Annotated in this window: 51 protein-coding genes, 1 pseudogene and 2 other annotated features (1 of these 54 running past the window's edge); of the genes and pseudogenes, 45 read left to right on the top strand and 7 right to left on the bottom strand. The window is 29.4% G+C overall.

The window, feature by feature from the left end; genetic code table 11:
- The 37 genes from H2684_RS03965 to H2684_RS03790 all read left to right on the top strand — a co-directional run.
- Positions 1-461, top strand: the 3' portion of a protein-coding gene (locus H2684_RS03965; RefSeq protein ID WP_182088315.1) for an isoprenyl transferase. Its footprint begins 307 nt before the window's first position; only the last 461 of its 768 coding nucleotides appear in the window; its start codon lies beyond the left edge, outside the window; the stop codon is at positions 459-461.
- Between the two features lie 42 nt (positions 462-503).
- Positions 504-1,301: a phosphatidate cytidylyltransferase gene (locus H2684_RS03960; protein ID WP_182088101.1), complete on the top strand. Its 798-nt coding sequence runs from the start codon at positions 504-506 to the stop codon at positions 1,299-1,301.
- A gap of 103 nt (positions 1,302-1,404) precedes the next feature.
- Entirely contained in the window at positions 1,405-2,568 is a 1,164-nt protein-coding gene (locus H2684_RS03955; protein WP_182088100.1) for a 1-deoxy-D-xylulose-5-phosphate reductoisomerase, read from the top strand.
- 55 nt (positions 2,569-2,623) lie between these two features.
- The gene (rseP, locus tag H2684_RS03950) at positions 2,624-3,613 is read left to right on the top strand and encodes an RIP metalloprotease RseP (protein WP_182088314.1); all 990 of its coding nucleotides are present in this window, start codon (positions 2,624-2,626) and stop codon (positions 3,611-3,613) included.
- 60 nt (positions 3,614-3,673) lie between these two features.
- Entirely contained in the window at positions 3,674-4,723 is a 1,050-nt protein-coding gene (gene ispG / locus H2684_RS03945) for a flavodoxin-dependent (E)-4-hydroxy-3-methylbut-2-enyl-diphosphate synthase (RefSeq protein ID WP_182088099.1), read from the top strand.
- Positions 4,724-4,748: 25 nt separating this feature from the next.
- Complete coding sequence (locus H2684_RS03940; protein WP_182088098.1) at positions 4,749-9,056, top strand: PolC-type DNA polymerase III; 4,308 nt, start codon at positions 4,749-4,751, stop codon at positions 9,054-9,056.
- 415 nt (positions 9,057-9,471) lie between these two features.
- Complete coding sequence (locus H2684_RS03935; RefSeq protein ID WP_182088097.1) at positions 9,472-10,197, top strand: amino acid ABC transporter ATP-binding protein; 726 nt, start codon at positions 9,472-9,474, stop codon at positions 10,195-10,197.
- A gap of 36 nt (positions 10,198-10,233) precedes the next feature.
- On the top strand, positions 10,234-11,037 hold the full coding sequence (locus H2684_RS03930; protein ID WP_182088096.1) for a transporter substrate-binding domain-containing protein: 804 nt from the start codon (positions 10,234-10,236) through the stop codon (positions 11,035-11,037).
- The gene (locus H2684_RS03925; RefSeq protein ID WP_182088095.1) at positions 11,037-11,708 is read left to right on the top strand and encodes an amino acid ABC transporter permease; all 672 of its coding nucleotides are present in this window, start codon (positions 11,037-11,039) and stop codon (positions 11,706-11,708) included. Before H2684_RS03930 ends, H2684_RS03925 begins: the two co-directional genes overlap by 1 nt.
- Positions 11,705-12,346 (top strand): amino acid ABC transporter permease, encoded by a 642-nt coding sequence (locus tag H2684_RS03920; protein WP_182088094.1) that lies wholly within the window; start codon positions 11,705-11,707, stop codon positions 12,344-12,346. The genes H2684_RS03925 and H2684_RS03920 overlap by 4 nt, the downstream gene beginning before the upstream one ends.
- A 233-nt stretch (positions 12,347-12,579) precedes the next feature.
- The gene (gene rimP / locus H2684_RS03915; RefSeq protein WP_182088093.1) at positions 12,580-13,038 is read left to right on the top strand and encodes a ribosome maturation factor RimP; all 459 of its coding nucleotides are present in this window, start codon (positions 12,580-12,582) and stop codon (positions 13,036-13,038) included.
- 16 nt (positions 13,039-13,054) lie between these two features.
- The gene (nusA, locus tag H2684_RS03910; RefSeq protein ID WP_182088092.1) at positions 13,055-14,182 is read left to right on the top strand and encodes a transcription termination factor NusA; all 1,128 of its coding nucleotides are present in this window, start codon (positions 13,055-13,057) and stop codon (positions 14,180-14,182) included.
- 14 nt (positions 14,183-14,196) lie between these two features.
- A complete protein-coding gene (locus H2684_RS03905) occupies positions 14,197-14,466 on the top strand; it encodes a YlxR family protein (protein WP_182088091.1) in 270 nt (89 codons plus the stop codon).
- The gene (locus tag H2684_RS03900; RefSeq protein WP_182088090.1) at positions 14,456-14,755 is read left to right on the top strand and encodes a ribosomal L7Ae/L30e/S12e/Gadd45 family protein; all 300 of its coding nucleotides are present in this window, start codon (positions 14,456-14,458) and stop codon (positions 14,753-14,755) included. Before H2684_RS03905 ends, H2684_RS03900 begins: the two co-directional genes overlap by 11 nt.
- 25 nt (positions 14,756-14,780) lie before the next feature.
- The gene (infB, locus tag H2684_RS03895; protein WP_182088089.1) at positions 14,781-16,913 is read left to right on the top strand and encodes a translation initiation factor IF-2; all 2,133 of its coding nucleotides are present in this window, start codon (positions 14,781-14,783) and stop codon (positions 16,911-16,913) included.
- 40 nt (positions 16,914-16,953) lie between these two features.
- Positions 16,954-17,316, top strand: coding sequence for a 30S ribosome-binding factor RbfA (gene rbfA / locus H2684_RS03890; RefSeq protein ID WP_182088088.1), 363 nt, complete (start codon positions 16,954-16,956; stop codon positions 17,314-17,316).
- Positions 17,306-18,268, top strand: coding sequence for a bifunctional oligoribonuclease/PAP phosphatase NrnA (locus tag H2684_RS03885; protein WP_182088087.1), 963 nt, complete (start codon positions 17,306-17,308; stop codon positions 18,266-18,268). Before rbfA ends, H2684_RS03885 begins: the two co-directional genes overlap by 11 nt.
- A complete protein-coding gene (truB, locus tag H2684_RS03880; RefSeq protein ID WP_182088313.1) occupies positions 18,268-19,146 on the top strand; it encodes a tRNA pseudouridine(55) synthase TruB in 879 nt (292 codons plus the stop codon). Before H2684_RS03885 ends, truB begins: the two co-directional genes overlap by 1 nt.
- A gap of 6 nt (positions 19,147-19,152) precedes the next feature.
- A complete protein-coding gene (locus H2684_RS03875; protein ID WP_182088086.1) occupies positions 19,153-20,085 on the top strand; it encodes a bifunctional riboflavin kinase/FAD synthetase in 933 nt (310 codons plus the stop codon).
- 121 nt (positions 20,086-20,206) lie between these two features.
- Positions 20,207-20,470: a 30S ribosomal protein S15 gene (rpsO, locus tag H2684_RS03870; protein ID WP_182088085.1), complete on the top strand. Its 264-nt coding sequence runs from the start codon at positions 20,207-20,209 to the stop codon at positions 20,468-20,470.
- 74 nt (positions 20,471-20,544) lie between these two features.
- The gene (locus H2684_RS03865) at positions 20,545-22,692 is read left to right on the top strand and encodes a polyribonucleotide nucleotidyltransferase (protein ID WP_182088084.1); all 2,148 of its coding nucleotides are present in this window, start codon (positions 20,545-20,547) and stop codon (positions 22,690-22,692) included.
- Between the two features lie 146 nt (positions 22,693-22,838).
- Positions 22,839-24,137, top strand: coding sequence for a pitrilysin family protein (locus H2684_RS03860; RefSeq protein ID WP_182088083.1), 1,299 nt, complete (start codon positions 22,839-22,841; stop codon positions 24,135-24,137).
- Between the two features lie 71 nt (positions 24,138-24,208).
- Positions 24,209-24,481: a YlmC/YmxH family sporulation protein gene (locus H2684_RS03855; protein ID WP_182088082.1), complete on the top strand. Its 273-nt coding sequence runs from the start codon at positions 24,209-24,211 to the stop codon at positions 24,479-24,481.
- 111 nt (positions 24,482-24,592) lie between these two features.
- Positions 24,593-25,798: an aspartate kinase gene (dapG, locus tag H2684_RS03850; protein WP_182088081.1), complete on the top strand. Its 1,206-nt coding sequence runs from the start codon at positions 24,593-24,595 to the stop codon at positions 25,796-25,798.
- 73 nt (positions 25,799-25,871) lie between these two features.
- A complete protein-coding gene (locus H2684_RS03845; protein ID WP_182088080.1) occupies positions 25,872-26,564 on the top strand; it encodes an ATP-dependent Clp protease proteolytic subunit in 693 nt (230 codons plus the stop codon).
- Positions 26,536-26,658: a hypothetical protein gene (locus tag H2684_RS12400; RefSeq protein ID WP_279286870.1), complete on the top strand. Its 123-nt coding sequence runs from the start codon at positions 26,536-26,538 to the stop codon at positions 26,656-26,658. The genes H2684_RS03845 and H2684_RS12400 overlap by 29 nt, the downstream gene beginning before the upstream one ends.
- Before the next feature lie 26 nt (positions 26,659-26,684).
- Complete coding sequence (locus tag H2684_RS03840) at positions 26,685-28,943, top strand: DNA translocase FtsK (protein WP_347707515.1); 2,259 nt, start codon at positions 26,685-26,687, stop codon at positions 28,941-28,943.
- A 131-nt stretch (positions 28,944-29,074) separates the two neighbouring features.
- Positions 29,075-30,421 (top strand): 30S ribosomal protein S12 methylthiotransferase RimO, encoded by a 1,347-nt coding sequence (gene rimO / locus H2684_RS03835; protein ID WP_182088079.1) that lies wholly within the window; start codon positions 29,075-29,077, stop codon positions 30,419-30,421.
- A complete protein-coding gene (gene pgsA, locus H2684_RS03830) occupies positions 30,405-30,992 on the top strand; it encodes a CDP-diacylglycerol--glycerol-3-phosphate 3-phosphatidyltransferase (protein WP_182088078.1) in 588 nt (195 codons plus the stop codon). The genes rimO and pgsA overlap by 17 nt, the downstream gene beginning before the upstream one ends.
- Before the next feature lie 198 nt (positions 30,993-31,190).
- A complete protein-coding gene (gene recA / locus H2684_RS03825; protein WP_182088077.1) occupies positions 31,191-32,273 on the top strand; it encodes a recombinase RecA in 1,083 nt (360 codons plus the stop codon).
- A gap of 246 nt (positions 32,274-32,519) precedes the next feature.
- On the top strand, positions 32,520-34,064 hold the full coding sequence (gene rny / locus H2684_RS03820) for a ribonuclease Y (protein ID WP_182088076.1): 1,545 nt from the start codon (positions 32,520-32,522) through the stop codon (positions 34,062-34,064).
- Between the two features lie 166 nt (positions 34,065-34,230).
- The gene (locus H2684_RS03815) at positions 34,231-34,491 is read left to right on the top strand and encodes a stage V sporulation protein S (RefSeq protein ID WP_182088075.1); all 261 of its coding nucleotides are present in this window, start codon (positions 34,231-34,233) and stop codon (positions 34,489-34,491) included.
- Positions 34,492-34,696: 205 nt separating this feature from the next.
- On the top strand, positions 34,697-35,557 hold the full coding sequence (locus tag H2684_RS03810; RefSeq protein WP_182088074.1) for a decaprenyl-phosphate phosphoribosyltransferase: 861 nt from the start codon (positions 34,697-34,699) through the stop codon (positions 35,555-35,557).
- A gap of 98 nt (positions 35,558-35,655) precedes the next feature.
- The gene (locus H2684_RS03805) at positions 35,656-36,915 is read left to right on the top strand and encodes a hypothetical protein (protein WP_182088311.1); all 1,260 of its coding nucleotides are present in this window, start codon (positions 35,656-35,658) and stop codon (positions 36,913-36,915) included.
- Between the two features lie 16 nt (positions 36,916-36,931).
- On the top strand, positions 36,932-37,288 hold the full coding sequence (locus H2684_RS03800) for an SMR family transporter (RefSeq protein ID WP_182088073.1): 357 nt from the start codon (positions 36,932-36,934) through the stop codon (positions 37,286-37,288).
- Between the two features lie 97 nt (positions 37,289-37,385).
- Positions 37,386-38,579: a pyridoxal phosphate-dependent aminotransferase gene (locus H2684_RS03795; protein ID WP_182088072.1), complete on the top strand. Its 1,194-nt coding sequence runs from the start codon at positions 37,386-37,388 to the stop codon at positions 38,577-38,579.
- A 125-nt stretch (positions 38,580-38,704) separates the two neighbouring features.
- The gene (locus H2684_RS03790; protein ID WP_182088071.1) at positions 38,705-38,965 is read left to right on the top strand and encodes an HPr family phosphocarrier protein; all 261 of its coding nucleotides are present in this window, start codon (positions 38,705-38,707) and stop codon (positions 38,963-38,965) included.
- A gap of 52 nt (positions 38,966-39,017) precedes the next feature.
- Here the strand turns inward: H2684_RS03790 and H2684_RS03785 are convergent, their stop codons facing one another.
- Positions 39,018-39,242, bottom strand: a complete 225-nt coding sequence (locus H2684_RS03785; protein ID WP_182088070.1) for a DUF378 domain-containing protein — start codon at positions 39,240-39,242, stop codon at positions 39,018-39,020.
- A 182-nt stretch (positions 39,243-39,424) separates the two neighbouring features.
- Here H2684_RS03785 and purB point away from each other — a divergent pair, with 182 nt between their 5' ends.
- From purB to H2684_RS03770, 3 genes are all read left to right on the top strand, one after another.
- On the top strand, positions 39,425-40,855 hold the full coding sequence (gene purB / locus H2684_RS03780) for an adenylosuccinate lyase (protein WP_182088069.1): 1,431 nt from the start codon (positions 39,425-39,427) through the stop codon (positions 40,853-40,855).
- Positions 40,856-40,893: 38 nt separating this feature from the next.
- Positions 40,894-42,339, top strand: coding sequence for an FAD-dependent oxidoreductase (locus H2684_RS03775; RefSeq protein ID WP_182088068.1), 1,446 nt, complete (start codon positions 40,894-40,896; stop codon positions 42,337-42,339).
- A 517-nt stretch (positions 42,340-42,856) separates the two neighbouring features.
- Complete coding sequence (locus H2684_RS03770) at positions 42,857-43,276, top strand: thioesterase family protein (protein ID WP_182088310.1); 420 nt, start codon at positions 42,857-42,859, stop codon at positions 43,274-43,276.
- Positions 43,277-43,348: 72 nt separating this feature from the next.
- Here the strand turns inward: H2684_RS03770 and gltX are convergent, their stop codons facing one another.
- On the bottom strand, positions 43,349-44,806 hold the full coding sequence (gltX, locus tag H2684_RS03765; RefSeq protein WP_182088067.1) for a glutamate--tRNA ligase: 1,458 nt from the start codon (positions 44,804-44,806) through the stop codon (positions 43,349-43,351).
- A 224-nt stretch (positions 44,807-45,030) separates the two neighbouring features.
- On the opposite strand from gltX, the gene H2684_RS03760 reads away from it, so the two are divergent.
- Entirely contained in the window at positions 45,031-46,212 is a 1,182-nt protein-coding gene (locus H2684_RS03760) for a methyl-accepting chemotaxis protein (protein WP_182088066.1), read from the top strand.
- 65 nt (positions 46,213-46,277) lie between these two features.
- On the opposite strand, the gene H2684_RS03755 is transcribed toward H2684_RS03760, so the two are convergent.
- Positions 46,278-47,510 (bottom strand): D-alanyl-D-alanine carboxypeptidase family protein, encoded by a 1,233-nt coding sequence (locus H2684_RS03755; protein WP_182088065.1) that lies wholly within the window; start codon positions 47,508-47,510, stop codon positions 46,278-46,280.
- Positions 47,511-47,644: 134 nt separating this feature from the next.
- Here H2684_RS03755 and H2684_RS03750 point away from each other — a divergent pair, with 134 nt between their 5' ends.
- Complete coding sequence (locus H2684_RS03750; protein ID WP_347707519.1) at positions 47,645-48,253, top strand: CoA pyrophosphatase; 609 nt, start codon at positions 47,645-47,647, stop codon at positions 48,251-48,253.
- Between the two features lie 24 nt (positions 48,254-48,277).
- Here the strand turns inward: H2684_RS03750 and H2684_RS03745 are convergent, their stop codons facing one another.
- Positions 48,278-49,759, bottom strand: coding sequence for a nicotinate phosphoribosyltransferase (locus H2684_RS03745; protein WP_182088064.1), 1,482 nt, complete (start codon positions 49,757-49,759; stop codon positions 48,278-48,280).
- A 135-nt stretch (positions 49,760-49,894) separates the two neighbouring features.
- On the opposite strand from H2684_RS03745, the gene H2684_RS03740 reads away from it, so the two are divergent.
- The 3 genes from H2684_RS03740 (at position 49,895) to H2684_RS03730 (ending at position 53,052) form a co-directional block, all read left to right on the top strand.
- Entirely contained in the window at positions 49,895-51,727 is a 1,833-nt protein-coding gene (locus tag H2684_RS03740) for an ATP-dependent helicase (protein ID WP_182088063.1), read from the top strand.
- 375 nt (positions 51,728-52,102) lie between these two features.
- On the top strand, positions 52,103-52,318 hold the full coding sequence (locus tag H2684_RS03735; RefSeq protein WP_182088062.1) for a hypothetical protein: 216 nt from the start codon (positions 52,103-52,105) through the stop codon (positions 52,316-52,318).
- Positions 52,319-52,392: 74 nt separating this feature from the next.
- Entirely contained in the window at positions 52,393-53,052 is a 660-nt protein-coding gene (locus tag H2684_RS03730) for a hypothetical protein (RefSeq protein ID WP_182088061.1), read from the top strand.
- A 162-nt stretch (positions 53,053-53,214) separates the two neighbouring features.
- Here the strand turns inward: H2684_RS03730 and H2684_RS03725 are convergent, their stop codons facing one another.
- From H2684_RS03725 to H2684_RS03715, 3 genes and pseudogenes are all read right to left on the bottom strand, one after another.
- Positions 53,215-54,501 (bottom strand): hemolysin family protein, encoded by a 1,287-nt coding sequence (locus H2684_RS03725; RefSeq protein ID WP_182088060.1) that lies wholly within the window; start codon positions 54,499-54,501, stop codon positions 53,215-53,217.
- Between the two features lie 188 nt (positions 54,502-54,689).
- Entirely contained in the window at positions 54,690-55,397 is a 708-nt protein-coding gene (locus H2684_RS03720; protein WP_347707518.1) for a G1 family glutamic endopeptidase, read from the bottom strand.
- Between the two features lie 213 nt (positions 55,398-55,610).
- Positions 55,611-56,900: pseudogene (locus H2684_RS03715) on the bottom strand (MFS transporter).
- 177 nt (positions 56,901-57,077) lie between these two features.
- Positions 57,078-57,275, bottom strand: a binding site (T-box leader).
- A 41-nt stretch (positions 57,276-57,316) separates the two neighbouring features.
- Positions 57,317-57,521, bottom strand: a binding site (T-box leader).
- Positions 57,522-57,671: the final 150 nt, after the last annotated feature.

The following is a 57,671-nucleotide window of genomic DNA, read 5'->3' as shown; positions in this document are numbered from 1 at the left end:
AAGAATTCAATGAATTAAATAAAAATAATGTTGTAATAAATCATATTGGGGATATATCTAAACTTCCAGATGTATGTCAGGTAGAACTGGAATCTGCCTATGAAAAAACAAAGAATAACACGGGACTTGTGTTGAATCTTGCATTAAATTATGGTGGAAGAGCAGAACTTATAAGAGCTTTTAAACTTATAAATAAAGATATTAAAAACGGAATTATTGATGAAGATGAATTAGATGAAAAAATTGTTTCCAACTATCTTTATACTCGAAATATGCCGGATCCTGATATTATAATAAGACCAAGTGGGGAAAAAAGATTGAGTAACTTCTTTTTGTGGCAATGTGCATATTCAGAATTTTGGTATTCTAATATATACTGGCCAGATTTTAAAAAAGAAGATCTTAGAAAGGCAATATATGACTATCAACATAGGGATAGAAGATTTGGAGGAGTAAAATAGATTTGGATTAAAGTATAGTATTATTTTTGGAGGTGTTATAATTTGAATAACAGATATTTGGGAGCACTCATAATTGCTCCTTTTATTTTACTTTTATTTATAGGTGGAGTATATCTTAAATATGCAATAATGGTTCTATCACTTATGGGGATGTATGAATTTTATGGAGCAGCCTCAAAAAAAGGGATTAATCCAATTTCTATAATAGGATACTTAGTTTGTATAATCTATTATATTTCCATAAATAATTATTATAATTACAAATTTGTATTTTTAAGTACTGTAATAACATTATTTGCACTTATGTGTATAACTGTATTGGATTTGAAATATAATTTTATAGATATATCTATAACTATTTTAGGATTTTTATATTCAGCTGTATTTTTTAGTTTTATAGTGTTAATCTATAACTTAAATTATGGAAATTATTTTGTATGGCTTATATTTATTTCATCGTGGCTTTGTGATACTGGAGCATATTATTCTGGAAAATTTTTTGGAAAAAATAAGTTGTGTCCTAAGTTGAGTCCTAAAAAAACTATTGAAGGATCAATAGGAGGAATAATATCTAGTACTATAGGTTGTTTTCTATTTGGCTTGTTTTCAATTTATAGACAGGTGCCAATGAGTATATATCATTATGTTGCGATTGGAATTTTATGTGGAGTTTTTTCTCAATTTGGTGATTTGTTTGCATCATCTATTAAGAGATATGCAGGAATAAAGGATTACAGCAATTTGATACCGGGACACGGTGGAATATTGGATAGATTTGATAGTATACTTTTTTCTGGAGTTGTAGTATACTTCTACTTAATATTTTTAAATCTAGTATAGAAATTATGGTATAATTAATCGTGTCGTAATTACAATTTGAAATATAATTGTATAAAAGTAGATTGAAGAGTAATAGTTTGAATAGGTAACGGAGGATGTTTAGATGAAAAAAATTTCTATATTAGGTGCTACAGGGTCTATAGGAACCCAAACTTTAGATATAATTAGAAAAGAAAGAGAAAATTTTAAATTAATTGCTGTTTCTGCTAATAAAAATTTTCAAAAACTTATAAATATAATAGATGAATTTAAACCAAAATATGCTGTTTTAATGAAAGAAAACGCATATAATAAGCTTAGAGAATATTGCACTGACAAAAATCTCAAAACAGAAGTACTTTTAGGACTTAACGGATTGAATACAATAGCATCTTTAGAAGAGGTTGACATAGTTGTTACATCTGTTGTAGGAATTATAGGACTTGTACCAACTCTTAAAGCAGTGAGAGCAGGAAAGACTATAGCACTTGCTAATAAAGAAACATTAGTTGCAGGAGGAAAAATAGTAAAACAGGAGATGAAAAAATATAATGCACATATAGTTCCTGTGGATTCTGAACATGGAGCTATATTCCAATGCTTGAGAGGAAATGAGGAAGAAGAAGTAGAAAAGTTATTTTTAACAGCATCTGGAGGACCATTTAGAGGAAAAAAAAGAGATGAACTTGTAGATGTTACTTTAAATGAAGCTTTAAACCATCCTAATTGGAAGATGGGAAGAAAACTTACTATAGATTCTGCAACACTTATGAATAAAGGACTTGAGGTTATAGAAGCACATTGGCTTTTTGATATTCCATATGAAAAGATAGAAGTTGTAGTGCATCCTGAAAGTATAATTCATTCTATGGTAGAGTATATAGATGGAAGTGTATTGGCTCAACTTGGGAGTACGGATATGAGATTACCTATACAATATGCACTTAACTATCCAAAGAGAAATAAATCCGTAGTAGAAAAATTAGATTTCTATAAAATTGCAAAATTGACTTTTGAAAAACCAGATATGGATACATTTAAACCTCTTAAATTTGCTTATGAAGCTGGAATAACAGGTGGTACAATGCCTGCTATATTAAATTGTGCAAATGAGGCTGCAGTTTCCTTATTCCTTGAAAGTAAGATTAAATTTTTAGATATAATGGATATTTTAGAAGATTGTATGAATAAATTTGAGAAAGTAGATGACTATGGACTAGAGGATATAATCGAACTTAATACGAGAGTAAAGAGTTATGTAAAATGTAAATATGATAAGAACTGTTAAATTTATTTTAATATTATTTTAGGAGGAATGATGTTTGTATATAATTGCTGCTATAATGGCTTTTGGTCTATTGATTTTAATTCATGAATTAGGACATTTTACTTTAGCTAAGATAAATGGAGTAGTAGTTGAAGAATTTGCAATAGGTATGGGACCTCAGCTATTTTCAATAAAAGGTAAAGAAACAAAATATTCCATTAGATTGCTTCCAATAGGTGGATATGTAAAAATGCTTGGAGATGAAGGAGAAAGTACAGATATAAGGGCTTTTAATAATAAAAGTCCAATTAGAAAACTTAGCATTGTAGCGGCAGGTCCTATAATGAATTTTATACTTGGAGTATTTTTATTTTCAATTATAGCTTTTCAAAAGGGCTGTATCGTACCTATAATAGATAAAACAATTGCGAATAAACCTGCACAGCAAGTTGGATTAAAAGCAGGAGATGAGATAATTAAGGTAAACAATTCTAGTGTATTCATATGGCAGGATTTTCAGACGGAAGTGTATATGAATGGTGGAAACACTCTTAATATAACTTATAAAAGAGGAAATCAAATTAAGAGTGTTTCTGTTAAGCCAGAACTTGACGAATCTAAAAAAGGATATATTATTGGAGTATATGGAAAAGAAATACTTAATCCAAGTATAGGTAGGTCAATAACCTATGGATTTTTAGAAACAAGATCTCTTATAAATCAAACTTTCAAATTTTTTAAAACGCTTTTTATAGGAAGAGCTAATATGAATGATGTAGGAGGACCTGTTACAATAATAAAATTATCTGGAGCAGCTGCAAAAGCTGGGATTTTTACATTAATGGCTTTTTGTGCATATATAAGTATACAACTTGCTATATTTAATATAATACCTTTCCCAGCACTAGATGGTGGTTATATATTATTATTTCTGTTTGAGTTAATAACAGGAAAGAAGGTAGATCAAAATAAGGTTGGGATGATAAATTATTTTGGATTTGCAATACTTATGATGCTTATGGTTCTTGTAACGGTAAAGGACATAATACATCCTATTCAATTTTAATTATAAAGGTGTTCTAAATTTTAGATAACATTATTTGTTGATTTAAGGGGAAGATTTTAAATGATAAGACAAAAAACTAAGAAAATAAAGCTTGGGAATACATTTATAGGAGGAGATTCCAAAGTATCTGTACAGTCAATGACTAATACAGATACAAGAGATAAAGAGAGAACTATAAATCAAATAAAGAGCTTGGAGAAAGCAGGCTGTGATATTGTAAGATGTGCAGTACCTGATATGGAAGCATGTGATGCTATTAAAGAAATTGTAAAGAATGTGGATATACCTGTAATTGCAGATATACATTTTGATTATAAGCTAGCTTTAAAATCTATAGAAAATGGTATATCTGGACTTAGGATAAATCCTGGAAATATAGGAAGTAAGTACAAAGTTGAAGAAATAGCAAGAAGTGCTAAGGCCTCAAATATACCTATAAGAGTAGGTGTAAATTCTGGTTCTTTAAGCAAAGACATGATGAAAAAATATGGAAAAGTTTCATCTGATGCTTTGGTTGAAAGTGCATTAAGACATGTTTCTATATTAGAAGAAGTAAACTTTAATGATATAGTGATATCTATAAAATCATCAAATGTAGTTCAGATGATTGAAAGCTATAGAAAAATATCTAAGGTAACAAATTATCCACTTCATCTTGGAGTTACTGAAACAGGCACCTATTTTAAGGGCACAATAAAATCAAGTGTAGGAATAGGTACACTTTTAATGGAAGGAATAGGTGATACAATAAGAGTATCGCTTACAGGTGATCCTGTAGAAGAGGTAAAAGTAGGTAGACAAATTTTGAAATCTTGTGGATTGATTAAAGATGGAATTGAATTTATATCGTGTCCTACTTGTGGTAGAACAGAGATTGATCTTATAAATATAGCAAATGAAGTTGAAAAGCGTCTTGCAAATACCCATAAAAATATCAAAGTTGCAGTTATGGGCTGTGTAGTAAATGGACCTGGTGAAGCTCGAGAAGCGGATGTTGGTATAGCTGGTGGAAATGGTGAAGGACTTATATTTAAAAAAGGTGTAATTGTAAAGAAGGTAAAAGAAGAAAATCTTGTTGAAGCACTTATGGAAGAGATTGAAAAAATGTAATTTTTTTGCACAAGGAGGTCAAGTTATGAGTTCTGATATTATGAGTTTTTTACAAAAAAACATTGATCAGGACAGTGACATTGTTTTAGAAGATATAAAATTGCAAAAAATACAGTACTTGAAAAAAAGTAATAGATTAAAAATAATAATTAAGTCTAAAAATGATATTGGATCTAAAGTAAAGTCAAAGATAAAACAAATAGTTACAAAAAAGTTAGGATGTTTTCCATATGTTGACCTTATATGTTATAAAGATGTATCAAATGTATCTTTAAAAAATGCATGCAAAGATTATTGGATTGAAATTGTAAATATACTTTCTTCTTATATTCCCGTGTGCAAAGATTTTTTGTTGAAATCTTCAAAGAAGATAGAAGATAATGCGATAAAAATATATAATGGAAACCACTTTTTGTGTAATTTATTAAAAAACAGGAATCTTGATAAACTTTTGGTAAGAACAATGAGAGATTTGTTTGGAATAAAATGCAGTGCATCCTTGATATATGATGAAACTTTAGTTAATGATAATTTCTTGGATTATAGTAAAAATAGGGAAGATATTTATATAAAGGATATAATGAAAAATAGAAACTTAAGTTTAAAATCCTCTGAGAACTCAAATAAAAAATATAATAATACCAAGAATAAAAAGTTTAGTTCCAAGTCTGGTTCAGTTATATTTGGAAAGCCAATAAATTCACATCCTGTAGAGATGAGCTCTATAACTGGACTTCAAGGTATTGTAGTAATTCAAGGAACTATATTTAAAAGGGAGATAATTGAAACTAAAACAGGGCGAAAAATAGTTACATTTTATATAACTGATTATACTAGTTCAATTACGGTTAAATTTTTCCCAAAGCCAAAGAATGCAGACCAAATAATTGATGAAATAAAAGAAGGAACTTACTGCATGGTAAGAGGCGAAACTGTAAATGATCCATATGCTAAGGAAATGGTTGTAATGGCAAAGGATATTGTAAAATCTATAAAGCCAAAAAAAGTAGATAATGCTGATAAAAAAAGAGTTGAGCTTCATTTACATACTAAGATGAGTGCTATGGATGCAGTAAGTTCTGCATCAAGTCTGATAAAAAGAGCTGCATCCTATGGACATAAGGCAATAGCAATAACAGATCATGGAGTAGTTCAGGCATATCCTGAAGCTATGGAAGCGGCTAAGAAAAATAATATAAAGGTTATATATGGAGTTGAAGCATATCTTGTAGACGATAGTATACCAATTGCAGAAAATGCAGATAATGTGCAACTAAATGATACATTTGTAGTTTTTGATATAGAAACTACAGGCCTTTCATGTAGAAATGATAGTATAATAGAAATAGGTGCTGTTAAAATAAAAGATGGAAAGATAATAGATAAGTTTAGCGAATTTGTAAATCCAGGAAGACCAATACCAATTAATATAGTTGAATTGACTAGTATTACAGATGATATGGTTTCTGATGCCGACACTATAGAAAATGTACTTCCAAGGTTTATGAAATTTATAAATGGAGCTGCAGTTGTTGCTCACAATGCCGAATTTGATACAGGTTTTATAAAGAAAAACTGTAGAGATATGAATTTGAAGTTTACGAGTCCAATTATTGATACAGTGCCAATGTGTAGATTTTTAATTCCAGAACTTAGAAAATACAAATTAGATACAATTTGTAAACACCTTGGAATATGTCTTGAAAAACATCATAGAGCAGTTGATGATGCAGGTGCAACTGCACAAATACTTTTAAGGTGTTTTAAAATGCTTAAAGAAAGAAATATATCTGATTTTGCTACGTTAAACGAAGAGTATTTAAAAAATATAGATATAAAAAAACAACCTACATATCATTTGATAATACTTGTAAAAAATCAGACAGGGCTTAAAAATTTATATAAACTTATTTCATTTTCTAATTTAGATTACTTTTTCAAAAAGCCTAGAATGCCAAAAAGTCTTATTATGAAGTACAGAAAAGGTCTTATAATAGGGAGTGCTTGTGAAGCAGGAGAGGTATACAGGAAAATTATAAGCGGAAAAAGTGATAATGAGTTAGAGGAAATGTTGAAGTTTTATGATTATCTTGAAATCCAACCACTTGGAAATAATAAATTTATGATAAGAAATGGAATAGTAAAAGATGAGGATGAACTTAAGGAAATAAATAAGAGAATATGTCATCTTGGAGAAAAATATAATATGCCTGTAGTAGCTACAGGTGATGTTCACTTTATGGATCCTAAAGATGAAGTATTTAGACGAATAATAATGGCGGGACAGGGATTTTCAGATGCAGACAGTCAACCTCCTCTTTATTTCAGGACAACAGATGAAATGCTATCTGAGTTTTCTTATTTAGGAAATGATAAAGCATATGAGGTAGTTGTTTATAATACAAATAAAATTGCGGATATGATAGATGATAATGTAAAACCAATACCAGATGAAACATTTCCACCTAAAATAGATGGAGCTGAAGAGCAAATAAAGGAAATGACTTTGAAAAAAGTTCATTCAATATATGGTGAAAAGCTTCCAGATATAGTTCAGAAGAGATTGGATAAAGAATTGAATTCAATAATAAACAATGGGTATGCAGTGTTATACCTCATAGCTGAAAAACTTGTAGCAAAGTCACTTGAAGATGGATATTTGGTAGGATCTAGAGGATCTGTTGGATCTTCTTTTGTAGCTACAATGTCAAATATAACTGAGGTTAATGGATTGCCTCCACACTATGTTTGTCCTAAATGTAAACACAGTGAATTTATTACTGATGGTTCTGTAAGTTCTGGAGCAGATTTGCCAGAGAAAAATTGTCCAAATTGTGGAGAAAAGATGAGGCGAGATGGTCATGACATACCTTTTGAAACATTTCTTGGATTTAATGGTGATAAGGAGCCAGACATAGATTTGAATTTTTCAGGAGAGTATCAATCTGTAATACACAAGTATACTGAGGTTATTTTTGGAAAAGGCCATGTATTTAAAGCTGGAACTATTGGAACTATAGCTGAAAAAACTGCTTATGGGTATGTAAAAAAGTATCTTTCTGAAAAAAATATAGTAGTTCCAAAGGCTGAAGTTGAAAGACTTACTATGGGATGTACTGGTATAAAGAGAACTACGGGACAGCATCCAGGTGGTATAATGGTAGTTCCAAGTGATAATGAAATATATAATTTTACACCAATTCAGCATCCTGCCGATGACAATGATACTGATGTAATAACAACTCATTTTGATTATCACTCTATAAGTGGTAGGCTTTTAAAGCTTGATATACTTGGTCATGATGATCCTACGGTCTTGAGAATGCTTCAAGATTTAACTGGTGTTGATCCTAAAAAGATTCCAATTGGAGATCCAAAAGTAATAAGTTTATTTACTTCTCCAGATGCACTTGGAGTAACTGCAGAAGAGCTTGGATGTCCTGTTGGAACTTATGGACTCCCTGAGTTTGGAACTAAATTTGTAAGGCAAATGCTTGTAGATACAAAACCAAAGAGTTTTGCAGATTTGGTCAGAATATCAGGATTATCACATGGTACTAATGTATGGCTCAATAATGCACAGTATTATATAAAAGAAGGATATACAACTTTAAGTGATTGTATTGCCTGTAGAGATGATATAATGATGTATTTAATATCAAAGGGACTTCCACCTAAAGATGCTTTTACAATAATGGAGAAAGTTAGAAAAGGTAAAGGACTTACAGAAGAGAGAGAAGCACTTATGCGAGAACATGGTGTCCCTGATTGGTATATTGAGTCATGTAAGAAAATAAAATATATGTTTCCTAAAGGTCATGCAGTAGCTTATGTAATGATGGCAATTAGAATTGCATATTTTAAGGTATACTATCCAAAAGCTTATTATGCAACTTACTTTACTGTAAGGGCAGATGAATTTGATGTGGATGTTATTATAAAAGGTGAAGATTCTATAAAGAAAAAAATGGATGAAATACATGCTATGGGAAATGATATTACACAAAAAGAAAAAGGACTACTTACAATATTAGAACTTTCATATGAAATGTATAAAAGAAAAATAAAATTTCTTCCTGTGGATATATATAAATCTGATGCTACGAAATTTTTAATTGAAGAAGATGGAATAAGAATTCCTATAAATGCACTTCAAGGTGTAGGTGAAAATGCAGCTAAAAATATAGTTAATGCTAGAGAATGTGGTGAATTTATTTCAAAGGAAGATATAAAAACACGAGCTAAAGTTTCTAAAAGTGTAATTGAGATGCTTGATAGTCATGGTTGTCTTAGGGGACTTCCGGAAACAAATCAGTTGTGTCTTTTTGCATAAAATTGAAAATAAATTATAAAAAAATACTGATATATAAAAGTATAATGCTACCTATAGAATAGATACTTGAAAAAAGTGTCCATTCTATAGGTATTTTTTTGTGTGATTAACGCGTATATTTATAAAAATAGGGGATAGTATAGGATTAAATATTCTTTTTTATACAATAAATGCATAATACATATTCAAATATTTCAAAAAGTGAATAATACATATTCATTTTTTGAAATAAATAAATACATATGATAAATTATTACTTGTATATTGACAATATAAATCATATAGTGCATAATAATTATAAAATTAATAAACAAAAAGAATAATTTATATTAACATTATTCAAATATTATTCAAAAATAAATTTTATTATATCAAAATATATATAAAATTCAATTTTGTATGAAAAGGTGATTATATGATTGAGCTAAGAGGTGTTAACAAGTATTTTGGGAACTTGCATGTACTAAAAGAAATTAATTTAAAGATACCAGATGGAGAAAAGTTAGTTATAATTGGTCCAAGTGGTTCAGGTAAAAGTACATTAATTAGGAGTATGAATCTTTTAGAAAAACCCACAAAAGGAAAAGTAATAATAAATGGAATTGATATAACAGCTCCTAAAGCACCAATTACTAAAATAAGGCAATCTGTAGCTATGGTTTTTCAACAATTTAATTTATATCCACATAAAACTGTTCTGGAAAATGTAACTTTAGCACCTATTTTAGTAAAAAAAGTTCCTAAAAAACAAGCTGAGGAATCAGGTATGGTTTATCTTGAAAGGGTAGGTCTTAAAGAAAAAGCTAATGCATATCCTAATCAACTATCAGGAGGGCAGCAGCAGAGAGTAGCTATTGCAAGAGCACTTAATATGAAACCTGAAATAATTTTATTTGATGAGCCTACATCAGCACTTGATCCTGAAATGATCCAGGAAGTACTTGATGTTATGACTGATTTGGCACACGAGGGAATTACAATGGTTGCTGTAACTCATGAAATGGGTTTTGCGCGTAGAGTAGCTGACAGAGTAATATTTGTAGATGGAGGAGAGATATTAGAAGAAGGACCACCAGAACATTTCTTTACAAATCCATCTAATGAAAGGACTAAATTATTTTTAAGCCGTATTGTACATTAATTAAAATTATTTTATATTTATAAGGGGGACAAGTATATGAGAAAGAGAAAATTTTTTGCTGGAATTTTAATTTTTATAGTAGGAATGATTTTTACAGGTTGTGGTTCTAGTTCACAGGATTCAAGTGAATCAACATCAGCATTACAGAAAATAAAAGATAGAGGTTATCTTAATGTAGGTGTTAAATTAGATGTACCTAAATTTGGATACAAAGATCCTAAAACTTCAGAAATCGAGGGATTTGAAGTTGACCTTTCAAAGGCAATAGCTAAAAAGATACTTGGAGATGAAAATAAAATTAAGTTTCAAGGTGTAACTGCTAAAACTAGAGGACCACTTTTGGATAGTGGACAAGTAGATATGATTGCAGCTACTTTTACTATAACTGATGAACGTAAGAAAAGCTATAATTTTTCAGATCCATATTTTACAGATCATGTAGGCTTAATGGTTAAGAAGGATTCGGGAATAAAGGATTTAAAAGGATTAAATAATAAGAAGATAGGTGTAGCTCAAAGTTCTACAAGTAAAGATGCAATACAAGCAGAAGCAGAAAAAGTTGGAAGTAAGGTTTCATTCTTAGAATTTCCTGGATATCCAGATATTAAATCTGCACTTGACTCAGGAAGAGTTGATTGCTTTTCAGTAGATAAATCAATACTTAATGGATATTTAGATGATTCAACAGTTCTTTTAAAAGAAGAATTTAGTCCACAGGATTATGGAATAGCGACTAAAAAAGGAAATGATGATTTAGCTAAGACTATAAATGAAACTATAAAAGAAATGAAAGAATCAGGAGAATTGGATAAACTAATTGCTAAATGGGGTATTCAGTAGTGCCAGGCCCTTTTGCAGCATTTAAATGGGAAGCTTTGTTCAATGATAGATCTATATTTCTACATGGTTTCCTGGTAACTATACTGGCATCTATAGTTGCATTAGTCTTAGCTATGGTATTGGGTGTTATTTTTGGAGTAATGGGAACACTAGAGAATAAAATACTAAAAAAAATAAACAAAATATATGTTGCAGTTATACAAAATACTCCACTTGTAGTACAGGTTTTTTTCTTGTATAATGTATTTCCACATTTTAATATTACAATATCTGTATTTGGAGTAGGGGCTATTGGAGTTGGAATATATCATGGCGCGTATATTGCAGAAGTTGTTCGAGGAGGAATTGAATCGGTACCTAGAGGTCAGATGGAATCAGCTAAATCTCAAGGATTTACAAATGTCCAAGCTATGAGATATATAATACTTCCCCAAGCGGTGAAAATAATATTTCCACCGCTTACAAATCAAGCTGTTGGACTTATAAAAAATACATCTGTAATGGCTATGATAGCTGGAGGAGATTTAATGTATCAGGCAGACTCCTGGTCAAGTAATAATCTTTACTATGGACCTGCATATGTTGTTACAGCGATTTTGTATTTAATGTTATGTATGCCACTTGCTAGACTAGCTCTTATCCTTGAAAAGAAAAGTGGGGTGAGATCATGATATCAGTACTTTTTAAGCCGGATATAATCTTATTTTTGCTAAAAGGATTTTTAACTACCCTACATATAGCTATTGCTACAATAATACTAAGTTCTATTATTGGTACTTTTTTAGGAATTGCACGTTATGTAAATCATAAGATTATAAGTAAAATAGCAGGATTTTATATAGAGATTGTTAGGAATATTCCTCTTCTTTTATTTATATTAGCTGTTAGGTTTATGACAAAGTTGGAACCTATAAATGCAGGAATTGGAGCTATGACTATATTTACTAGCGCAATTATTGCAGAAATTGTTCGTGCTGGATTGAATTCTATAAATAAAGGGCAATGGGAAGCAGCTGAATCTCAAGGATTTACTTATAGTAAAATATTAATTCATATTATATTGCCTCAAGCATTTAGAAATATGATTCCACCTTTGTGTTCTACTTTTATTACAGTAATTAAGGATACATCTTTTGTTTGGGCTGTTGGAATTGAGGAACTTACAGGCAAGGGAATGATAATTATGGGACAATATGCTAAAACCTCTCAAATTATTACTATTTTTATAATGATGGCTTTTATGTATTTTGTTATAAACTATTTACTGTCAATAATAGCAGCCAGACAACAACTTAAAATTGTTCGTTAATTTTGAAGTAATTGATTTATTTAATATATGAAAACTTATATTTATCTTGAAATAAGTATTTTAGTATGATAAAATTGATTTAGTAATTCTACAGAGTTTTGTTTAATTGTAGGGTGGGTTTATACCCACTCTTTCTATTTGTAAAAACGCAGCGTAAGTTGCGTTTTTAATTATAGCTATTAACATTTTTTCTCTTGAATTGTTTAGAATATATAGTAAGGAGGGAATATAACATGTCTAGTTTAACAGATAGAGTATATGATTTGGTATTGCCTATAGTTAAAAAGTTAAATTATGAATTATACCATTTGGAAATTGTAAAGGAGAAAAATGAAAATTATTTAAGGATATATATAGACAAACAAGATGGTGGAATAACACTTGACGATTGTGAAAGAGTAAGTAGATCTGTAAGTGATATGCTTGATGAAAAAGACCCTATAAGTTTTTCATATTATTTAGAAGTATCTTCACCTGGAATAGAAAGAACTTTATATACTGAAGAACATTTAAAGAGGTATATGGGAAGCATGGTAAAAGTTAAGATAAATGGTTTATTTGAGGGAAAGAAAAAATATGAAGGTGAACTTTTGAATTTTGATAAAGAGTATTTGAAAGTAAAGTCTGGATTAAAAGAAATAGATATTCCAAGAGATAAAATTTCCAATGTAAGTTTAAAGGTCAATTTCTAAGGGGAGGTATATGGAAATGAATCAGGAGTTTATAGAGGCCTTGAAAGAGATAGTTAAAGAGAAGGGGATAAGTAAAGATCTATTATTTACCACTATAGAAGATGCATTAGTTGCTGCTTACAAAAAGAATTATTCTTCACATGGAGGAAATCAGAATGTGAAGGTTACTATGGATAGGGAAAATGGAGAAATTCATGTATATTCTCAGAAAAAGGTAGTTGAAAATTTAGAAGATAATTTAAATGAAATATTGCTTGAAGATGCAAAAGCAATCGATCAAAGATATGAAGTAGGTGATTTAGTATCTATAGAAGTAACTCCGAGAAAGTTTGGAAGAGTAGCTGCACAAGCTGCAAAACAGGTTGTAATTCAGAGAATAAAAGAAGAAGAAAGAAGAATAATATACAATGATTTTGCAGAAAAAGAAGATGATATAATAACAGGTGTTGTTATTAGAAAAGATAAGAACAATGTCTTAATAGATCTTGGAAAAACTGAAGCTGTCCTTGGACCAAATGAGCAGATGCCTGGAGAAAAATATAATTACAACGATAGAATCAAGCTTTATATAGTAGAAGTTAAAAATACTACAAAAGGAGCACAAATTATTATATCAAGAACTCATCCAGGTCTTATAAAGAGATTATTTGAGCTTGAAGTTCCTGAAATATTTGAAGGAATTGTAGATATAAAGTCAATTGCAAGAGAAGCTGGATCTAGAACAAAAATTGCAGTACATTCAAATGACGAAAATGTAGATCCAATGGGAGCTTGTGTAGGACCTAAAGGTATAAGAGTACAGAGTATAGTAAATGAACTAAAAAATGAAAAAATTGATATAATAAAATGGAGTAAACTTCCTGAAGAATATATAGCAAATTCATTGAGCCCTGCAAAAGTTCTCGATGTTGACTTAGATGAGGATAAAAAGTTTGCACAAGTTATAGTAGACGATGATCAACTATCTCTTGCAATAGGTAAAGAAGGGCAAAATGTTAGATTGGCAGCTAAGCTTACAGGATGGAAAATTGATATAAAGAGTAAATCTCAGATGGAAAATTTTCAAAATACTTCTGAAGAAACATTAGATGAAGAGAATGAAGTTAACTATAAAGAAATTACAGATAATCATATTATTAATTAAGGATGGTGTGATTTATGAAAAAGAAAAAAATACCTCAGAGAATGTGTCTTGGATGTATGGAAATGAAACCCAAGAGAGAACTCATAAGAATTGTAAAGAATAAAGAAGGAGAAGTTTTTTTAGATCCTACAGGTAAGAAAAATGGTAGAGGAGCTTATATTTGCAAAAATATTACTTGTCTGGAAAATGCATTTAAAAATAAAAGACTTCAAAAAAATCTTGAAACTAATATTGATACTGAATTATATAATGCCTTAAAGGAAGAAATAGAAAATGAAAGATAGTTTTCTACAATTTTTAGGTATTGCAAAAGGTGCAGGTAAAGTTTTGGAGGGATATAATAAATGTGAAGATAATATAAAGAAAAATAAAATATATTTGCTTATATTATCTCAAGATGTTTCTTCAAATACTTTAAATAAATTTTTGAAATATGGTAACAAATATAATATAAAAGTTTTGACAGGATATTCTAAGGAAGAACTTGGATATGCAATTGGGCATGATGAGATAAAAGTTATAGGTATCACGGATAGGAATATGAGCAAAAAACTTGTAGACCTTCATAGTTAGAAATTTAATTTCGGGGGTGAAGTATTTGTCAAAAGTAAGAATTTATGAATTGGCTAAAGAACTAAGTATTTCAAGTAAAGAATTGATTAAAATTCTTTCAGAAGAATTTAGTGTGAAAGTAAAAAATCACATGAGCGTTATAGAAGAAGAGGATGCGGAACTTATAAAGGAATTCTTTTCTGAAAAACAAGATGGTAAAACTCAAGATGCTAAAACTAATGAAACTAAAGAAACTGATAAAATTTCTGTAAAAAGTAAATCAGAAAAAAAGGGAACTTCAACTAAAACTTCTAAAGAAACAAAGAAGAAAAATAAAAACAGTATGAATAAAAAGAAAAATGTTAAAAATCATGTTGAAGTTAGCAATGATACTGACAAAAAGGAAGATGAACAAGAAGAAAAAATAATAGAAATTGATGATACTATAACTGTAAAAGAACTTTCAGAAAAAATGGGTAAATCGTCAACAGAAGTTATAAAACAACTTATATTTATGGGAGTAATGGCAGCAATAAATCAGGAAATTGACTTTCAGACAGCACAAAAGCTTGGAGAAAAGTTCAATGTTATTGTTGAGAAAAAGGAAAGAGATATTGATATGGAAGCTGTAGAAAAAGAAGAAGATGATGATGAGGACGAAAATATGGAAAAAAAGCCTCCTGTTATAACTGTAATGGGTCATGTTGACCATGGTAAGACATCCCTTTTAGATGCTATCAGAAAATCAAAGGTAACATCTCAAGAAGCAGGTGGAATAACTCAGCATATAGGAGCTTATACAGTAAATATAAATGGAGAAAAGATAACATTTCTAGATACACCTGGTCATGAAGCTTTCACTGCAATGAGAGCAAGAGGTGCTCAAATAACGGATATCGTTATACTTGTAGTTGCAGCAGATGATGGAATAATGCCTCAGACAGTAGAAGCAATCAATCACTGTAAGGCAGCAAATGTTCCAATGGTAGTAGCTATAAATAAGATTGACAGACCAGGAGCAAATCCAGATAGGGTAAAACAAGAACTTATAGAGTATGGTATTACACCTGAGGATTGGGGTGGAGATACTATATGTGTTCCAGTTTCAGCACATACTCAAGAAGGATTAGATACGCTTCTTGAAATGGTACTTTTAACTGCTGAAGTTCAAGAACTTAAAGCAAATCCAAATAGAAATGCAAAAGGTGCTGTAATTGAAGCAAAATTGGATAAAGGAAGAGGAGCTGTTGCAACACTTCTTGTTCAAAATGGAACTTTAAATGTAGGCGATTCTATAGTAGTAGGAACCACATATGGTAGGATAAGAGCAATGTTTGATGATAAGGGAAAAAATATAAAGTCAGCTGGTCCATCTATTCCTGTGGAGATACTTGGATTGTCTGAAGTACCAGCAGCAGGTGATAGATTCCATCAAGTAAAAGATGAGAAAACTGCAAGAGATTTAGCTAATAGGAGAAAAGAGAAGAAAAGAGAAGAATATCTTCAATCAACTCATAAAGTTTCCCTTGAAGACTTATATAATCAGATAAAAGAGGGAAAAGTAAAAGAGCTAAATATAATTGTAAAAGCCGATGTCCAGGGTTCTATAGAAGCTCTTAGACAATCACTTCAAAAGCTTTCAACAGATGAAGTTAAAGTAAGAGTAATACACGGTGCAGTAGGTGCTATAACAGAAACTGATGTAAGCTTGGCTTCAGCATCTAATGCAATTATAATTGGATTTAATGTTAGACCAGATAGCAATGCAGAAAAAGCGGCAGAAAAAGAGTCGGTAGATATTAAAACTTATAGGGTAATATATACAGCAATAGATGACATAAAGTCTGCAATGCTTGGTATGTTAGAACCTGATTATAAGGAAAAGGTAATAGGAAAAGTTGAGGTTAGACAAATATATAAAATTTCAAATGTAGGAACAATTGCAGGCTGTTATGTAACTGATGGTAAGATAGTAAGAAATTGCAAAGTTAGAATAATAAGAGATGGAATAGTTATATTCGAATCCGAACTTGCATCTTTAAAGAGATTTAAAGATGATGTAAAGGAAGTTGCTCAAGGATTTGAATGTGGGATTTCAATTGAAAAATTCAATGATATAAAAGAGGGCGATATAATAGAAGCATATATTATTGAAGAAATTAAGAAGAAAGAACTTTAAACTGCGTATTCACATTTTCATTAATTTGGAGGTGGTATTAATGTCTAAGTATAGAACCGGTAGAATAAATGAAGAGATGAAAAAGGAAATAAGCAGTATAATAAGAAATGATGTAAAAGATCCAAGGATTACTGCTATGATAAGTGTTACAAGAGTTGATGTTACAAGAGATTTAAGTTACGCTAAAGTATATGTAAGTCTTTATGGAAATGATAAATCTAAGGATGAAACTTTTCAGGCATTAAAAAATTCATCTGGGTTTATAAGAAGAGAAGTAGGACATAGAATTAGACTTAGAAATACTCCAGAGATTATTATGGAGATAGATGACAGTATAGAAAAGGGAATGCATATTGATGATCTCCTAAGGAAGATAAAGGAGAATGAAAAAAATGGAAATTAACAGTGTAATATCAGAGATTTCTAATAGTAAAAATATAGCTATTACTTTTCATAAATCTCCTGATGGAGATTCAATTGGAAGTGCACTTGCATTGTTTCAAGGATTGAGTAGTAAGGGAAAAGAAGTTTCTATTCTCTCTACTGAAGAAATTCCTGAAGACTTTAAATTTCTTCCAGGATCTTTGAATATAGATCCTGAAAAATTTGAAGTTGAAAGTAAGACAGAATGTGTTATAGTCCTTGATTGTGGAGATAAGAAGAGAATAAATGCTAACTTGAATTTTGAAAATAGAAATTATAAAATTATAAATATAGATCACCATGTTACCAATGAGAAATATGGAGATATTAACTATATAGATACAAAAGCAGCAGCTATGTCTGAAATTATATACGATATATTAATTGAATTAAATGTTGAAATTAATAAGGATATAGCTAAATGTCTTTACACTTCATTGATTACAGATACAGGATCTTTTAAATATTCTTCTACAAGTGAGAGAACACATAGAATTGCTGGGAAACTTATAAGTACTGGCTTTGATTTTACAGGTGTTCATAGAATTGTATTTGACAATAAAAAAATCGAGAATATAAAATTGCTTGGAAGAGCAATTGACAATATGAAAATTATAGATGATAAAATATGTGTAATAAAAATAACAAAATCTATGATAGATGATATTTCAAAGGATCAAGATATTGATACCCACGACATAGTGAATACAGGTCTTGAAATTGAAACTGTAGAAGTTTCTGTGCTTTTGAAAGAGTCTGAAGATAAAATAAAAGTTAGCTTAAGGTCAAAGAATTATGTAGATGTAAGAAAGATTGCAGAAAAATTTGGAGGTGGAGGGCATATAAGAGCTGCAGGACTTCAAGTATCTGATAAGGATATAGATACTGTAGAAAATATGATACTCAAAGAAATTCAAGAAGAGATGGCATGATGAATGGAATATTAAATATAAATAAACCAAAGGGAATGACTTCATTTGATGTTGTAAAAAAAGTAAAGTCAATTTGTAATATGAAAAGGGTTGGGCATACAGGTACTCTTGATCCAGGTGCTTCAGGAGTGCTTCCAATCTGTATAGGACGTGCAACTAAACTAGTGGATTATATAATGGAAGGATCAAAGACATATGTGGCAACTTTAAAATTAGGAGTTGTTACGGATACTTATGATAAATATGGAAAAATTGTATTTGAATCTAATTTGGATGTAAATGAGAAAGAGATAATTGACTCTATAATGAGTTTTAAGGGAAATATAAGTCAAATTCCTCCTATGTATTCTGCATTAAAAGTAAATGGCAAGAGATTATATGAACTTGCAAGAAAAGGTATAAAAGTTGAAAGAAAAACTAGAAATATAACTATATATTCTATAGATATATTGAAAGTTGATTTGCCATATGTAAAGTTTGAGGTTAAATGCTCAAAAGGAACTTATATAAGGAGTTTATGCCATGATATTGGACAAAAATTAGGTTGTGGTGGAACTATGTGGGAACTTTTAAGAACTCACTCTGGAGGATTTGATATTTCTGATTCTATATCTGTTTTGGATTTGAATGAGGTCAACGTATTTCAGCATTTGATTCCAATGGATATGGCACTTGAAGGTTATCCATGTGTACATATAGAAGATAATTTTAAAAAACATGTACTAAATGGACTTCCAATAAAAAGTAATAAGTTTCTAAATAAAATAGAGGAAGATGTACTCTACAGAGTTTACATAGATAAAAATAAGTTTATAGGTATAGGAATGAATAAAAAAGGTACTGGATTTAAAATGAAAAAGTTGTTGATTTCGGGGTAATTTACCATGATGATAATAGAAGATAATTTTAAAATTAATTTGAAGGAAAAAACATATATTGCACTTGGAAGCTTTGATGGACTCCATCTAGGACATATGAGTCTTATAAATAGAACAATACAGCTTGCAAAACAAAATAATGTAAAGAGTATGGTTTTTACATTTAAACATCATCCAAGAATAGTTATAAACAAAAATTCTGGACCTAGAATATTGATGAGCAATAAAATGAAGCTTAAAGCATTAGACAAAGCAGGTTTGGATATAATAAATATGGCAAACTTTGATACTGAATTTATGAAAATAGATCCTGAGAATTTTGTGCTCAAGTTACTAAATAACTATAGGGCTTGTGGACTTATAGTTGGTTTCAACTATAAATTTGGCTATAAAAATATAGGAGATATAGAGTTACTCAAAGAACTTAGCCTAAAATATAATTTTTCCCTAGATATCATACCACCTGTGAAATATGAAGAAGAAATTGTTTCTAGTTCTATTATAAGAAAAATAATATCTGAAACTGGAGATATGAAAAAGGCAAGAAATATGCTTACTAGACCTTTTGAAATCTCTGGATCTGTAATTAATGGAAAGCACCTTGGAAAAAGATTAGGATTTCCAACTGCAAATTTAAAATTGGATAAAAATTTTATAATACCATATAAAGGTGTATATTATACTATTGTGAAATTTGAAAATAAATACTATAGAGGTATAACAAATGTAGGTTGTAATCCAACTACAAATGATAGAAAACTCAGTATTGAAACTAATATATTGGATTTCTCAAAGGATATATACAATAAAACAATATGTGTATTCTTTATAGAGAGAATTAGAGATGAAGTTAAATTTGACAGTTTAGATGACTTAAAAACTCAACTTCAAAAAGACAGAGATTACGCATATAGTAGGGAATTAGAAATTAATTTGTAAAATTAATTTACAATACTAGTTTTATTTGCTATAATTACAGACGTGATCCTTATGCTAAGAATTTCGAATTGCCGACGATATTCTTGGAATATAGGAGATTAACAATTGGAGGTGTTACAAAATGGAAAAGGCAGTTAAACAAGAAATAATTAAGAAGTACGCAAGACATGAAGGTGATACTGGTTCACCAGAAGTACAGATTGCTCTTCTTACTAAAAGAATTAATCATTTGAATGAACATTTAAAGGTCCACAAGAAAGATCATCACTCAAGAAGAGGCCTTTTGATGATGGTAGGTAAGAGAAGAGGTCTTCTTAATTATTTAATTAAAGAGGATATTGAAAGATATCGTGCTATCATAAAGGCATTAAATTTAAGAAAATAACTTTAGAGCGGCTTTTAAACCGCTCTTTATTTTTAAGAAGTTATTATTATTTTTATTGTAAAGGAGGTAATTTAATGAGTGAAATTATTGAAACTAATGTTGCAGGAAGAACTTTAAAAGTTGACTATGGTAAAGTAGGAATGCTTTCCAATTGTGCTTTTATGATAAGTTATGGAGATACTGTTGTTTTAGTAAATGCTAATTGCTCTGATAAGCCAAGAGAAGGAGTTGATTTTTTCCCTTTAAGTATAGAATATGAAGAAAGATTATATTCTGTTGGAAAGATACCAGGAGGATTTATAAAAAGAGAGGGTAAGCCAACAGACAAGGCAATACTACATGCAAGGGCAATAGACAGACCACTTAGACCACTTTTCCCAAAGGGATATAGAAATGATGTTCAAGTAGTTTGTACGGTATTATCTGTAGATCAGGATAACCTTCCTGATATACTTTCTATAAATGGTGCATCTCTTGCACTGTGCATGTCAAGTATTCCTTTTGATACACCAGTTGGAGCAGTTTCTGTTGGAATAGTAGATGGAAAGTTTGTAATAAATCCTAAAGTAGAAGAAAGAGAAAAGAGTACTTTGAATTTAACTGTGTGTGCCACAAAAGACAGAGTTATGATGGTTGAAGCTGGAGGAGAAGAAATACCAGAAGATGTTATGTACGATGCCATAAAATTTGGATTTGAAGAGTGCAAAAAAATTGCAAAATTCCAAGAAAAAGTAATGAAAAAGTATGGTAAGAAAAAGGTTATTCCAGAATTGTATAAAGTTGATGAAACTCTTGAAAAAGAAGTTAGAAATTTTTCCTTCGATATGGTAAAAAGTGCAATGTATATAGTAGATAGAGATGAAAGAAATAGTGCTTTAGATGAAATTAAAGAAAAAATAGATAAAGAATTTAAAGATGAAGATAAGTTTAAAAATAATCATCCAGACTATGAAGGTGATATTTCTGCTGATATAAATGATGTTATGTATAGGATGCAAAAAGAAATAGTAAGAAATATGCTTTTAAATGAAAATAGAAGACCTGATGAGAGAAAATTTGATGAAATAAGACCAATAAGCTGTGAAGTGTCACTTCTTCCTAGAGCTCATGGAACTGGACTGTTTACAAGGGGACTTACACAGGTACTTACAGTTGCAACTCTTGGTTCACTTGGAGATGCTCAAGTATTAGATGATATAGGAATGGAAGAGTCTAAAAGATATATACATCATTATAATTTTCCATCATATAGTACAGGTGAAACAAGACCACTTAGAGGACCTGGTAGAAGGGAAATCGGCCATGGTGCATTGGCAGAAAAGGCACTTTTACCACTTATTCCATCACAAGAGGAATTTCCATATACTATAAGATTAGTTTCTGAAGTATTGAGTTCAAATGGATCAACATCTCAGGCAAGTATATGTGGAAGTACGCTGGCACTTTTAGATGCAGGAGTTCCAATTAAGAGACCAGCTGCTGGAATTGCAATGGGTCTTATAACTAGTGAAGATTTATCTCAAGAAAAGATATTAACTGATATACAGGGAATAGAAGATTTCTTTGGAGATATGGATTTTAAGGTAGGAGGAACTGAGGTTGGAATAACAGCTATTCAGTTTGATACTAAAATACATGGTCTTTCTCTTAAATGTATAAAGGAAACATTGTATAGGGCTAGAGAAGCAAGACTTTTTATACTTAAAAAGATGAATGATTGTATAAGTGGTCCTAGAAAGGAGCTATCAAAATACGCACCTAAGACATATACTATGAATATAGATCCAGATAAGATAAGAGATGTTATAGGAGCAGGTGGAAAAGTTATAAACAAGATAATTGCCGAAACAGGAGTAAAGATAGATATAAATGAAGATGGAAAAATATTTGTAATGTCAAATGATAGTGAAGCTAATAAAAAGGCATTGAAAATAATAGATGACTTAACAAGAGATGTAAAAGTAGGAGAAATTTATCTTGGAAAAGTCACTAAGACTACTAATTTTGGAGCTTTTGTGGAGATATTCCCAGGGAAAGAAGGTTTGGTTCATATATCAAAACTTGACTTTACAAGAGTAAACAAAGTTGAAGATGTAGTTTCCGTAGGAGATGAAATACTTGTAAAAGTGGTGGAAATAGATAATCAGGGAAGAATTAATCTTTCTAGAAAAGATGCCATAAAGGATTCGAGAAAAAAAGAATCAAAGGATGAACAAAAATAGAAGGGCTTATGTGCCTTTTTATTTTTATTCTTTACAAGAAATCTGTTTAAATACATAGTTGTTGTATGGAAAGTGTATAATAAAGTACATAATATTATTATAAGTAAATGAATTAATATTGTAATAATTGTAGAGGAGTGCAGTATATGTATAATGTATTCAAAATGCATAATGGACTCAGAGTGGTTTTAGAAAATATAGACTATGTAAATTCTGTAAGTGTAGGACTTTGGGTGAAAAATGGATCAAGGAATGAAGATATATCTGAAAATGGAATATCACATTTTATAGAGCACATGTTTTTTAAAGGTACTAAAAGGAGAAGTGCATTTAAAATAGCTGAATGTATAGAGGATGTAGGTGGACAGATAAATGCTTTTACTGGTAAAGAAGCTACATGTTTTTATGTGAAAGTACTGGATTCTCACATTGATTTGGCACTTGATGTAATATCAGATATGATTTTTGAAAGCAAATTTTCACCTGGTGACATAGATAAAGAAAAGGGAGTTGTAATAGAGGAAATAAACATGAGTGAGGATTCACCAGAAGATGTTTTGTCAGACCTTCAGAGTAGTGCAGTATGGGGTGATGATTCTCTGGCTTATCCTATACTTGGAACAAAAGAAAATGTAAGTTCATTTACTAAAAAACAGATAGTTAGCTATATAAATGAACATTATACACCTGAAAATTCTGTAATATCAATATGCGGAAAATTTGACAGTGATAAGACAATAAAAATGTTAGATAAATACTTTGGAAAATGGGATAATCATAGTCGAAATAGTTTTGTGTATTCAAGTCCTGAGTTTAAAAGAAATCATTTTTTTAAGAAAAAAGATATAGAACAAGTACATTTAACACTTGGAGTATGCGGTATAGAAAATGGGAATGAAGATCTATATACATTGATTCTCTTAAGCAATTTACTTGGTGGAGGAGCATCATCTATTCTCTTTCAAAAAATGAGAGAGGAAATGTCTCTTTGTTATTCTATATATACTTACATATCATCATTTAATAATGCAGGCGCAGTAACTATTTATACAGGATTAAATCCCAAATATGTATACGATGCAGTGAGCATAATAAAAGAAGAGTTAAATAAATTTATAAAAAAAGATATTGAACCTGATAAATTGAATAAACTCAAAGAGCAATTAAAAGCAAGTTATATACTTGGTATGGAAAGCACTACAAGTAGAATGTTTAACAATGGAAAGTCACTTTTATTTTTAAATAAAGTAAATACACCACAGGAGATAATGAATAAGATAGATACAATAAATAATGAAAAGTTGAATTCAGTAATGGAAAAGACATTTAAAAGAGGAATTAAAAATTCTGCATTTGTTGGAAAAGATGTTGATGTTTCTATAATATCAGATTTATTGGAAGATTATAAAAATCCATTTCATAGTGGAAAGAGTTTAAATGTTTAGTAATAACACCTTAACAAAGTTCATAGTATTTATTATACAAAAGAAGTACTATGAAATTTGGAGGTGTTTTTTTGAGTGATAATATAAAGTTTTATAGTGAAGTAGAAAGATATGAGATTATAAATGTAAATGATGGTGAGAGATTTAATTCTTTAGGCAATAATGACATAATAATAGATGACGATGGCAACTTAAAAATATTGCTTTTAAATAGTTCAAAGTCAAAATTCTCTTTGTTTGGAAAAAGTGAATTTATAGAAGTACCCTGGAATTATGTAAAGAAAATAGGAGCTAAAACAATAATAATAGATGCAGAAGAAAAAAATTTAAAAAAAACTCATTAACAATTATATTATTTAGTAATAAAATAATATAGATGTTGAAGATATTACTGATAAAATTACATTAGTAATAAAGTAATTTTATCAAAATGACAAATACAATGGAGGACAAACATGAAGATATTAGTACAAAAATTTGGAGGTACTTCTGTCTCCACTCACAAGAGAAGAGAAAATGTAGTAAGCAAAATATTAGAGGCAAAACGTAAGGGTTATTCTCCTGTGGTTGTTGTATCTGCTATGGGACGAAAAGGACAGCCCTATGCAACTGATACTCTTCTATCTTTAGTAAGTTGTGATTTCAAAAATAAAAATAAACTAGGCGTTGACTTGTTAATGAGCTGTGGTGAAATCATAAGTACAGCAGTTGTGTCAGATGAAATTTTAAAATATGGGTTAGAAGCTGTACCTTTAATGGGAGGACAGGCATCAATAATTACAGATGACAACTACGGAAATGCATCTGTAATTGACGTAAAAACCGAAAAAATATTAAAAATTATTGAAAGTGGAAAAATTCCAGTAGTGGCAGGGTTTCAAGGGATAAATGAAAATGGATTTGTAACTACCTTAGGAAGAGGAGGAAGTGACGTAACTGCAGTACTTCTTGGAAATGCTTTAGGTGCAGAAAAAGTTGAAATATATACAGATGTAGATGGAATAATGACTGCTGATCCAAGAATAGTGTCTGATGCTTCTTTAATTGAGAATATAAGCTATAATGAGGTGTTTCAGCTTGCAGATCAAGGAGCAAAGGTAATACATCCAAGAGCTGTGAAACTTGCTATGAGCAAAAATATGCCTTTAGTTATTAAAAATACCTTAAATAACAGTAGGGGAACTGTAATAAGCAATTTAGTTGTAGAAGATGAAGAAAAGCTTGTAAGCGGTATAACATCAATGAAGGACAGAGTACAGATAACTATAGAAAATAGCAAAAATACAAATAATGAAAATTATTATAGCGTATTTGATGAACTTGCAAATAATCTAATAAGTATAGATTTAATAAATGTATTTCCTAAAGAAAAGGTATTTACTATAGATGAAAGCGATTTTGAAAACTTTAAGATTGTAATGAAGAATTTGGGATTAAAATATTCTGCAATACAAAATTGTAGTAAAATTGCAGTTATAGGAAGCGGAATGAGAGGAATACCTGGAGTCATGGCAAAGATACTTAAAGCATTGTCAAGGGAAAATGTACAGGTACTTCAAACTGCAGACTCCCATACTACAATATGGTGCCTTGTAAAGAGTAGTGTTTCAGATAAAGCTATAAATGTACTTCATAGTGAATTTGGCTTAAGTCAAAAATAAATTATTAAATGAATATTGAATCTTATCTATGCACAAAATATAATGTATATATTTTGTGCATGGAGGAGATATTATGATAAATGAAGCTAAAAACTCACAAGCAATAGAAGATGAAAGAAAGAGAGAAAATATAAAGGAATTTGGAAGAGAAACACTTGGAACTAATAAAAGTGAAATTCAGATGATACCTATAATAGGACAGATAGAGGGACATGAAGTGCTTCCTCCACAGACAAAATCTACAAAATATGAGCATGTTATACCTCAGCTTATATCAATTGAAGAAAATAGCTCAATAAAGGGAGTACTTATAGTTTTAAATACAGTTGGAGGGGATGTTGAGGCTGGCCTTGCAATAGCTGAGATGATAAGAAGTTTGAGTAAAGTTACAGTTTCACTTGTAGTAGGAGGAGGACACTCAATTGGAGTTCCACTAGCTACAAGTTCTGATTATTCTTTCATCACTCCTTCTGCTACTATGATAGTTCATCCAGTTAGAATGAATGGTATGGTAATAGGTGTGCCTCAAACCTTTGAATACTTTAATAAAATACAAGATCGTATAAATGACTTTATAGTTAAGACCTCTGATATTTCCATTTCAAAACTAAATGAATTAATGTCAAAAACAGATGATCTCTTAAATGACGTAGGTACAATGTTAGTTGGAAAGGAAGCAGTTGATATTGGAATTATAAATGAAGTTGGAGGAATAGGAAAGGCACTTAAAAAGCTTCATGAACTCATTAGTAAACAGGGAAAATAATATGAACATACACGCCATAGGAATATTTCCTATGGTATTTGTATTTTATACAAGAGGAAATGAAACAACTAATGTAGAATATATTATGGAATAAATATATTGTTGACTGGAGGTGATTATGTGGCAAGAAGAAAAAAAGTACACAATGAAAATAATGATATTAAGGGAATAATACTTATTACTATAGGAATTTTGATGTTAGTAAGTGTGTTCTCGCCTTCTACATCAGGAATAGTTGGTAAAAGTGTGAAGAAAATATTAATTGCAATAATGGGATTAGGTGCTTTTGTATTTCCTATATTGATAATATTTGTAGGAGGTTGTTTTGTTGGTTCCAAAAATAAAATTAGCTTTGGAAAGAAATTTTATGGAATACTTTTATTTATAATAAATACACTTCTTTTTATGCAGATGATAATTATGTCAGATTATTATCCTAGTTATAGTATATTTGAAAGCATAAAGAAATTATACAATAGAGAAAGTGTGCTTCATGGGGGAATAATAAGCTTGCTTATAGACATACCACTTTTTAAACTATTTGGAGATACTGGATGCTATATTATATTTTTAGCTGTGTACTTTATTTCATTTATGCTTATAACTAAGCTGAGATTTTATGACATGCTGCATAAAATAAAATATAGTATTTCAACTGGAGAAAGGGATGTTCAAGATACAAAAATAGAAGATAAAATCTATGAAAACAAATTAAAAAATAAAGAAGAAAGAGATGGATTTGTAAAAGGTCTGAATAATAGAATAAAAATATTGAATTTCATGAAATCAAAAGAAGAAGAGATATTATTAGAAAATAAAGGAAATAAAGAAGGAAAAGAAATTAAAAATGATAATATTAATCATCCAATTGAGATAGAAATAGCATCTGATAAAGTTCCAGATAAGTCTATAAATGAAGAATTAAATAAGAAGATGATTGAAAGTGAAACTGAGGAAATGGAATACAATTATCCTAGAAAAGATTTACTGAATCTGAATGTTAAATCACAGCTTAACAGGGAAGATAAGAGAGAACTAATAAAAAATGCAAATAAACTGGAAGAAACTTTAAATAGCTTTGGTGTTGAGGCAAAAGTTATGCAAGTTAGTAAAGGGCCTTCTGTTACAAGATTTGAAGTTCAACCAAGTCCTGGAGTGAAGGTAAGTAAAATAGTTAATTTATCAGACGATATTGCACTTGGACTTGCGGCTACAGGAGTCAGAATAGAGGCACCAATACCTGGAAAATCAGTCATAGGTATAGAAGTGCCAAACAAAATACTAACTCCTGTATATCTTCGTGAGGTAATAGAGTCAAAAGAATTTGCAGATTCAAAAGAAAGTCTATGTTTTTCTCTTGGAAAGGATATAGGTGGGAATTGTATAGTTTCTGATTTGACTAAAATGCCGCATCTTTTAATTGCTGGAGCAACAGGTTCAGGTAAAAGTGTATGTATAAATACAATGATAATAAGTTTTTTGTATAAATATTCTCCAGATGAAGTAAAACTTCTCATGATAGATCCAAAAGTAGTAGAGCTAAGTGTATATAATGGAATACCTCATCTTTTAATACCAGTAGTTACAGATCCTAAAAAGGCAGCTGGAGCACTTAATTGGGCTGTTCAAGAGATGAATAGACGATATAAGTTATTTGCAGATAATGGAGTGAGGAATATAGAAGGATATAATAAAATTGCAAAGAAAGGTGATGTTGAAGGAAAGCTTCCTTTTGTAGTTATTATAATTGATGAACTTGCGGACCTTATGATGGTCTGTCCAAATGAAATTGAAGATTATATAGGACGTCTTGCTCAAATGGCAAGAGCAGCTGGTATGCACCTTGTTATAGCAACACAAAGACCTTCGGTAGATGTAATTACAGGAGTTATAAAGGCAAATATACCTTCAAGAATATCCTTTGCAGTATCAAGTCAAATTGACTCAAGAACAATACTTGATACAAGTGGTGCTGAAAAGTTGCTTGGGAAAGGTGATATGCTATTTTATCCTGTGGGAGAATCAAAGCCAGTTAGAATTCAAGGAGCTTTTATATCTGAAAAGGAAGTTGAAAATGTAGTTAAATTTATAAAAGATAAACAAGGTGAACCTCATTATGAGGATAAGATAATTGAAGAAATAGATACTAATACTTCTCCTAGTAAAAGTGATGATTGTGATGAACTTCTAAGTGAAGCTATTAGAATAGTTATTGATTCAGGACAGGCATCTACGTCTTTTATCCAAAGAAGACTTAGAGTAGGGTATAATAGAGCTGCAAGAATAATAGAGCAAATGGAAGATAGAGGAATAATATCAGGAAAAGATGGCACAAAACCAAGGAAAGTACTTGTAGATAAAGAGGAATACAAAGAATGATTAATATATAATTATAAATTTTTGTTTAAGTTCTATATTTTATCTTGTAAAAAGTATAAAGTAGTTTTAAAATAACATATGTGTTTATTATTTATAAGAATATATTTAAGGTTTAATCTAGGAGGAATAAATTGTATAAATTAAAAGTGGGACTTATAAGTTTAGGTTGTGACAAAAATAAAATAGACTCAGAAATTATCTTGGATAATTTAAAGTTTGAATATGATTTTACATTGGATATGAGAGAGGCCGATATAATAATTGTAAATACTTGTGGGTTTATAGAATCTGCAAAACAGGAGTCTATAGATACTATACTTGAGATGTCTAAGTATAAAGAGAAATTTAAGTGTAAAATACTTATAGTTACAGGATGTTTATCTCAAAGGTATGGAGAGGAACTTGGAAAACTTTTACCTGAAGTTGATATAATGATTGGAGTAAATGACTATGATGTGCTAAATTCCAGTATAAAAGATTTCATAGAAGGAAAAAATAAAAAAATATATAAATTTAATTATAGTAATGAAAATATAAATGAGGGAAATAGGGTAATTACTAGTTCTGCAAGTACTGAATACGTTAGGATTGCAGAAGGATGTGATAATTTTTGTACATATTGTATAATTCCAAAAATAAGAGGTAAATATAGAAGTAGAAAAATGGAATCTATTTTAGAGGAATGTGAGAGCTTAGCAAATCAAGGAATAAAGGAAGTAGTGCTTATAGCACAGGATACTACTCGCTATGGAATTGACTTATATGGGAAAAAATCACTTGCAGAACTTATACATAAGATATCTCTAATTGAGGGAATAGTATGGATTAGAATACTTTACTGTTATCCAGAAGAAATAACCGACGATCTTATAGATGAAATGGCTAGAAATGAAAAAGTATGTAAATATATAGATATGCCAATACAGCATATAAGTGATAAAATTCTAAAGGCAATGGGAAGAAAGGGAACTAAATCTCAGATAATAGAGAATATAAATAAATTGAGAAGTAAAATTCCAAACATCAACATTAGAACAACTTTTATAGTTGGATTTCCTGGAGAAGATCAAAAGAGTTTTAATGAATTAAAGGAATTTGTAGAAAATGTGAAATTTGATAAACTTGGAGTATTTAAATACTCCAGAGAAGAAGGTACTCCTGCCTATAATATGAAGAATCAGGTGAGTGATGAGATAAAATCTGAAAGAGAGAAGGAAATAATGCTTCTTCAGCAGAGGATATCTATGAAAATGAATAAAGAAAAGATAGGTAAAATCTACGATGTAATTGTAGAAGGGGAAAAGGATGAATTTTATTATGGTAGAAATTATCAAATGGCACCAGATGTAGATGGATTTGTATATATAAAAAGAGATGATGAATGTCAACTGAGAATTGGTAGTATAATAAAGGTTAGGATAATAGATAGTTTTGAATATGATTTATTAGGAGTTGTATGTGATGAATTTAGCAAATAAACTTACAATAATTAGAATGATACTTGTTCCTGCTTTTCTAGTCTTTATGGCAGTTAAAGACGTTCCTTACTTTAAAATTATAGCTATAGCAATATTTGTTATAGCTTCTATGACAGATAAATTAGATGGATATATAGCTAGAAGTAGGAATCAAGTTACACGATTTGGAAAATTTATGGATCCTTTGGCGGATAAGCTTTTAGTAACAGCGGCTCTTGTATCACTTGTGGAGTATCATATAATACCTTCATGGGCTGCTATGATAATAATAGCTAGAGAGTTTGCTGTAACAGGCCTTAGAACACTTGCAGCTGCTGATGGAATAGTTATAGCTGCAAGCCATTGGGGAAAGGCAAAGACCTTTACTCAAATAATTGCTATTATATTAGCTCTTATAAACTTAAATTATAATTATGAAACACCTTATCTTGTTACAAATATGGTAAATTCTCAGCATATGATATTCAATATAGTAACGGATGTTGCAATGGGAATTGCAATAATAATAACTATAATATCTGGTGTAGATTATTTTGTGAAAAATAAACAAGTTATGAGATCTGATAGATAGAGTTTTAATCCATTAATTTTTTATTTAGTAAAAAATTGATGGATTAAAACTCTAAAATTATGTCCATAATTAAAATATATTTTATTAATGGATAAAACTGATAGATTTGCATAATAAAAATTATACTATTGACTATGGAAATACTATGGTATATAATTAATAAGAACATGCGTTCGAATATGAAAGGATGTGAAACTTTTGGCAAGTTTAAATAGTGAAAAATTAAAAGCCATAGAATCAGCTATGGGACAGATAGAGAAACAGTTTGGAAAAGGTTCTATAATGAAGCTTGGAGAAAATAGTAAGTTAGATATTGATGCTATTTCAACAGGATCTTTAGATCTAGATATAGCTCTTGGCATAGGAGGAATTCCACGTGGAAGGGTAGTTGAAATATTTGGACCAGAGTCATCTGGTAAAACTACTGTAGCTCTTCACATGATAGCAGAAGCTCAAAAAGCTGGAGGAGCAGCTGCATTTATTGATGCTGAGCATGCATTGGATCCAGTATATGCAAAAAATCTTGGAGTTGATACTGAAAACTTAATAGTTTCTCAACCGGATACTGGAGAACAAGCACTTGAAATAGTTGAAGCACTTGTAAGATCAAATGCCATTGATATAATTGTAATTGATTCTGTAGCTGCATTAGTTCCAAAGGCAGAAATAGAAGGAGAAATGGGAGATTCTCATGTAGGTCTTCAAGCAAGACTTATGTCACAGGCGCTTAGAAAGTTAACTGCATCAATAAACAAATCAAAATGTGTTACTGTATTTATAAATCAATTGAGAGAAAAAGTTGGAGTTATGTTTGGAAATCCTGAAACTACACCTGGTGGGAGAGCACTTAAGTTTTATGCCTCTGTTAGAATAGATATAAGAAGATCTGATGCAATAAAACAAGGTGATAACATAATAGGAAATAGAACTAAGGCTAAAGTTATAAAAAATAAAGTTGCACCTCCATTTAAACAGGCTTATTTTGATATAATGTATAATCATGGAATATCTAAAGAGGGAAATGTACTGGATGTTGGTGTAAGAGAAGAACTTATACAAAAAAGTGGGGCTTGGTTTTCCTATGGAGAAATAAGACTTGGACAAGGAAGAGAGAATGCAAAGCAATTTTTAAAAGAAAATCCAGATATAAGAGTTGAAATTGAAAACAAAATAAGAGCAAAATATAAGTTACCTCTCGTGAAAGTTGAAAAAGAAAAAAGTGAAGTTAAAAATAATAAAGAAAATAAGGGAAAAAATAATCAGAAATTGGAAAACAAATAATTTATGCCTTGCTTTATAGTATAGATAAATGTATTATCTGATTTGTGATTTGAAAATTGTAGTGCTATGATTTGGAGCAATATATTATAAACTTGACAATGGTTAAAATATAATATAAAATTAAGACAAATTCTGGTTTATCATGTATTTAGAAATTACCAATTGAATAATATGACACCTTTTCTATGCTTGTGTAAGTTAACCGATAATATAGATGCATAAATGAAAAGCAAAGGAGGTGTTCATGTGAATTCTGTATTAATATATGAAATTATCGCTGGTATAATAATAGCGATTATTATATTAATCGAGTTTTATATTATAAAAAATAAATCGTCTGCTATAAAGGAAAAGGCTATTGAAGAATCTAATAGGCTTAAAGATGAAGCTAAAAAAGAAGCTGAATCCATAAAAAAAGAAGCTGTGTTAGAAGCCAAAGATGAAGTTCATAGATTGAGAAATGATTTTGAAAGAGAATCTAGAGATAGAAGAAATGAAGCTCAAAGATTTGAAAGAAGATTAATTCAAAGAGAAGAACTGTTAGATAAGAAAAATGATGCACTTGAAAAAAAGGAAGATAGTCTTGATAAAAAACAGCAGAAAATTGAAGCATTAAGATTAAGTGTAGAGGAGCTCTATGAAAAACAAAATCAGGAACTCCAAAGATTATCAGGACTTAGTAAAGAAGAAGCAAAGGAAATTTTGCTTGAAAAGGTTAAAAAAGAGATTAAACATGAAACTGCAATTATGATAAAAGATGTGGAAACAAAGGCCAAAGAAGAGGCTGATAAGAAATCCCGAGAAATTATAACATATGCAATTCAAAGATGTGCAGCTGACCATGTAGCTGAAACTACAGTTCATGTAGTAACTCTTCCTAATGATGAAATGAAAGGTAGAATAATAGGAAGAGAGGGCAGAAATATAAGGACTCTTGAAACGCTAACAGGTGTGGATTTGATTATTGATGATACACCAGAGGCTGTAATACTGTCAGGATTTGATCCTATAAGAAGGGAAGTAGCTAGAATAGCACTAGAAAAGCTTATAATTGATGGAAGAATACATCCGGCAAGAATTGAAGAAATGGTGGAAAAAGCTAAAAAAGAGTTGGAAAGTAATATAAAAGAAGAAGGAGAACAGGCTACATTTGAAACTGGAGTGCATGGACTTCACTTAGAGATAATAAAGTTACTTGGAAGATTAAAATATAGAACTAGTTATGGGCAAAATGTACTTAAACACTCAATAGAAGTTTCATATTTAGCTGGATTAATGGCTTCAGAAATAGGGTTAGATCCAGCTGTAGCAAAAAGAGGAGGATTGCTTCATGATATAGGTAAGGCTGTTGATCATGAAGTTGAAGGACCTCATGCTGTTATAGGGGCACAAGTTGCCAAAAAATATCATGAATCTCCTATTATAGTAAATGCAATAGAAGCTCACCATGGCGATGTAGGATTTCAATCTTTAGAAGCAGTGCTTGTACAGGCAGCTGATGCAATTTCAGCAGCAAGACCTGGTGCTAGAAGAGAAACACTAGAAGCTTATATTAAGCGATTAGAAAAACTAGAAGAAATAGCAAATACATGTGAAGGCGTAGAAAAGTCATATGCCATTCAAGCGGGAAGAGAACTTAGAATTATGGTTAAACCAGAAGAAGTTGACGATGCAGGAGCCGTTGAGATGGCAAGGAACATAGTGAAAAAAGTAGAAAATGAATTAGAATATCCTGGTCAAATCAAAGTAAATGTAATTAGAGAAACTCGTGCAGTTGAGTATGCAAAATAATAACGTTAATTATTATAAATTAAAAATAGAAGAATAAATATTCCTTTTGGATTTTTTAAAATTATAACCCTTTATGAAATCTAAAAGGAATTTTTAATTTTTTATAGAATAATATATTATACAGTAATAATAATAACAAATAAAGTTAATATGTGGGAGGTTTATTATGGAAGTATTAAAAGTTTCAGCAAAATCAAGTCCAAATTCTGTAGCAGGAGCATTAGCAGGTGTACTTAGAGAGCGTGGAGCAGCTGAAATACAGGCTATAGGAGCAGGAGCTTTAAATCAGGCTATAAAAGCAGTAGCTATAGCAAGAGGCTTTGTGGCACCAAGTGGAATCGATTTAATATGCATTCCAGCATTTACGGATGTTGAGATAGATGGTGAAGAGAGGACAGCAATAAAGTTAATCATTCAACCAAGATAGTAGTTTATTTAGAGGACTTGATAACATTATCAAGTCCTTATTAAATTTGTTTTTATAGAAATAATATTCATATATGTTATTATTCTTATTTAAATAACTTTATGTTGACTATATTATATACTGTGTTAAAATGTAAAAAGGTGTATAACTTATATGAAATTTTGTTTCTCAGTAATTTGTCTTGTATTTGTTTTGGAGGAATTTTATGATAGATATTTTTAAGTTAATGAGGCCGAAGCAGTGGATTAAAAATTTTTTTGTATTTGCTGCAGTTGTTTTCTCAGGAAATCTTTTTAAATTTGATTTATTAGTAATAAATATACTGACTTTTGTAGTGTTTTGTATTACGTCTTCTATAGTATATGTGTTAAATGATATGATTGATATAGAAAAGGATAGATGTCATCCAGTAAAGAAAAATAGACCTCTAGCAAGTGGACGTGTAAGTAAAAGGTCTGCTGCAATTTTAGATATAATATTACTTGTTCTGGTTGTTTTTTTAAGCTGTAATTTTTTAAATATTAAAATACTTTCTATAATGATCACTTATATAATTATTAATGTATTTTATTGCTTTAAATTAAAAAATATAGTTATAATAGATGTAATGATAATAACCTTTGGATTTGTCCTTAGAGTAGAAAGCGGAAGTCTTGCTACAAAAGTTGAGGTTTCACCTTGGTTATTTTTATGTACCATTTTACTGTCGCTTTTTCTTGCATTAAACAAAAGAAAAAGTGAGATTATAACTTTGAAGAATAAAAGCGGAGAACATAGAAAGATACTTGAAGAATATTCAATAAACAGTATAGATAAAATGCTTACTATAGTTAATCCATCTATACTAATGGCATATTCTTTATATACTTTTAGTTCTGTACATACTAAAGATATGATGCTTACTATTCCATTTGTATTATATGGAGTATTTAGATATGAATATTTAATGGATAAACAAAATATAGGTGGAAAGCCTGAAGATGTGTTTACAAAAGATAGACCATTTTTGATAAATATAATTTTATGGGCAATTAGTATAGTAATCATAATATACTTAAAATTTTAGAAAGGGCGTAAGCTTTTATGGAAATAACAAATCTGTTAAATGGAGTATACCTTAAAAAGAGAAGAAATTCTATTTTTAGGAAAAATAAGGAGAATAAAATGTACGACAATAATGATACACACACAAATTACTATAAAATAATCATGGCCATTGGAATAATTATGTCCTCATTATGGGTAATATTTGTAAATTCTGTACCGTTTTCAGATTTTAGCTATTATTATAATATGGCTGTAAATATAGCAAATGGAGGAACTTGGGGAGATACATATACTTCTATAGGATATTCAATTGTACTTGGAGGAATATTTAAGTTATTTGGTGCAAGTGTATTTAAGGCAAAAATATTCAATATAGTTCTAACTTTTATAAATTATTTACTTTTTAAATCGATTTTATATAAGCTTGACTTAAGTGAAATAGATAGAAGAGTTATATTTGCTATGTTTGTATTTATTCCAAATAACATATTCTATAACAGTATTCTTGGAACTGAATTAATTTTTACAGCGATTCTCCTAGCTGCAACAAATTTATATATGGGAAGTATGAAATTTAAGTATATATTAATTGGAATATTGGCAGGACTTAATACTATGATCAAGCCATTTTTTATAATATTTTTCTTTTTGATATTTTTAGTAGATATTATAAAAAATAGAAAGTTACTATCTTCTATAAAGAATTCACTTATAGTACTTTTATTTACTGCAATTGTAATTTCTCCATGGATATATAGAAATTCTAAACTTATGGGTGAGTTTACCTATGTTTCTAATAATGGAGGAATAGTGCTTTATATAAATAATAATTCCCAAAATGATAAAGGAAGATGGATGCCTGCAGAGGATGTAGAAAATTCTATTGTTAAAACAAAAGCTTATAAAAATGCCAATATGACAGAAAAAAATAAGATGTTGAGTGCTGAAGCCAAGAAGTGGATAAAAGCACATCCTATGGAATTTATAGATTTAGGATTTAAAAGGCTTTTTAATACATATTTTGTAGGAGATGACGTAGGTTATAGTATATATGGAAGTAATATAAGTTATAATCTGCAGAAAAATATTATTAAAATTACTAATTTAATAAGAATAGTAATTTTTGGTATAGGAATAATTTCTATATTAGTTTATAGTATAGTTATTCTTATGTTGATAATTAAAGGAAAAACAGATATATTAAATAGATTTAATGTATATAGTGTTATATTATTTTTTATGTTTACATGTGTTTATTTTATTACAGAAGGACAAGGAAGATATTCTTTTCCTATAATATTTGTATTTGTATATTGGTTTTATAATGTATTAAAATATATATATTTTTTGAAACTACAATTTACTAATACAGATTAGAAATGGAAGGTAGTGTATGATTTATTTAATACTTATTTCAGTATTTTTAGGTGCTTTAGGACAAGTTCTTGTTAAATATGGAGCTGTAAATTTAGATATTAACTTTACACTAAAATATTTTTTACCTAGTGTACTTAATATACTTAAAAATATACCTGTAGTCTTAGGCATAGTATCCTATGGTTTAAGTTTTCTAATATGGATAAAAGTTTTAAGTAAAGTTGATTTAAGTTATGCATATCCTATGGTTAGTATAGGATATATAATAACTATGCTGTTTTCCTATTTTCTATTTAAGGAAAATATATCATTTATAAGGATTATAGGTGTAGTTTTTATAATAATAGGAGTTATATTGATTTCGAGAAGTTAGTTAATTTTCTTTAAATATTATTTTATAGTAGTGTTTATTTTATTGAATAGTATTTAATAGTCAAGAGATAAATTTACTATATAATGGAGGAGTTAAAATGATTTTATCAAAAAAAGCTGAAAAAATTCAATCATCAATAACTTTGGAGATAACTGCAAAAGCGAAACAAATGAAGGCTCAGGGTATTGATGTAATTGGATTTGGCGCAGGGGAACCTGATTTTAATACACCAGAATATATTCAAAAAGCTGCAATTGATGCTATGAAAGCAGGGTTTACAAAATACACCCCAGCTTCTGGAATTGAGAAGTTAAAAGAACAGATAGTGGAAAAATTTAAAAAAGATAATGATCTAAATTATAAAACTAATCAAGTTATAATATCAACAGGAGCAAAACAATGTCTTTACAATGCTCTTTTTGCTATACTTAATCCAGGAGATGAAGTATTAATTTCAGTGCCATATTGGGTAAGTTATCCAGAACTTGTAAAATTAGCTGATGGAGTGCCTGTTTTTGTAAATACAAAAGAGGAGAACAATTTTAAGTATACTATAGATGAACTTGAATCTGCAGTAACAGATAAGACAAAAGCTATAATAATAAATAGTCCTAATAATCCTACTGGAAGTGTATATACTAAAGATGAGCTTAAAGTAATAGCTGAATTTGCAAAGGAAAAAGATATATTTATAATATCAGATGAGATATATGAAAAATTAATATATGACAATAAAAAACATATAAGTATAGCAAGTATATCTGAAGATGCCTATAATAGAACAATTGTTATAAATGGAGTTTCAAAAACATATGCTATGACAGGCTGGAGAATAGGTTATGCAGCAGGAAATAGTAAAATAATAAAATTGATGTCAAATGTTCAAAGTCATACTACTTCTAACCCAAATTCAATAGCACAGTATGCATCTGTGGCAGCACTTAAGTTTGATAGTCCTGAAGTTAAAAATATGATAGTTGAATTTAGCAGAAGAAGAAAATATATGGTAGAAAAAATAAATGACATAAAATTAGTATCTTGTTTTAATCCTATAGGAGCTTTTTATGTAATGATGAACATATCTAAAACTTTTGGAAAAAAATATGATGAAAATACAATTGAAAATTCAATGGACTTTTCAAAACTTCTTCTTGAAAAGGAAAAGGTTGCAGTAGTTCCAGGAATTGGATTTGGAGTTGATGATTATGTAAGACTTTCTTATGCTACATCAATGGAAAATATAGTTTCTGGTTTGGAAAGAATAGAGAAATTTGTAAATAAGTTAAATTAGAAAGTTTAAATTTTTTCTTTGCAACATAAATTGAAGTAAAAATTAGTTGAAACCTATAAAAAAAATGGTATAATTAATGAAGAACGTTTTTGAATGTTAATACTTATGAATTAGGGGTGAATTAAATGGTATCTAAAGAAGTTACAGTTAAAAGTGCTACAGGACTTCATGCAAGACCTGCTACACTATTAGTAAAAAAAGCTTCCTCTTTTAAATCAGACATATCTATAGAGTTTGATGGAAAGAAAGCTAACATTAAAAGTTTAATAGGAGTACTATCATTAGGTGTTACAAAGAATTCAACAGTAAAAGTTATTGCTTCAGGAGATGACGAATCATTAGCTGTTGAAGAAATAGTTAAATTGATAGATTCTTTAGAAGATTAAGAAAATTAATTAGTTAAATATAATTTACATAAATAAAAGGCCATTAGGCCTTTTATTTATGTAAATTATATTTTTTATTTGTTCTAAATAAAAATATTGTCATGTCTATTCCAGCTACTCCTACAATTATGTAGATTATTCTTCCAAATAGGTTAAGGGAACTTCCAAATAACATGTGAATTAAATTGAAATTCAAAATTCCAGTTACACCAATATTTAAAGCTGTAAGAACTATGAGAAGAAGAGATACCTTATCTATTATGTTAAATTTGTACATTTCATTTATCCTCCTTGTAAATTTGTAAATATTTATTCTCAATTAAATTATATTAATGTATTAAAAATATAGAACTTTATTTAGAAATATTAATGTATTGTAAAAAATTTTAATGTACAATTATTATATGATATAATATGAACAAAAACATAAAATCAATTATCTATGGAGGAATTTACAGTATGAGAGATACATATAACACGCCATTAAATACAAGATATGCATCTAAGGAAATGAGTTATATATTTTCAGAGGATAAGAAATTTAAAACATGGAGAAAGCTTTGGGTAGTACTTGCAGAATGTGAAAAAGAGCTTGGACTAAATATAAGTGAAGAACAGATACAGGAACTTAAAAACAATATGGATAATATAAATTATGAAGATGCAAAGAGAAGGGAAAAAGAAGTTAGACATGATGTAATGAGCCATATTTACGCATATGGACTTCAGTGCCCAAAGGCAAAAGGTATAATTCATCTAGGAGCAACAAGTTGCTATGTAGGTGACAATACTGATTTGATACTTATGAGAGAGGCCCTTATTTTAATTAAGAAAAAAGTTTTGAATGTAATATATCTTCTTTCAAAGTTTGCTATGAAATACAAAGATATGCCCACATTAGGATTTACACATTTTCAACCTGCTCAATTAACTACTGTTGGTAAGAGAGCAACTCTTTGGATTCAAGATTTATATCTTGATTTAGAGAATCTTGAATTTGTAATAGAAAATATGAGATTCAGAGGGGTAAAGGGAACTACAGGAACTCAAGCAAGTTTTATGGAACTTTTCAATGGGGACTCTGAAAAGGTAAAAAAGCTTGATCGTATGGTAAGTGAAAAGATGGGATTTAAAAAGGAATTTATGGTTACAGGTCAAACATATACTAGGAAGTTAGATTCAATAATATTAAATACATTATCTGAAATTGCACAAAGTGCCTATAAATTTAGCAATGATATGAGATTACTTCAAAATATGAAAGAAATAGAAGAACCTTTTGAAAAAAATCAAATTGGCTCTTCTGCTATGGCGTATAAGAGGAATCCTATGAGATGTGAAAGAATGGGATCTCTTGCAAGATATATAATAGTAGATGCTCTAAACCCTGCAATAACAGCTTCTACACAGTGGCTTGAAAGAACACTTGATGATTCCGCAAATAAGAGAATAGCAATACCTGAGGCATTTTTAGCTTTGGACGGTGTTTTGAATTTATATATGAATATTTCAGAAAATATGGTTGTATATGAAAAGGTAATTGAATCGCATGTGAAAAAAGAACTTCCTTTTATGGCTACGGAAAATATAATAATGGAATCAGTTAAAAAAGGAGGAGATAGACAAGAGCTTCATGAGAGAATAAGGGTTCATTCTATGGAAGCAGCTAGAATTGTCAAAATGGAAGGTGGAGAAAATGATTTAATAGATAGAATAATAAATGATCCATTTTTTAATCTTACAAAGGAGGAGATAATGGATTTAATTGACCCTCGTAAGTTTACAGGTAGGGCTAGCGATCAAGTTGAACAATTTATAAATCTTGATATAAAGCCATTAATTGAGAAAAACAAGGATTTACTTGGACAAAAGGTAGAAATAAATGTTTAAATGGCTTTGATCTGTATATTAAATAAGGGGATGGTAATGTGTTTGATATTACGATTATAGGGGCAGGCGTAGTAGGATGTGCAATTGCAAGAGAACTTTCAAAATATAAATTGAAGATATGTTTACTTGAAAAAGATGATGATGTTTCCTGTGGCGCATCTAAGGCAAATAGTGGGATAGTTCATGGTGGCTATGATGATGAGCCAGGTACACTTAAAGCAGAACTTTGCGTTAAAGGAAATAGGATGTATGAAAGATTGAACAATGAGTTGAATTTTGGGTATAGGCAGACAGGATCTCTTGTACTTGCATTTAATGATGATGAAAAAAAGCACATTGAAAGATTATATGATAATGGAATAAAAAATGGAGTAAATGGAATGGAAATCATTGATGGCAAAATGGTGCTTGAAATGGAACCTTATGTAAATAAAGATGTAAAATTGGCACTTTATTGTAAAAATGCAGGAGTTTGCTCACCTTATGAAATGACTATTGCACTTGCTGAAAATGCGGTTTCAAATGGAGTGGATTTAAAACTTGAACATGAAGTTACTTCCATAGTAAAAAAACGGGGATTTTTTGAAATAACAAGTGGTGGAGAAAAAATTAAAAGCAGATATGTTATAAATGCGGCAGGTGCATATAGTGATAAAATATCAAATATGGTAGGACAAAATTATTTTACAATTATTCCAAGAAATGGAGAGTATATTATCTTTAATAAAGATCAATCTTATTTGGTAAATAGTGTATTGTTTCAGGTGCCTACAGAAAAGGGAAAGGGTATACTTGTAACTACAACATGTCATGGTAATCTTATGATTGGTCCTAATGCTCAAGAGGTATCAGATAGAGAAGATGTATCTACCAATGAGGAAATATTAAAATATATAGTTGAAACTGCAAAAAAGTCAGTTAATGGATTTGACATGAAAAAGGCAATAACTTCTTTTGCAGGTGTAAGGCCAACTAGCAGCAGGAAGGATTTTATAATAGAAGAAACTGAAGCTAAAGGATTTATAAATGTAGCAGGTATTGATTCACCGGGACTAACATCATCACCTGCTATAGCTCTTAAAGTATTAGATATACTATCATTTGCTGGAGTTAAATTGAAGAAAAATGATAAATTCAATCCATATAGAAAACCGATTATAGTTAAAAAAGATAAAAACTTCAAAGGAGATTTGAACTCAGAAGATCCAAAAACTCATATTATATGCAGATGTGAAAATGTGACTGAAGCGGAAATTATAGATGCACTTAATAGACCTGTTAAGGCGGATTCAATAGATGCTATAAAAAGACGAACTAGGGCAGGACAGGGAATGTGTCAGGGAACATTTTGTGGAAAGAGAGTAAGAAAAATTATATCAAGGGAGCTTAAAATTCCAGAGGATAAAGTTAAAAAGAGAGGACCAGGCTCTTCAATACTTCCTAAAAGAGCTAGTAGAGTTGATATTATGAATATAAAAAAATGATCTATTGTTTTTAATGGCACAAATTGCATAAATATTTTCATATCATATATTATATATTTTGTATGGAGGTATAGCTTTGAAAAGATATCATGATGATGATTTTATGCAATTTGCACTTTATATGATGCCAAGATATATGAAGAGAATTAAAAGATATAATAGAAGACACAATAGACATGTGAAAAGAAGTTTAGAAGATCATGGTAGAAAAAGAGTAGATTATGATGAAAAATCTCTTATAGATACGGGTTTTTTAATGGATTATATAAAGAAAAACCTTATGCAGCAGATTGATTTTAAATCTAATGATAAAGAAGATAACCATAAAGACAAAAATAATCCAAATAAACAGGATATATTAGATATATCTGCATTGAAAAAGGGAAAAGAAAAAGCAAATAAGATAATAGAAAATGCTATAAGCTCAGATATTAATCCCAAAAAGGATAACACTGTTAATGTAGATAAGCAAGAGGATAAAGACATCAAAGTGAATGTAAAGGAGAAAAAGGAAGGTATGTATGTTAGTAATACAAAAATAAAAGTAAGATATGCTGAAACAGATAAAATGGGAATAGTGCATCATTCAAAGTATTATGTGTGGTTTGAAGTAGCAAGAGATGATTTTATAAAGCAAATTGATATTACCTATAAGGAAATAGAAGATATGGGTATAATGATGCCACTTGTTGAAACTTATTGTAAGTATGTAAAACCAGCAAAGTATGGAGATAATGTTATAATAAAGACTTCTATTGAAAAACTTAGTCCAGTTAGGATTTCACTTAATTACAAGGTACTTAAAGAAGGTAGTAATGAATTGTTAGCTAAAGGTAAAACTTCACAAACTTTTATAGATAATAACTTTAAATTGATAAACATTCAAAAAAAATATCCAAATTTATGGAAAAAGTTAAGTTCATTTAAAGATATATAATTTAGATATATGTATAATTTTAGACACTATAATAGATTAAAAATTAATTCTATTGTAGTGCCTATATTATACTTATTTTGAATAAGATTTTAGCTTTTTAAGTCCTATTTTAAGCCTACTTAAGGATTCTTTTTTCCCTATTATATCTGCAATTTCATATGCTCCACCAGCAGACGATTTTTTCCCGGATAGGGCAGTTCTTATAGGCCATAGAACTACACCATTTTTGACTCCAAGTTTTTTCACAAGATTCATGCATGCATGTTCTATGTTCTCTATTGTCCAGTTTTCAATTGATTCAAATATAGGAATAATTTTTTCTAATGTTAAAATTGAATTCTCAATATTTGTTTTCATTCTTTTGTGAATATATAAATCAGCAGAATATTCAGGGAGTCTACCAAAGAAATCAACTAAGTCAGGAATTTCACTTAATATTTCAATTCTAGGTTGAACTAATTTGCTTATCTTTATCCAATCTAAATTTTCTGGAAGTACATTTTTATAATAAGGAGAGGCTATTTTAGCGAATTCTTTAATATCCAGTTTCCTTATATATTCTCCGTTCATCCACTTCAATTTTACATCATCAAACATTGCTGGTGATTTATTTATATTTCTATAGTCAAATATATCTACAAGTTCTTTTAGAGTAAATAATTCATTTTCTCCTCCAGGATTCCAACCAAGAAGAGCTATATAATTTAAGATTGCATCTTTTAAATATCCTTTCTTAATAAGATCCTCAAAAGAAGCATCTCCATTTCTCTTACTTAATTTATGATGGGCATCTTTCATTATTGGAGGACAATGTACATATATTGGAACCTTCCATCCAAAAGCTTCATATAATCTAACGTATTTTGGAGAAGAAGATAGATATTCACTTCCACGTACTACATGAGTAATTCCCATTAAATGGTCATCAACTACATTTGCAAAGTTATAAGTTGGGAATCCATCTGATTTTATCAATATCATATCATCTAATTCTTCATTATCTACTGATATGTCACCATATATTTCATCGTGAAAAACTGTTACTCCGGTTCTTGGATTGTTCTGTCTTATTATATATGGGACACCTGATTTTAGCTTTTCTTCTATTTCATCTTTTGATAAATTAAGACAGTGTTTATCATATTTATATGTAACTTTTTTACTTTCAGCATCTTTCCTAAGATTTTCAAGTCTATCTTTTGTACAGAAACAATAATATGCTTCTCCTTTCTCTATTAGTTCCTTTGCATATTTTAAATATATATCTTTTCTTTTGCTTTGTACATAAGGACCTACAGGTCCGCCTATATCTGGACCTTCATCGTATTCAAGATTTGTAATTTTTAAAGTATTATAAATTATATCTAAAGCACCTTCCACAAATCTTTCTTGATCTGTATCCTCTATTCTAAGTATAAAATCTCCACCTGCATGTTTTGCAATCAAATAGGCATATAGAGCTGTTCTAAGATTACCAATATGCATATATCCTGTTGGACTTGGTGCAAATCTTGTTCTAATTTTAGACATTTGTATTCACCCCTGTTATTTTAAAGTAAAAACCTCTCATCGAGAAGACGAAAGGTTAGATCAATTATAAGATCAATTACTATTAAATCATATAATAGTTGTGTTTTTGTGTCAAGATGATTTTAGATTGGAAGTTTTAGAAGATACTTTAAAATCATTTAAATTATTGTTATAATTAAAATGTATACATACAAAATGTTATAACTTAAGGGGGAAAATGCAATATGAAGAAAAAACTAATAACAATATGTGCATGTTTTGCAATAGTTCCAATATTGTTAGTCAATTTTCTATACTATTATTTAAATTTCAAAAATATTAATGATAGTACATATTTTATTTTTAGTTCAACAATAATTGGAATTATTTTTTTGATTCTAGCTTTTGTAGTGGGAAATAATCTTTCTAATAGTATAGATGGGCTTAAAATGGAAAAAAAAGATATTGTATGTGATAAGAGTTTAATTAAGGGAGAAGATAAAAGTAAGAATATAAAATTAGGATCTCAGGAATTTGAAGATCTTAAATCCTCAACTAGCACTTTGAAATCAACATCAAGTGTAGTAACAACATCTGCAAATGATGTTGTAAATTCAGTACAGGAAATATCAAAGGATGCTGAAACTCAAGCAAATGAAATAGCAGATGTAGTAACTTTAATTGAAGGATTGAAAAATGAAATAGATTCTGTAAAACAAAAACTTATGATTGTTGCTAAAAATTCTGAAACAAGTAGAGAAAAGGCAAATGAAGGAGAAAATAAAATCTATGAACTCATAGATTTTATAGTAAATATAAAGTCATCTTTTGATGCAGTAATGAGTAGAATAGATAACTTATCTCAAACAGTTTCCGAAATAGGTAAAATAACAGATGTCATATCCGGAATATCAGAGCAGACTAATTTACTTGCACTAAATGCTTCTATAGAAGCTGCAAGAGCAGGAGAACATGGAAAAGGATTTACTGTAGTTGCAGATGAGGTTAGAAAGCTTGCAGAAGAATCAAAAGCATCTTCTGAAAAGGTAATTAGCCTTGTAAGCTCAATAAAGAGTGAAACTGATGATATTATTAAAAATTCTAGCCAAATAGGAAATGTATTAGAAGATCAAGCAACTGCTGCAAATGATACTATAGTTTCTTTCGAAGATATTGTATCTTCTATAAAAAGTATACCTGAACTTATAAATGATACTGCTGAATTTATGGATAAAACACTACAAGATAACAATACAGTTTTAGAAAAAGTGCAGAATGTTTCAGCTTCATCACAAAATGTTTCGGCTGCATCCCAGGAAATAGCAGCATCATCTGAAGAACTTTTAACTATTTCTGAAGAACTATCAAATCTCTGTTCAAAAATAAATGAAAACACTTTAAAACTAGATAGTAGTGTTGTTGATTAAATAGATAAAATAAATAAGAGCGGCTAAAAAGTTGCTCTTATTTTAGTGATGTAAATTTTAAAAGTTTAACGAAATTTCTTTATTATAATTCTTGCGAGAATATATAATAGAAAAATTATTAATACAAAGGATGTTATGTAAATTGGAAGACTTTTTTTTAATATTTCAATTTCAGATATATTAGAATAAAGTGCATAGCTTTTTGAAAAATCCCTTTGTGATATTTTAAGTGTACCTATAGGCAAATTACCTTTAATCTCTTTTAAATTTGCTCTACTTTTAATATTTATATTTTCTTTAAGTTCATTTTTATTTACTTCATTGTTATAATAAGTTATATCTTGAGATATATATATTGGCACGTTTAATTTTACACTTGGTCCTATTCCTAATGGTTTATATTGAATAGTTTTATTTGTTATAATTGAGTTTTTCTTAAACAATGTAGAGGGCTTTTCATTATAGCTCCAATCTATTATTTTTTTCATATCGTTGAATACATAGGTGTCATCTTTATCATAAATTGAGTGCATTACAACCCCAAGTATTTTTCTTCCTGAACGTTCATATATTGCGACAAGACATCTTCCAGCAGCATCTGTATATCCAGTTTTGCCTCCAATACAACCATCTTTACCTAATAGTTTATTTGTATTTTTTAATGGAAAAGTTATTCCACTTGAAGTCTTTATATTAATTGTGCTCTTTGATATAGCTTCTCTTATCCAAGGAACTTTAAAAGCTTGTCTTGCTATAACACTCATATCATATGCTGTAGAATAATGATTTGGATTATGTAGACCGTTTGGTGTAACAAAATGTGTATTTTTAAGTCCAAATTCCTTTATTTTACTGTTCATTTCATCTGCAAATGATTGAATATCTTTAGATACGTTTTCTGCTATCATATATGCTATATCGTTTGCGGAGTGTAAAAGCATGCCATACATTGCAGATGAAGCAGACATTGTATCTCCTACGTTAATAGGATGTATATCCTTGTTTAAAGAAGATGGCGGTTGAAGTTTTGCACCCTTTGTATATGTTAATGTAGAATCTTTTTCTTTGTTTTCAGATAATAGTATTGCTGTTAATAATTTAGTAGTACTAGCAGGATATATTTTAGAATCTATGTTTTTTTCATATATTATTTCACCTGTTTGCATGTCTACTGTAATTGCCGAAGTTCCGTATATTTTGGGAGGAGCGACATTTTGTGAATCTTTTGCGTATACATTAATATTAATTAAAAATGTAATTATAATGGTGAGAATTATGGAAAATCTATTTTTTATCAATGCAAATCACTCCATTTATTTATATTAAGTTTATCTACATATTTGTATTGAAGAATACTATAATATGAATATAATATTAAAAGTATATCATTAAGATTTGTATTTTACAATTAGAATTGAGAGGGATAAATTTGATAGATAACATATATAATATATTTAAGAATAGGAAACCAAGTTCAATAGAAAGTTTCAATAAAGCAGCTGTTATGATTCTCCTATCTGGTTCAAAATATAATCCAAATCTAATATTTGAGGTTAGGTCTATGAATCTTTTTCATCAGCCTGGAGATATATGCCTTCCAGGAGGAAAAATAGAGAAATGTGAGAAACCAAAAGATGCTGCAATAAGGGAAACAATGGAGGAACTTGGCTTAAAGAGAGAAAACATTGAATTTATAGGTGACATGGATTATATAATTACACCTTTCAATTTTATTATGTTTCCATTTGTATCTAGATTAAAAGGAGATTATAAAATAAATCCAAGCAAATATGAAGTGGATCATATTTTTAAGGTGCCTTTAAGTTTTTTTATAAATTCAAAACCTTTAATGTATGAATCTAAAGTGGTGCAAAAAGCAGATGAAAACTTTCCATACCATCTTATAAATAATGGGAAGGACTATAAGTTTAGAGAAGGAAAAGTTAAAACTTATTTTTATAAATATAAAGATTATGTAATATGGGGACTTACAGCTCTTGTGATTAAAAGATTTACTGAAATAATAAAAGACCTCACATAAAATGAAGTCTTTTATTATAAAATTTTATTCTTCGTAAGTTTGAGAATATTTATGAAGGAGTTCCTGTTTTAAGTTCCAGAGTTTTTGTGATAGGTCTACATAATAAGTATGTGGATTTTCTAGTCTTAAAACTTCAGGCCACATTTTTTCAGTTTCAGTTTTTACAATATTTCGTATATCCATTACATCGGGGCTATTATATACTAATTTGCCCTTATCAAATATTTTAACCATAAGTTCCTTTACATAGTAATTCTTTAATTTCTTCTTTTTCCATGTAAATACAGGATCAAATATTTCAAGTGGTTTTGTAGGATCAATTTCTTCATCTCTCAATGTTACAAGATCTGCTATTGCTTTATTTTGTTCTTTATCATATAATCTATAAATTTTTTTAAATCCTGGATTGGTTATTTTTTCTTCATTTTCACTTATTTTTATTTTAGGAATAATTTCTCCATTATCATTTTCTATTGCAGTAAGTTTATATACTCCACCAAATACAGGTTCTGATCTGGCAGTTATAAGTCTTTCACCAACACCAAAGGAATCAATACAAGCACCTTGACTTAGTACATCTCTTATTATAAATTCATCTAGTGAATTTGATATCACTATTTTAACATAATTAAAACCGTTATCGTCTAATATCTTTCTGCACTTTTTAGTGAGATATGTTATATCACCACTATCTATTCTTATACCCTTTGGCTTTATACCTTTTGGAAGAAGACATTCTTTAAACACCCTTATGGCATTAGGAAGTCCTGATTTTAGTACATTGTATGTGTCAATTAAAAGTACACAGTTATCTGGATAAATTTCAGCCCATGCTTTGAATGACTCGTATTCAGAAGGAAATAATTGTACCCAACTGTGAGCCATTGTTCCTACAGCAGGTATTCCAAACATTTGTTCTGATATAGTACAAGCTGTTGAATCACAACCACCTATAACAGCAGATCTTGCACCATATATAGCAGCATCATATCCCTGTGCACGTCTTGAGCCAAATTCCATAACAGGTCTTCCTTTAGCAGCTCTACATATTCTATTTGCCTTTGTTGCTATAAGGGTTTGATGATTTATTGTGAGAAGTATCATAGTTTCTATAAATTGGGCCTGTATTACAGGACCTCTTACAGTTACAAGTGGTTCATTTGGAAATACTGGATTTCCTTCTGGAACAGCCCAGACATCACATGTAAATTTGAAGTTTTTCAAGAAGTCCAAAAATTTTTCTGAAAAGTTTCCTTTTTTTCTTAAATAATTTATATCGTCTTCAGAGAATTTTAAATTTGACAAGTATTCTATTACCTGTTGAACTCCAGCCATGATGCAATAACCGCCATTATCTGGTATCTTTCTAAAGAACATATCAAAATAGGCAATCCTATTGCCAATATTGCTTTCAAGATACCCATTTCCCATAGTGAGTTCATAAAAATCAACTAACATTGTAAGATTTCTACTATTCCTCACATCAAAATTTTTTATGTTTTCCATAATAAAATCTCCTCTATTGTGTTTTGGTTGTAGTTAATATGACCATAATTATGTATATACACATTGTAATACTTTACTAGGAGTATTACAATAATAACATTTTAGTTGAATAAATTTATAAAAGGAAGGCATACTATGGAGCTTGATAGAAATCAAAAGAAAGCTGTTTATACAAATTATAATAGTGTAGTTATTTGTGCACCTCCAGGTTCTGGAAAGACAACAGTTATTATAAATAGAATTTTGAATTTAGTCTATAATAGGGGAGTTGATCCAAATAATATATTGGTAATAACTTTTACAAAAGCAGCAGCGTTAAACATGAAAGATAGATACATCAAAATATCAAAAGGTAATAGAAAAGTACCTTATTTTAGTACATTTCACTCTTTGTTTTATAGAATACTAATCCGTTACTATAAAAATAAGATAAATATAATAGATGAAAAAAAGTCCATATCCATTATAAAAGAAACTTTAAGTTTATATGTAGATTCATTAGATGATGAAAATGTAAGATGCGTTTTAAATGATATATCACGGTTTAAGACAAGTAATAAAAGTATAGATTATTTTAGAAGCAGAATTGATAAAAGCGTTTTTAAAAAGTGCTTTTATGCATATGAGGAGTATAAAAATAAGAGGAATCTTATGGATTTTGATGATTTGCAATTTGGAGCAAAAGAGCTTTTATTAAAGAATAAAGCTGTTTTAAAATATTGTAGAAATACATTTAGGTACATACTTGTAGATGAATTTCAGGACTCTGATGATCTTCAAATAGAACTTTTAAAATTGATATCACAGGGAAATTCAATATTTGCTGTAGGTGATGAAGATCAGTGTATTTATGGATTTAGAGGATCAAATCCAAATTGTATTGTAAACTTTGATAAATATTTTAATGGAGGAAAAAAGCTCTTTCTTGATGTGAATTATAGAAGTGTAAAAAATATAGTTGAACTTTCAAAAGTACTTATAATTAATAATAAAAATAGAAATCAGAAGATTATAAAATCATGTAAAAGTGAAAATGGAAAAATAGAAATTACTACCTTTAAAGATGAATATGAAGAAGCGGAATATATGTCATCTAAAATAAGATCTATTGTTACATCTAAAATGTACACTGATTCCGATATTGCAGTTTTATATAGGACTAATTTACAGTCAAGAGATATAATAGACAGTTTTTTACAGAAAAATATAAAATTTAGATTTTTAGATGAAGGATATAATTTTTTTAATCATTTTATATGTAGAGATATTATTGCATATTTTAAACTCTCAATTGATGAATATGATATGGAAAGCTTTAGTAGAATTATAAATAGGCCTTTTAGATATATAAGTAAGGTAAATATAAATAGGATGAAAAATGATTATGCAAAGGAAAATTGTTTCGATAAATTCAGTAGAATAGGGGAGATTTCAGTATCTCAAATTAGGAAGATGAAAAAGTTAAAAAGAAATGTATCTAAATTAAAAAGACTATCTCTTTATGATGCAGTAGACTTTATAGTTTACAGAATTGGATATATAAAATACATTAAAAGCTATTGCAAAAATAGCTCTTGTAAAATGAGGCAGCTTAAACATGTTCTAGATGAATTTAGAAGAGTTTGTATAAGGTTTAACAATATAGATGAATTACTTAAATATGTAGAAGAGTTTTCAAGTAAGGTTGAGGAAGGAAGAAAAGCTGGAGAAGGGATAATATTAAGCACTATTCACGGTGTTAAAGGCATGGAATTTAAGAATGTATTTATAATAAACTGCGACGAAGAAATAATACCACATGCAAATAGCATTGAAGATTCTCTTGAAGAGGAAAGACGGCTTTTTTACGTTGGAATTACTAGAGCTATAGATAACTTGCACCTATATTCTGTAGAAAGTGTAAGGGGAAAGAAAAAGAATATATCTAGATTTATTAGAGAAATTTTAAAATATAATCCTAATATTTGAAGGAATTTACATAAATTAGATTAATTAAGTGTGATTTATGGAAGTTTTATAATTTTATATAAAATATATATTAAGAATATTTTATATGTTGGCAGGATTTTACTGAATTATGTAGAAATATAGATATTATATGAATAAAGTGTTAATCAATATAAAAAAAGGAGAAATTTGCATGGATAGAATAAAACAATTTTTTAGAAGGAATCTGTAAATATAACATGTATTTAAATAATAAAAAATTTCATAGTAATGTTCTACAAGCAGAAAATCACTATAAAAATGATGAATTTTATAAAGCAATAACATCGTATAATAACTGCGTTGAAATATAAAAATGATGATGAGATTAAAAATAAAATAAAGTTATGTAATAAAATGAATTCATCATATGAAAATTTTATTAATGGAATGGATTTTTTTAATAAAAAAGATTATTTAAATGCATATAATGATTTAAAACAAGTTATACCTGAAGATAAAAAAAGGTATGATAAAGCTAGAGATAAAGGTAATGAAAGCTTAACGTTATATATAAACAACCAAATTACAGAAGCTAAAAATCTTGCTTATAAATTACAATATCAGCATTAAATAATAATCCTATAATATTAGTTGATAATAATAAATATGGATGGGCTGCAACAACAATAGCAGAAAATAAAAGCATGGTAAAGAAAGTGATTATTCTTGGTCAAACTGGAGTTATAAGTAATATTATTGCTAATAATATAATAAATGATAATATAAATAATTCTACTGATGATAGTGCAAATGATATTTCTGATAATAGTACTCTTACAATAAATGATTTTTATAATTTTGTAGGTCCTAAATATGCTACTAAAATTAAAATATTTATATCTAATATTGATAAAGATGATATAGATAAAATAGAAGTAGATAGAGAAGGCTATAAAAATAATATAGAGAAAATGTTTCTTATTAAATCTGGTAATACAAATGTGGGGATAAATTTTGATAAAGAAGAAAATAAGATTTCATTATTTATGAATAATTTTAATGATTTATCAAAACAAACCACTAATGCTTTTTATGAATATGGATTGCCTATTTTATCAGATAATTCATCGATTATAAGTAATATGCAAGATAGTTTAATAGAAGGTCTAGCAGAGATAAGTAATCTCTTAAAAGTTAACAAATCAAATATAGAAAAAGACATGGTAAATGGCGTTAATAAAGTATATAGTGAAAATATGTATCCTATGAATATAAACACAAGTTATGGAAGTTATTTTTATGGATTAGAAGTATACAATAGGAATATAAATGCGAAAGTGGGAATAACAACAAATATTCAATGATTGTAGATGCAAATAATATTTCCTGTTGAACCTCAACATGAGATGTATTTAATTGAATAGCTGAATACATGATACTTATAAAACTACAAAAAACATCAGCAGCATGAATATATTAATTCATCATGCTAATGTTTATGTAGTTTTGCATAATTAAATTTTTACCTAAATATCATTTTGGTCATTGTTTTCTCTACTGTTTTTAAAATGAGTTATAAGTCTTATTTTTTTAATTCTATTTTTTCCTACTTCTTCTGCAATAAATGTAATATTGTTAATTTCAGTTTTTTCTTTTTCTTCAGGTATTCTCCCAAGCTTACCAATCATAAGACCACCAACTGAATCAAATTCCTCTAAATCAATATTCACATTGAGAAGTTCGGCGATATCATGAATTCTAGTGCTTCCATCAACTATGTATTCATTATCTTTAATAAATTTTATTGAGTTATTCTCTGTATCATATTCATCTTCTATTTCACCCACTATTTCTTCTAAAAGATCTTCAATTGTAACAAGTCCTACAGTTCCACCATATTCATCTAATACTATTGCAATGTGATTACGAGTTTTTTTCATTTCTTTAAATACTTCAATAATCTTTTTAAATTCGAATGTATAGTAGGCTTCCCTCATGTATTTGTCTATTGAAAAGTCCTCCCTAATATTCTCTACCATAACAAAATCTTTAACATTTATTATACCAATTATATTATCAATTGTTTCACTGTAAACAGGTATCCTTGAGAATTGCTTGCTTTTTATTTCATCCATAACTTCGTCATAGGTAGCCTCGCTGTCGATTGCACTAATATCTACTCTCTGTACCATAACATCTTTTATTTGAAGATCTGCAAAATCGAATATATTAAATATCATTTCTTTTTCAATATTTTCAAGAACACCGGATTCTTCACTTACATCAACCATTGTCTTTAATTCTTCTTCTGTTATAAATGGTTCAGTTGCATCTGGATCTGCACCAAATAATTTAATAAAAACATGTGAAATATTTGTGAAGATATATACAAATGGTCTAAAGATAATAACAGTAAGCTTAATAGGTTTTGCAACCATTAAAGATACTTGTTCTGATTTTTGCTTTGCAATAGATTTTGGGGTTATTTCTCCAAATATAAGAACAAGTATAGTCATTATTCCTGTAGAGATAGCTATACCACTGTTTTTAAAAATTTTTGTTGCAATAACTGTAGCTAGTGATGATGCTGCTATGTTAACAATGTTGTTTCCTATTAGAATTGCTCCTAACAACTTATTTGGATCCTCTATTAGGCTTTCAACAAGTTTAGATTTTGGAACTTTTTTATCTACCATATGTTTTAATTTAATTTTGTTAATAGACATAAGTGCAGTTTCTGACATTGAGAAAAAGCTTGATAGCACAATTAATAATATTAAACTTATTAGCTGCCATGTATAGCTAGGATCCAAAAATAATCACTCTCCCGTTTGATTAATTTATAGTTTGCAATTGATATTTAACAATTACTTATGAACCGAATAAATTATTATATCTCAATGCAACTTTAAAAATAAATATGCGTATATTATATCATATTTTTTAACTGTATACTTTTTACTACCAATATGTAAACAATAAAAAATATCAGCAGTATGGATTAATATTTCCATGCTGCTGATATTTTTATAGATACTGTATTTCCAAATTGGAAATTACCTATGTGATTTATTATACGTCTTATACGTCTTGAATAGCCATTGAAATTAGTATTTGGATTAGTATTTGTAGTTGTTGTAAATGATTCTCCATCTGCGCCTAAGGATGAAGGATATATTGCAATAGAACCATTTGAATATTCCATTGCTATAGGATGGACAACATTTGAAGAATCATCTATAGAGTTTCCATTGACCTTTGCTGACTGGAATTTTACCGTACCTGTGTTTCCTAGAGGAAAAAGTTTTGAATACTGATTTGAAGGATCTTCATTTATCCATTCAGCAGACGTACCAATTCCATTTTCATAGGAAGAAGTAAGCTCTTTAGTTATTGTTTTTGTTTCTGTAGTTCCATTTGGAGTAGTTACTGTGAATGTCAAGTTCCATACAAGGCTTGATTCCTTTGAAATAGTGACACTTATTGTGGAATTGACTGGAATAGTCATTATGCTTTCAGCAGAATCAGGTAACTGTTCCCAAAATACCTCTGCAACAGTTTGTCCATTTTGAAGTTTTTCGATAGTGCCCATTTGGAGAAGATCAGAAGAACTATATCCTCCTAAACCAATCCATTGGGCTGCGGATGCATTTGGATTTGAAGAAGATATACTTGGAACAGTCCAACTTCCAGATACACTTGTATATATATTACTACTTGATGAAGGAGTAACTACATATCCAGACCAATTTCATGATTTCTCTGTATTTTCAGGAAGATTTATGGTGTTTTTGTTTCTAAGTACATTGCCTCCTTTCTTTACAGCTTTTGGAATTATCCTTATTTTTATTATCTAGTAATATTTTCTTCCTAAAGTATTAAGAATCTATAGCTATAATGTTAATATAATGTAAAGCTTAATTCAAATTTCATCCAGAGATTTTTGCTTAGTTTCAGTTCCAAATAATGCAATTATAATAGATACTATTATGAGGAGTATTCCAAGTGCTATGAAAACAACTTTAGTATTATAATTTTTAAGTATCCATGCCACAGCATAAAGACTGAATATTGTAGCAAGTCTACCCACTGCGTTGCAAAATCCAGATCCTCTAAGCCTTATGTCTGTAGGAAAAAGTTCTGGCACATAAATTGCAAGGCCAAGTGTTAAAAGGATATATATCATTATAGTTAAGAAGAAACCCATTGTAAGTATTATCCACATTATATCTTGAGATGCATAGGCATATCCAAGTGCACCAGCAGCAATAAGAAATGCGGTTATAGACCATTTTCTTCCAACTTTATCTACTATGAAGCTTCCAATAAATGCCCCAAGTGGCGCACCGATCATCATTATTGTTGTATATCCAAGTGAGGCAGAAATATTTATTCCTTTTCTTAGGAAAAAAGTTGGTGCCCAACTTACAAAAGTGTATATGAGAGTATTTACTGCAATTAGCAGAGCACATCCTACTATTGTTCTTGAAATCATATCTTTGCTAAATAGGTCAGAAAACTTACCTTTAGTTTTTGTTATAAGGTTATTTTTACTAACTACAGAAGGCTGTTCTATTGAATAACCTGATTCAATTTCTGCCTTTTTATAGAATATATTAACTACTCTTTCAGCATCTTCTTTCATTCCATTTGCCTCGTACCACCTTGGTGATTCAGGCATATCTTTTCTCAAAAATCATACAATAAGTGAAAATACGCCAACAAATACAAACATCCATCTCCAACCAAATCTTGGAATTATGAGATAGCCTAAAAATGCAGCTGCAGGAGTTGATACATTTGTTATAAGTGATAACATTGAAACCCATTTTCCTCTAGTTTTAGAAGGCACAAATTCTGCAAGTAAGGCATAACCTGTGACAATTTCAGCACCTAGACCAATTCCCATTATTCCTCTACAAGCTATTAAGAATATCATATTTGGAGAGAATGATGCAACAAGAGATGCTCCTCCAAATATTAAAAGATTGAGTTGATATGAAAATTTACGTCCAAAGTGGTCTCCAAGGAAACCCGTAAGTAGAGAACCTATTAAAAGTCCTATAAAAGTGACTGATATAAAAGTTGCGTTGAGACTCATTGTTGACCAGTTACTCTTGAGAAGGGATCCAAGTACACCTCCTGCAAGATACACATCAAAACCATCTAAAAATATTCCAAGACCTATAAGCCATAAAATTTTATAATGCATTTTTGATATAGGAACATAGTCCATTTTTTCGCTAATATAATTTACTTCTGACATTAAAATTACCTCCAAATAAAATAAAAAAATACAATATTCTAATTATTAAAAATATTATTTAATCTCAATTTCTTCGGCCGATAGAAATTGTTTAGTAAAAAAGGGTATAAAAATAGACCTCAACCATGGGGCGAAGGTCTGCCGCGGTACCACCCAAATTTATCACTATTGATCATTAACGGGATAAACCGGCTTTGTCCTACTTTTAAATTCAGACTGCAATTTAGAAGGGAGTTTCAATATAATATAAATGTGACTTTTCACCAAGGGTCACTCTCTTTAAGATATATTATACCTACTTATCTTCATCATAATTTTTAATTTATTTGTTTTTAAAGAAAATATAAAAGCGGTATTAATTCTCTTGGAGCGAGAAATAATACCGCGATACCATCCAATTTTGATATCTTAATTTAAATTTAACGGCTTTTTAAACCGGCTCAGCCTACTTAAAATTTCAGCTTGCAACTCAGGGATGAGATTCAATATGTAAGTATTGTGAATTTACACCAAACATCACTCTCTTTTAATATTACATATTTACTTATTTCCCGTCAAAGTTTTTAAAGGTTATATTGGTCTTATTGTAATATAAAATTTAAGTATTGTCAAATTAAATATTTATAGCATAGCATATAAATATGATTGAAAGATGATAATGTCCTAGTATAAGAAAGATGAAAATGTCCCAAATAAATAAAATTTATATTATAATAA

It is taken from the genome of Clostridium sp. cel8 (assembly GCF_014050525.1).
GTDB lineage: Bacteria > Bacillota > Clostridia > Clostridiales > Clostridiaceae > Clostridium_B.
The sequence above is the reverse complement of the archived record's forward strand: the minus strand, read 5'-3'. Positions and strand labels throughout refer to the sequence as shown.

What these genes read in the sequence shown, in the direction of transcription:
- dapG (WP_182088081.1), top strand. Translation starts at nt 24,593, where the DNA reads ATGAAGATATTAGTACAAAAATTTGGAGGTACTTCTGTCTCCACTCAC.
- H2684_RS03865 (WP_182088084.1), top strand. Translation starts at nt 20,545, where the DNA reads ATGAGTGAAATTATTGAAACTAATGTTGCAGGAAGAACTTTAAAAGTT.
- H2684_RS03845 (WP_182088080.1), top strand. Translation starts at nt 25,872, where the DNA reads ATGATAAATGAAGCTAAAAACTCACAAGCAATAGAAGATGAAAGAAAG.
- gltX (WP_182088067.1), bottom strand. Translation starts at nt 44,806, where the DNA reads ATGTCTAAAATTAGAACAAGATTTGCACCAAGTCCAACAGGATATATG.
- rbfA (WP_182088088.1), top strand. Translation starts at nt 16,954, where the DNA reads ATGTCTAAGTATAGAACCGGTAGAATAAATGAAGAGATGAAAAAGGAA.
- H2684_RS03770 (WP_182088310.1), top strand. Translation starts at nt 42,857, where the DNA reads ATGTATGTTAGTAATACAAAAATAAAAGTAAGATATGCTGAAACAGAT.
- truB (WP_182088313.1), top strand. Translation starts at nt 18,268, where the DNA reads ATGAATGGAATATTAAATATAAATAAACCAAAGGGAATGACTTCATTT.
- H2684_RS03745 (WP_182088064.1), bottom strand. Translation starts at nt 49,759, where the DNA reads ATGGAAAACATAAAAAATTTTGATGTGAGGAATAGTAGAAATCTTACA.
- pgsA (WP_182088078.1), top strand. Translation starts at nt 30,405, where the DNA reads ATGAATTTAGCAAATAAACTTACAATAATTAGAATGATACTTGTTCCT.
- H2684_RS03810 (WP_182088074.1), top strand. Translation starts at nt 34,697, where the DNA reads ATGATAGATATTTTTAAGTTAATGAGGCCGAAGCAGTGGATTAAAAAT.
- H2684_RS12400 (WP_279286870.1), top strand. Translation starts at nt 26,536, where the DNA reads ATGAACTCATTAGTAAACAGGGAAAATAATATGAACATACACGCCATA.
- H2684_RS03790 (WP_182088071.1), top strand. Translation starts at nt 38,705, where the DNA reads ATGGTATCTAAAGAAGTTACAGTTAAAAGTGCTACAGGACTTCATGCA.
- H2684_RS03815 (WP_182088075.1), top strand. Translation starts at nt 34,231, where the DNA reads ATGGAAGTATTAAAAGTTTCAGCAAAATCAAGTCCAAATTCTGTAGCA.
- H2684_RS03875 (WP_182088086.1), top strand. Translation starts at nt 19,153, where the DNA reads ATGATGATAATAGAAGATAATTTTAAAATTAATTTGAAGGAAAAAACA.
- H2684_RS03730 (WP_182088061.1), top strand. Translation starts at nt 52,393, where the DNA reads ATGGTAAAGAAAGTGATTATTCTTGGTCAAACTGGAGTTATAAGTAAT.
- ispG (WP_182088099.1), top strand. Translation starts at nt 3,674, where the DNA reads ATGATAAGACAAAAAACTAAGAAAATAAAGCTTGGGAATACATTTATA.
- H2684_RS03785 (WP_182088070.1), bottom strand. Translation starts at nt 39,242, where the DNA reads ATGTACAAATTTAACATAATAGATAAGGTATCTCTTCTTCTCATAGTT.
- H2684_RS03795 (WP_182088072.1), top strand. Translation starts at nt 37,386, where the DNA reads ATGATTTTATCAAAAAAAGCTGAAAAAATTCAATCATCAATAACTTTG.
- H2684_RS03920 (WP_182088094.1), top strand. Translation starts at nt 11,705, where the DNA reads ATGATATCAGTACTTTTTAAGCCGGATATAATCTTATTTTTGCTAAAA.
- H2684_RS03885 (WP_182088087.1), top strand. Translation starts at nt 17,306, where the DNA reads ATGGAAATTAACAGTGTAATATCAGAGATTTCTAATAGTAAAAATATA.
- H2684_RS03800 (WP_182088073.1), top strand. Translation starts at nt 36,932, where the DNA reads ATGATTTATTTAATACTTATTTCAGTATTTTTAGGTGCTTTAGGACAA.
- H2684_RS03760 (WP_182088066.1), top strand. Translation starts at nt 45,031, where the DNA reads ATGAAGAAAAAACTAATAACAATATGTGCATGTTTTGCAATAGTTCCA.
- H2684_RS03805 (WP_182088311.1), top strand. Translation starts at nt 35,656, where the DNA reads ATGTACGACAATAATGATACACACACAAATTACTATAAAATAATCATG.
- purB (WP_182088069.1), top strand. Translation starts at nt 39,425, where the DNA reads ATGAGAGATACATATAACACGCCATTAAATACAAGATATGCATCTAAG.
- H2684_RS03860 (WP_182088083.1), top strand. Translation starts at nt 22,839, where the DNA reads ATGTATAATGTATTCAAAATGCATAATGGACTCAGAGTGGTTTTAGAA.
- H2684_RS03955 (WP_182088100.1), top strand. Translation starts at nt 1,405, where the DNA reads ATGAAAAAAATTTCTATATTAGGTGCTACAGGGTCTATAGGAACCCAA.
- H2684_RS03900 (WP_182088090.1), top strand. Translation starts at nt 14,456, where the DNA reads ATGAAAGATAGTTTTCTACAATTTTTAGGTATTGCAAAAGGTGCAGGT.
- rpsO (WP_182088085.1), top strand. Translation starts at nt 20,207, where the DNA reads ATGGAAAAGGCAGTTAAACAAGAAATAATTAAGAAGTACGCAAGACAT.
- H2684_RS03740 (WP_182088063.1), top strand. Translation starts at nt 49,895, where the DNA reads ATGGAGCTTGATAGAAATCAAAAGAAAGCTGTTTATACAAATTATAAT.
- nusA (WP_182088092.1), top strand. Translation starts at nt 13,055, where the DNA reads ATGAATCAGGAGTTTATAGAGGCCTTGAAAGAGATAGTTAAAGAGAAG.
- H2684_RS03930 (WP_182088096.1), top strand. Translation starts at nt 10,234, where the DNA reads ATGAGAAAGAGAAAATTTTTTGCTGGAATTTTAATTTTTATAGTAGGA.
- rseP (WP_182088314.1), top strand. Translation starts at nt 2,624, where the DNA reads ATGGCTTTTGGTCTATTGATTTTAATTCATGAATTAGGACATTTTACT.
- H2684_RS03735 (WP_182088062.1), top strand. Translation starts at nt 52,103, where the DNA reads ATGAATTCATCATATGAAAATTTTATTAATGGAATGGATTTTTTTAAT.
- H2684_RS03905 (WP_182088091.1), top strand. Translation starts at nt 14,197, where the DNA reads ATGAAAAAGAAAAAAATACCTCAGAGAATGTGTCTTGGATGTATGGAA.
- H2684_RS03940 (WP_182088098.1), top strand. Translation starts at nt 4,749, where the DNA reads ATGAGTTCTGATATTATGAGTTTTTTACAAAAAAACATTGATCAGGAC.
- H2684_RS03935 (WP_182088097.1), top strand. Translation starts at nt 9,472, where the DNA reads ATGATTGAGCTAAGAGGTGTTAACAAGTATTTTGGGAACTTGCATGTA.
- rimP (WP_182088093.1), top strand. Translation starts at nt 12,580, where the DNA reads ATGTCTAGTTTAACAGATAGAGTATATGATTTGGTATTGCCTATAGTT.